55 protein-coding genes (2 of these 55 only partly in view) are annotated in these 57,671 nt (G+C 53.9%); 24 read left to right on the top strand and 31 right to left on the bottom strand.

Annotation, left to right across the window (positions count from 1 at the left end):
* The 4 genes from gltX to TW80_RS03660 all read left to right on the top strand — a co-directional run.
* Positions 1–102: the 3' end of a glutamate--tRNA ligase gene (gene gltX, locus TW80_RS03675; protein ID WP_045995972.1), read on the top strand. Its footprint begins 1,293 nt before the window's first position; 102 of the gene's 1,395 nt are visible here — the last part of the coding sequence; the start codon falls outside the window, past its left edge; the stop codon is at positions 100–102.
* Positions 103–195: 93 nt separating this feature from the next.
* The gene (locus TW80_RS03670; RefSeq protein WP_045995971.1) at positions 196–1,491 is read left to right on the top strand and encodes a citrate synthase; all 1,296 of its coding nucleotides are present in this window, start codon (positions 196–198) and stop codon (positions 1,489–1,491) included.
* A 49-nt stretch (positions 1,492–1,540) separates the two neighbouring features.
* Positions 1,541–2,059, top strand: a complete 519-nt coding sequence (locus tag TW80_RS03665) for a GNAT family N-acetyltransferase (protein WP_239450484.1) — start codon at positions 1,541–1,543, stop codon at positions 2,057–2,059.
* A gap of 157 nt (positions 2,060–2,216) precedes the next feature.
* Positions 2,217–2,726 (top strand): DUF2087 domain-containing protein, encoded by a 510-nt coding sequence (locus tag TW80_RS03660; RefSeq protein WP_045995970.1) that lies wholly within the window; start codon positions 2,217–2,219, stop codon positions 2,724–2,726.
* Here the strand turns inward: TW80_RS03660 and TW80_RS03655 are convergent.
* The 10 genes from TW80_RS03655 to TW80_RS03610 form a co-directional block, all read right to left on the bottom strand.
* A complete protein-coding gene (locus TW80_RS03655) occupies positions 2,711–3,487 on the bottom strand; it encodes an enoyl-CoA hydratase-related protein (protein ID WP_045995969.1) in 777 nt (258 codons plus the stop codon). The two genes, TW80_RS03660 and TW80_RS03655, sit on opposite strands and share 16 nt — an antisense overlap.
* Before the next feature lie 69 nt (positions 3,488–3,556).
* Positions 3,557–3,997 carry a cytochrome c-type biogenesis protein gene (locus TW80_RS03650; RefSeq protein ID WP_045995968.1) on the bottom strand — a complete coding sequence of 147 codons (441 nt, stop codon included), beginning with the start codon at positions 3,995–3,997 and terminating at the stop codon, positions 3,557–3,559.
* Positions 3,994–5,964: a heme lyase CcmF/NrfE family subunit gene (locus tag TW80_RS03645; protein WP_045996993.1), complete on the bottom strand. Its 1,971-nt coding sequence runs from the start codon at positions 5,962–5,964 to the stop codon at positions 3,994–3,996. Before TW80_RS03645 ends, TW80_RS03650 begins: the two co-directional genes overlap by 4 nt.
* A gap of 78 nt (positions 5,965–6,042) precedes the next feature.
* A complete protein-coding gene (locus TW80_RS03640; protein WP_045995967.1) occupies positions 6,043–6,246 on the bottom strand; it encodes a hemolysin XhlA family protein in 204 nt (67 codons plus the stop codon).
* Positions 6,239–6,733, bottom strand: coding sequence for a holin family protein (locus TW80_RS03635; protein WP_045995966.1), 495 nt, complete (start codon positions 6,731–6,733; stop codon positions 6,239–6,241). The genes TW80_RS03640 and TW80_RS03635 overlap by 8 nt, the downstream gene beginning before the upstream one ends.
* Positions 6,724–7,335, bottom strand: a complete 612-nt coding sequence (locus TW80_RS03630; RefSeq protein ID WP_045995965.1) for a holin-associated N-acetylmuramidase — start codon at positions 7,333–7,335, stop codon at positions 6,724–6,726. The genes TW80_RS03635 and TW80_RS03630 overlap by 10 nt, the downstream gene beginning before the upstream one ends.
* Positions 7,336–7,380: 45 nt before the next feature.
* Positions 7,381–7,848: a cytochrome c maturation protein CcmE gene (gene ccmE, locus TW80_RS03625; RefSeq protein WP_045995964.1), complete on the bottom strand. Its 468-nt coding sequence runs from the start codon at positions 7,846–7,848 to the stop codon at positions 7,381–7,383.
* Positions 7,845–8,873, bottom strand: coding sequence for an N-acetyl-gamma-glutamyl-phosphate reductase (gene argC / locus TW80_RS03620; protein ID WP_045995963.1), 1,029 nt, complete (start codon positions 8,871–8,873; stop codon positions 7,845–7,847). Before argC ends, ccmE begins: the two co-directional genes overlap by 4 nt.
* A 35-nt stretch (positions 8,874–8,908) precedes the next feature.
* A complete protein-coding gene (locus TW80_RS03615) occupies positions 8,909–9,721 on the bottom strand; it encodes a glutamate racemase (protein ID WP_045995962.1) in 813 nt (270 codons plus the stop codon).
* Positions 9,699–10,607, bottom strand: coding sequence for a lysophospholipid acyltransferase family protein (locus TW80_RS03610; protein WP_045995961.1), 909 nt, complete (start codon positions 10,605–10,607; stop codon positions 9,699–9,701). Before TW80_RS03610 ends, TW80_RS03615 begins: the two co-directional genes overlap by 23 nt.
* A 285-nt stretch (positions 10,608–10,892) precedes the next feature.
* On the opposite strand from TW80_RS03610, the gene TW80_RS03605 reads away from it, so the two are divergent.
* From TW80_RS03605 to TW80_RS18000, 5 genes are all read left to right on the top strand, one after another.
* A complete protein-coding gene (locus TW80_RS03605; protein ID WP_045995960.1) occupies positions 10,893–11,807 on the top strand; it encodes a LysR family transcriptional regulator in 915 nt (304 codons plus the stop codon).
* Positions 11,808–12,266: 459 nt separating this feature from the next.
* Positions 12,267–14,426 (top strand): phosphoribosylformylglycinamidine synthase subunit PurL, encoded by a 2,160-nt coding sequence (purL, locus tag TW80_RS03600; protein ID WP_045996992.1) that lies wholly within the window; start codon positions 12,267–12,269, stop codon positions 14,424–14,426.
* A gap of 94 nt (positions 14,427–14,520) precedes the next feature.
* Complete coding sequence (locus tag TW80_RS03595; protein WP_045995959.1) at positions 14,521–14,757, top strand: BolA family protein; 237 nt, start codon at positions 14,521–14,523, stop codon at positions 14,755–14,757.
* 325 nt (positions 14,758–15,082) lie between these two features.
* Positions 15,083–15,442 carry a Grx4 family monothiol glutaredoxin gene (grxD, locus tag TW80_RS03585; RefSeq protein ID WP_045995957.1) on the top strand — a complete coding sequence of 120 codons (360 nt, stop codon included), beginning with the start codon at positions 15,083–15,085 and terminating at the stop codon, positions 15,440–15,442.
* Positions 15,442–15,588, top strand: a complete 147-nt coding sequence (locus tag TW80_RS18000; protein WP_157033202.1) for a hypothetical protein — start codon at positions 15,442–15,444, stop codon at positions 15,586–15,588. Before grxD ends, TW80_RS18000 begins: the two co-directional genes overlap by 1 nt.
* A 56-nt stretch (positions 15,589–15,644) precedes the next feature.
* Here the strand turns inward: TW80_RS18000 and TW80_RS03580 are convergent, their stop codons facing one another.
* Both TW80_RS03580 and TW80_RS03575 read right to left on the bottom strand, forming a co-directional pair.
* Positions 15,645–16,034, bottom strand: coding sequence for a cell division protein ZapA (locus tag TW80_RS03580; RefSeq protein WP_045995956.1), 390 nt, complete (start codon positions 16,032–16,034; stop codon positions 15,645–15,647).
* Positions 16,021–16,488, bottom strand: a complete 468-nt coding sequence (locus TW80_RS03575; RefSeq protein ID WP_045995955.1) for a hypothetical protein — start codon at positions 16,486–16,488, stop codon at positions 16,021–16,023. Before TW80_RS03575 ends, TW80_RS03580 begins: the two co-directional genes overlap by 14 nt.
* A 283-nt stretch (positions 16,489–16,771) precedes the next feature.
* Between TW80_RS03575 and tkt the strand changes: the two genes are divergently transcribed.
* Positions 16,772–18,790, top strand: a complete 2,019-nt coding sequence (gene tkt, locus TW80_RS03570; protein WP_045995954.1) for a transketolase — start codon at positions 16,772–16,774, stop codon at positions 18,788–18,790.
* Between the two features lie 44 nt (positions 18,791–18,834).
* Here the strand turns inward: tkt and TW80_RS03565 are convergent, their stop codons facing one another.
* A complete protein-coding gene (locus tag TW80_RS03565) occupies positions 18,835–19,779 on the bottom strand; it encodes a DUF808 domain-containing protein (protein ID WP_045995953.1) in 945 nt (314 codons plus the stop codon).
* A 195-nt stretch (positions 19,780–19,974) separates the two neighbouring features.
* On the opposite strand from TW80_RS03565, the gene gap (TW80_RS03560) reads away from it, so the two are divergent.
* From gap (TW80_RS03560) to TW80_RS03550, 4 genes are all read left to right on the top strand, one after another.
* Positions 19,975–20,976 (top strand): type I glyceraldehyde-3-phosphate dehydrogenase, encoded by a 1,002-nt coding sequence (gap, locus tag TW80_RS03560; RefSeq protein WP_045995952.1) that lies wholly within the window; start codon positions 19,975–19,977, stop codon positions 20,974–20,976.
* Positions 20,977–21,089: 113 nt separating this feature from the next.
* Positions 21,090–21,233 carry a hypothetical protein gene (locus TW80_RS17995; protein ID WP_157033201.1) on the top strand — a complete coding sequence of 48 codons (144 nt, stop codon included), beginning with the start codon at positions 21,090–21,092 and terminating at the stop codon, positions 21,231–21,233.
* Positions 21,234–21,307: 74 nt separating this feature from the next.
* Complete coding sequence (gene gap / locus TW80_RS03555; protein WP_045995951.1) at positions 21,308–22,309, top strand: type I glyceraldehyde-3-phosphate dehydrogenase; 1,002 nt, start codon at positions 21,308–21,310, stop codon at positions 22,307–22,309.
* Positions 22,310–22,500: 191 nt separating this feature from the next.
* On the top strand, positions 22,501–24,456 hold the full coding sequence (locus tag TW80_RS03550) for an acyltransferase family protein (protein WP_045995950.1): 1,956 nt from the start codon (positions 22,501–22,503) through the stop codon (positions 24,454–24,456).
* Here the strand turns inward: TW80_RS03550 and TW80_RS03545 are convergent.
* From TW80_RS03545 to TW80_RS03530, 4 genes are all read right to left on the bottom strand, one after another.
* Positions 24,437–25,195 (bottom strand): alpha/beta hydrolase family protein, encoded by a 759-nt coding sequence (locus TW80_RS03545; RefSeq protein WP_162197150.1) that lies wholly within the window; start codon positions 25,193–25,195, stop codon positions 24,437–24,439. The two genes, TW80_RS03550 and TW80_RS03545, sit on opposite strands and share 20 nt — an antisense overlap.
* Before the next feature lie 8 nt (positions 25,196–25,203).
* The gene (gene coaD / locus TW80_RS03540) at positions 25,204–25,698 is read right to left on the bottom strand and encodes a pantetheine-phosphate adenylyltransferase (RefSeq protein ID WP_045995948.1); all 495 of its coding nucleotides are present in this window, start codon (positions 25,696–25,698) and stop codon (positions 25,204–25,206) included.
* Between the two features lie 66 nt (positions 25,699–25,764).
* The gene (locus tag TW80_RS03535) at positions 25,765–26,199 is read right to left on the bottom strand and encodes a CBS domain-containing protein (RefSeq protein ID WP_045995947.1); all 435 of its coding nucleotides are present in this window, start codon (positions 26,197–26,199) and stop codon (positions 25,765–25,767) included.
* A gap of 28 nt (positions 26,200–26,227) precedes the next feature.
* Complete coding sequence (locus TW80_RS03530; RefSeq protein ID WP_045996991.1) at positions 26,228–27,139, bottom strand: LysR family transcriptional regulator; 912 nt, start codon at positions 27,137–27,139, stop codon at positions 26,228–26,230.
* A gap of 95 nt (positions 27,140–27,234) precedes the next feature.
* Here TW80_RS03530 and TW80_RS03525 point away from each other — a divergent pair, with 95 nt between their 5' ends.
* Together TW80_RS03525 and mmsB are read left to right on the top strand one after the other, a co-directional pair.
* Entirely contained in the window at positions 27,235–28,734 is a 1,500-nt protein-coding gene (locus TW80_RS03525) for a CoA-acylating methylmalonate-semialdehyde dehydrogenase (RefSeq protein ID WP_045995946.1), read from the top strand.
* Between the two features lie 32 nt (positions 28,735–28,766).
* Positions 28,767–29,636, top strand: coding sequence for a 3-hydroxyisobutyrate dehydrogenase (mmsB, locus tag TW80_RS03520; protein ID WP_045995945.1), 870 nt, complete (start codon positions 28,767–28,769; stop codon positions 29,634–29,636).
* A gap of 4 nt (positions 29,637–29,640) precedes the next feature.
* Here the strand turns inward: mmsB and uvrA are convergent, their stop codons facing one another.
* From uvrA to TW80_RS03485, 7 genes are all read right to left on the bottom strand, one after another.
* A complete protein-coding gene (gene uvrA / locus TW80_RS03515) occupies positions 29,641–32,499 on the bottom strand; it encodes an excinuclease ABC subunit UvrA (protein ID WP_045995944.1) in 2,859 nt (952 codons plus the stop codon).
* Between the two features lie 126 nt (positions 32,500–32,625).
* The gene (locus tag TW80_RS03510; protein ID WP_045995943.1) at positions 32,626–33,381 is read right to left on the bottom strand and encodes a hypothetical protein; all 756 of its coding nucleotides are present in this window, start codon (positions 33,379–33,381) and stop codon (positions 32,626–32,628) included.
* A gap of 280 nt (positions 33,382–33,661) precedes the next feature.
* Entirely contained in the window at positions 33,662–35,056 is a 1,395-nt protein-coding gene (gene lpdA, locus TW80_RS03505) for a dihydrolipoyl dehydrogenase (protein WP_045996990.1), read from the bottom strand.
* Positions 35,057–35,162: 106 nt separating this feature from the next.
* Positions 35,163–35,741 (bottom strand): DUF924 family protein, encoded by a 579-nt coding sequence (locus tag TW80_RS03500; protein WP_045995942.1) that lies wholly within the window; start codon positions 35,739–35,741, stop codon positions 35,163–35,165.
* 97 nt (positions 35,742–35,838) lie between these two features.
* Positions 35,839–37,110 carry an MFS transporter gene (locus TW80_RS03495; RefSeq protein ID WP_045995941.1) on the bottom strand — a complete coding sequence of 424 codons (1,272 nt, stop codon included), beginning with the start codon at positions 37,108–37,110 and terminating at the stop codon, positions 35,839–35,841.
* A gap of 88 nt (positions 37,111–37,198) precedes the next feature.
* The gene (gene queA / locus TW80_RS03490; RefSeq protein WP_045995940.1) at positions 37,199–38,263 is read right to left on the bottom strand and encodes a tRNA preQ1(34) S-adenosylmethionine ribosyltransferase-isomerase QueA; all 1,065 of its coding nucleotides are present in this window, start codon (positions 38,261–38,263) and stop codon (positions 37,199–37,201) included.
* Entirely contained in the window at positions 38,263–41,553 is a 3,291-nt protein-coding gene (locus TW80_RS03485) for an AsmA-like C-terminal region-containing protein (protein ID WP_239450483.1), read from the bottom strand. Before TW80_RS03485 ends, queA begins: the two co-directional genes overlap by 1 nt.
* A gap of 85 nt (positions 41,554–41,638) precedes the next feature.
* Here TW80_RS03485 and bcp point away from each other — a divergent pair, with 85 nt between their 5' ends.
* From bcp to TW80_RS17580, 5 genes are all read left to right on the top strand, one after another.
* Positions 41,639–42,106 (top strand): thioredoxin-dependent thiol peroxidase, encoded by a 468-nt coding sequence (gene bcp / locus TW80_RS03480; RefSeq protein ID WP_045996988.1) that lies wholly within the window; start codon positions 41,639–41,641, stop codon positions 42,104–42,106.
* Positions 42,103–42,915: a ferritin-like domain-containing protein gene (locus TW80_RS03475; protein WP_045995939.1), complete on the top strand. Its 813-nt coding sequence runs from the start codon at positions 42,103–42,105 to the stop codon at positions 42,913–42,915. The genes bcp and TW80_RS03475 overlap by 4 nt, the downstream gene beginning before the upstream one ends.
* A 161-nt stretch (positions 42,916–43,076) precedes the next feature.
* The gene (locus TW80_RS03470; protein ID WP_045996987.1) at positions 43,077–44,384 is read left to right on the top strand and encodes a M23 family metallopeptidase; all 1,308 of its coding nucleotides are present in this window, start codon (positions 43,077–43,079) and stop codon (positions 44,382–44,384) included.
* Positions 44,374–44,862 (top strand): bactofilin family protein, encoded by a 489-nt coding sequence (locus tag TW80_RS03465; RefSeq protein ID WP_045995938.1) that lies wholly within the window; start codon positions 44,374–44,376, stop codon positions 44,860–44,862. Before TW80_RS03470 ends, TW80_RS03465 begins: the two co-directional genes overlap by 11 nt.
* Positions 44,863–45,072: 210 nt before the next feature.
* Positions 45,073–46,164 carry a LysM peptidoglycan-binding domain-containing protein gene (locus TW80_RS17580; RefSeq protein ID WP_162197149.1) on the top strand — a complete coding sequence of 364 codons (1,092 nt, stop codon included), beginning with the start codon at positions 45,073–45,075 and terminating at the stop codon, positions 46,162–46,164.
* Positions 46,165–46,230: 66 nt separating this feature from the next.
* On the opposite strand, the gene prfB is transcribed toward TW80_RS17580, so the two are convergent.
* The 4 genes from prfB to TW80_RS03440 all read right to left on the bottom strand — a co-directional run bounded on the left by prfB (position 46,231) and on the right by TW80_RS03440 (position 52,330).
* The gene (prfB, locus tag TW80_RS03455; protein WP_045995937.1) at positions 46,231–47,355 is read right to left on the bottom strand and encodes a peptide chain release factor 2; all 1,125 of its coding nucleotides are present in this window, start codon (positions 47,353–47,355) and stop codon (positions 46,231–46,233) included.
* A 71-nt stretch (positions 47,356–47,426) separates the two neighbouring features.
* Positions 47,427–49,946 (bottom strand): penicillin-binding protein 1A, encoded by a 2,520-nt coding sequence (locus tag TW80_RS03450; protein ID WP_045995936.1) that lies wholly within the window; start codon positions 49,944–49,946, stop codon positions 47,427–47,429.
* A 99-nt stretch (positions 49,947–50,045) separates the two neighbouring features.
* Positions 50,046–51,188, bottom strand: a complete 1,143-nt coding sequence (locus TW80_RS03445; RefSeq protein WP_239450482.1) for an N-acetylmuramoyl-L-alanine amidase — start codon at positions 51,186–51,188, stop codon at positions 50,046–50,048.
* Positions 51,185–52,330, bottom strand: coding sequence for a pyridoxal phosphate-dependent aminotransferase (locus TW80_RS03440; RefSeq protein WP_045995934.1), 1,146 nt, complete (start codon positions 52,328–52,330; stop codon positions 51,185–51,187). The genes TW80_RS03445 and TW80_RS03440 overlap by 4 nt, the downstream gene beginning before the upstream one ends.
* A 123-nt stretch (positions 52,331–52,453) precedes the next feature.
* On the opposite strand from TW80_RS03440, the gene TW80_RS03435 reads away from it, so the two are divergent.
* From TW80_RS03435 to TW80_RS03425, 3 genes are all read left to right on the top strand, one after another.
* Positions 52,454–53,194, top strand: a complete 741-nt coding sequence (locus TW80_RS03435) for a DsbA family protein (protein ID WP_157033200.1) — start codon at positions 52,454–52,456, stop codon at positions 53,192–53,194.
* A 91-nt stretch (positions 53,195–53,285) separates the two neighbouring features.
* On the top strand, positions 53,286–54,053 hold the full coding sequence (locus TW80_RS03430) for an MBL fold metallo-hydrolase (RefSeq protein ID WP_045995933.1): 768 nt from the start codon (positions 53,286–53,288) through the stop codon (positions 54,051–54,053).
* A gap of 189 nt (positions 54,054–54,242) precedes the next feature.
* A complete protein-coding gene (locus TW80_RS03425; RefSeq protein ID WP_239450481.1) occupies positions 54,243–54,863 on the top strand; it encodes a thermonuclease family protein in 621 nt (206 codons plus the stop codon).
* Between the two features lie 89 nt (positions 54,864–54,952).
* On the opposite strand, the gene ispG is transcribed toward TW80_RS03425, so the two are convergent.
* From ispG to hemA, 3 genes are all read right to left on the bottom strand, one after another.
* Entirely contained in the window at positions 54,953–56,080 is a 1,128-nt protein-coding gene (ispG, locus tag TW80_RS03420; RefSeq protein WP_045995932.1) for a flavodoxin-dependent (E)-4-hydroxy-3-methylbut-2-enyl-diphosphate synthase, read from the bottom strand.
* A gap of 76 nt (positions 56,081–56,156) precedes the next feature.
* The gene (locus TW80_RS03415) at positions 56,157–57,347 is read right to left on the bottom strand and encodes a helix-turn-helix domain-containing protein (protein WP_045995931.1); all 1,191 of its coding nucleotides are present in this window, start codon (positions 57,345–57,347) and stop codon (positions 56,157–56,159) included.
* A gap of 116 nt (positions 57,348–57,463) precedes the next feature.
* Positions 57,464–57,671: the 3' end of a 5-aminolevulinate synthase gene (hemA, locus tag TW80_RS03410; RefSeq protein WP_045996983.1), read on the bottom strand. 1,016 nt of this gene lie beyond the right edge of the window; the window shows 208 of its 1,224 coding nt (coding positions 1,017–1,224); its start codon lies beyond the right edge, outside the window — the gene reads right to left on this strand; it ends in the stop codon at positions 57,464–57,466.

The following is a 57,671-nucleotide window of genomic DNA, read 5'->3' as shown; positions in this document are numbered from 1 at the left end:
GCAGCGCTGGCAGGACGTGCAGTTTCACCAAGTGTGTTCGATATGATGTTGGTCTTGGGGCAAGAGGAAACAATTGCCCGGCTTCAAGACGCCAGCGGCTGAAACCAATTCGTTACGATTGGCAGTTACCTGGAACACCGACGAACAAAGATGCGCCGGCGACAATAGTTGTGTGCGCGAATTAGGGGAAGAAATATGGCTGAAAATACAGACACCGCGAAATTAACCATAAAGGGCGAAACATATGAATTGCCCATCCACTCCCCGACTGCCGGCCCCGATGTAATCGACATCCGCAAGCTTTATGCGCAGGCAGACGTGTTTACCTACGACCCTGGTTTCACTTCGACTTCGGCTTGTGACAGCACGATCACCTTTATCGACGGCGAGAAAGGCGAACTGCTGCACCGTGGCTACCCAATTGATCAATTGGCGAGCCAATCCCACTACCTCGAGGTTTGCTACCTGCTGCTTTATGGTGAACTGCCATCCGCGGCGCAGCTTGAAAAGTTTGAGCGTCTGGTCACTAACCACACGATGATCCACGAGCAGATGCACAACTTCTTCCGTGGTTTCCGCCGTGATGCGCATCCAATGGCGACCATGGTTGGTGTCGTTGGTGCAATGTCCGCATTCTACCACGATTCAACGGATATCAACGACGCACACCAGCGCGAAGTTGCTTCGATTCGTTTGATCGCGAAAATGCCAACAATCGCTGCGATGGCGTATAAATACTCGATTGGTCAGCCATTCGTTTACCCACGTAACGATCTGGATTACGCGTCGAACTTCTTGCACATGTGTTTCTCGGTTCCAGCCGAAGAATATCACGTGAACCCAATTCTGGCGCGCGCGATGGACCGCATCTTTACGCTGCACGCAGATCACGAGCAAAACGCATCGACATCAACTGTACGTCTGGCGTCTTCTTCCGGTGCGAACCCATTCGCATGTATTGCTGCTGGTATTGCTTGCCTTTGGGGCCCCGCCCACGGCGGTGCGAACCAAGCATGCCTCGAAATGCTCAAGGAAATCGGTACTGTTGACCGTATTCCAGAGTTCATCGCACGTGCAAAAGATAAGAACGACAGCTACCGCCTGATGGGCTTTGGTCACCGCGTTTACAAAAACTTTGATCCGCGTGCGACTGTGATGAAACAGTCTGCTGACGAAGTTCTGGAACTGCTGGGCGTCGAAGATAACCCACTGTTGCAGGTCGCCGTCGAGCTCGAAAAACAAGCGCTGGCTGATCCATATTTCGCTGAAAAGAAACTGTTCCCGAACGTCGATTTCTACTCGGGCATCATCCTCGAAGCGATGGGTTTCCCAACATCCATGTTCACGCCGATCTTTGCGCTGGCGCGTACTGTGGGCTGGATTTCCCAGTGGAAAGAACAGCTTGCTGATCCACAATTGCGTATCGGTCGCCCACGTCAGCTGTATCTGGGCGAGACAGCCCGCGATTACGTGGACATCGAAAACCGCTAAAGAATTGGCCACCTTCGGGTGGCCTTTTTCATTTCAGGGGTGACGGCAATTGGACCAAGGCATTCAAATTAGAACTGAGCGTCTGGTTTTACGCGGACCAACACCTGACGACCTAGACGCCATGTATGCGTTGTATCGTGATCCACGGGCGATGAAATACTGGTCAACGCCACCGCATCAGGATCGCGCTCAGACAAAAGCCCTGCTCGATCGCTACATTGCCTCTTGGCAGGTTGACCCCACATATTTTCAGCTAACTCTAGATGGCAAATATATCGGGAATGTCGGCAAACACCGCGATGATGAGGTTGGTTTCATTTTGCATCCGGATCATTGGCGCCAAGGATACATCCAAGAGGCCATGACGGCGTTGATCACATATCTGTTTGAAACGACTACGCTCGAACGCCTCACGGCCGAGGCGGATCCGCTGAACATCGGCTCGATTAGAATGCTGAGCGGTCTCGGATTCACTGAGACCCATCGCGCGAGCAATACGTTTTGTATTAACAACCAGTGGTCCGATAGCGTGTATTTTACCTTGCCACGCGGCGATTGGGCGCGCTAACCTTGCGATGGTCATCAGTTCACCAAGGCGTCGCCGATCCGACTGGATCACGCTAAACCTGATATTGGCAACATTGACCTCTGCGCTTTTCATCGGCCGGACGGTAAGGGCGACCATCCAACCCTGATGGGTTCCGGTATAGATTGAAGGGGGCGACATGTCACGCCAACCGCAACAGATCGCGATTGCCGATCTCTCTGCATTTACGAAATCACTCCGCCAAGCGTTGCTGCAAGAAGAGCAGATTCCCGGCCATGCACGAATGCTGAACATGGTTAGCAAGGCCGCTGGTTACAAAAACCACCAGCATCTGAAATCCAACACTATTGCCGTTCCAAAGGTTTCGTCAGATCGGAAGCTAGAGCGCGCAAAGCGGGTTTTTGCGAATGGAATGATGACCCGCTGGCCCAAACAAACCTCTGTTCAGGGGCTGTGCTTGTGGGTGCTATGGGCGGAAATCCCGCCCAAACAGCCCTTGTGCGAAAGTCAAATTAACGAAATCCTCAAGGAACGACACAGTTTTGGAGATCACGCATTGTTGCGTCGTTCGATGATCGATCACACGCTCCTTCGACGGACGGTCGATGGGCGTATCTATCACAGGGTCGAACAGCGCCCACCGCGAGAAGCACAGGCGCTGATCAAATTCATTCAGCGCCCTTCGTAACGCGGAGCACGTTTTTCAAGGAAGGCTGCAACGCCTTCTTTGAAATCATATGTTTCGCCACATATGGCCTGCAGCTTTGCCTCTACGGCGAGCTGCTCGTCCAAAGTATTTTCCAAAGACCCACGCATCGCAGTCTTGAGCTGTGCATAAGCAACCGTTGGTCCATGCGCCAAATGTTCAGCACGCGATTGCACATGGGCCTCGAATGTTTCAGCTGGCGCTGTCTCATAGATCATGCCCCAATCGCGGGCCTGCGTTGCGCTGATCTTATCAGCAAAGAGTGCCGCACCCATCGCACGCGCGGCACCAATTTGGCGAGGCAACCAATACGTACCGCCTGCGTCAGGGATCAACCCGATCCGCGTAAATGCCTGCACAAAATACGCATCCTCTGATGCGATCACCACATCCGCTGCCAGCGCGAGGTTGGCACCCGCCCCCGCAGCCGGCCCATTAACCGCGCATATGGTTGGCACTTTGCAATCGAAAATAGCCTTGAGCATCGGGACATATTCGTCCCGCAGCGTGGCTTCCATGTCCAATTTACCTTGCGCCGAAGCATCTGCCAGATCTTGGCCAGAACAGAATGACACACCGGCACCTGTCATAACGACTGCACGTGCGTTTTCCTGAGCGTCCTGAAATGCCTGCGTTATCTCGCGGCGCATTTGCGCATTCAGCGCGTTCATTAGTTCAGGACGGTTCAGCGTCACATAAGCGACACCGTTCCTGATTTCATAGCTAATTGCTTGATAACCCATCTGTGCGACCTCCCACTGCGTTGCAGGCAGACTAACGCAACAGGTAAAAAGGCAAAGCGCGACGGCACGTCATTGGTCCAGAATTTTGCTCAGTTCTTTTTCTTCTTCGTCGCTGAGAGGGGCTGCCCCACGCCCCTTGCGCCTGATCGTTTGTGCAGCAATGACAAGCGCAAGCAACAACATCAAAGGCGCGGCAAGCCACAGGATCAAGTTCGCCCCGCGCGCGTCAGGCCGCAGCAGCACATATTCGCCATAGCGGCTTACCATATAGGTCACAGCTTCTTCGTCGCTATCACCTGCGACCAACCGTTCTCGCAAGACAATACGCAACTCTTGCGCAAGCGAAGCATTGGATTCGTCAATCGTTTCGTTCTGGCACACCGGACACCGCAGCCCTTGGGACAGCACGCGTGCGCGTTCTTCTAATATTGGATCATCCAGCATCTCGGACGGTTCCACAGCCCAAGCAGCACCGGCAAAGATACAAAATATGAACGTAACCAGCTTCATTCTGCAGCGACCATTTTCACTGGGCGCGCAGAGGCAACCCCGATCCGAAGCCGACGATCAGACAGCGAGATAAATCCGCCAAGCGCCATCAAAATCGCCCCGCCCCAAATCCAATTTGCAAAGGGTTTGATATAAACCCGCACCGCATACCCACCATCAGCCTGCGGATCACCGATCACAACATAGATGTCGCGCAGAAATCCGTTGCGGATCGCTGCCTCAGTCGTTGGCATTTTAGCGACAGGATAAAATCTCTTTTCCGGGGTCAGAGTTCCAAGCTCCTGATACCGCCGCCAAACCCCCATATCCGCGATCGTGGTGACATAATTTGGACCTTCGACCCGGCGCACGTCATCTAGGGTGAAACTGAACTGCCCAACGTCCCAGCGCTCACCCACATCGACGACACGGATATCTTCGATTTCCCAAGCCATCATAGCTGCGATGCCAAAGATAGTGACGCCCATGCCCATATGCGCGATGGATTTTCCCCAATCCGCGCGAGGCAACCTGAGTATCCGGTCCAGCCGTTGCTTGAATGAACCACGCACGCTGCGCATCCATAGATCGGCAATCGCACCGCCGATGACCCAGACGCCCAAAGCGACACCCACTGGCCCCAACGCGGAACGCCCCGTTTGCATCGCATAGGCCAGCGCCCCAGCAGCAATCGCCAAGCCAACCCATGGCAACAGCGGCTTTGCGGCGCGCCTTAGATTGCCACGTTTCCACGCAAGGATTGATCCAACGGGCAGCACAATCGCGAGAACCACCATGAATGGGGTAAAGGCTGCCTCAAAGAACGGCGGACCAACCGATAGGGTCCGGCCAAAAAACATCTCTGCCACGAGCGGCCAGATGGTTCCAATAAAGACCACGAAACAGCTGACGGCCAAGAGCACGTTGTTTAGCACCAGCGCACTCTCGCGGCTCACCGCGCCAAAGACACCTTTGGTTTCCATCGCGCCTGCGCGGACCGCAAAGAGCGTCAACGCCCCGCCAAGGAAGATCGCGAGGATGATCAAGATCAGCACACCCCGTGTCGGATCATTGGCGAAGGCATGCACCGATGTCAGCACGCCAGAGCGCACGATGAACGTCCCCAAGAGTGAGAAACCAAACGCAAGAATTGCAAGCAAAATGGTCCAGCTTTTTAGGGCCTCACGTTTTTCGACCACAATTGCCGAATGCAGCAGGGCCGCGGCTATAAGCCAAGGCATAAACGAAGCATTTTCGACTGGGTCCCAGAACCAGAAACCGCCCCAGCCCAGTTCGTAATAGGCCCACCAAGATCCCAGAGCGATGCCGAGCGTCAAAAAGACCCATGCCGCCAATGTCCACGGACGCACCCAACGCCCCCACGCAGCATCGACTTTACCCTCGATCAAGGCAGCGATGGCAAAGGAGAAAGCCATGCTTAGTCCAACGTAGCCGAGGTACAAGAACGGTGGGTGAAACGCGAGACCGGGATCTTGGAGCAGCGGGTTCAAATCGCGACCATTCAGTGGCGGTACAGCCAGACGCAAAAACGGGTTCGAGGTAAACAGAATAAAGGCAAAGAACGCCACGGCGATGGACGCCTGTACGGATAGGACCCTTGCCCGCAACCGATCAGGCAGGTTTCCCCCAAAGACAGCCGCGCTCGCCCCAAACAGCGTCAAGATCAACTGCCACAGCAACATCGACCCTTCATGATTGCCCCAGACGCCGCTGATTTTATAAATCATCGGCTTGTCCGTATGCGAATTGGCATAGACAAGCTGCAATGAAAAATCAGAGGTCACAAATGCCCATGTCAGCGCGCAAAAGGAAAAGCCAACCAACAAGAATTGCGTAATGGCGGCCGGCTTCGCCACCGCCATGTAGGCGGGATTATTACGATGCGCCCCAATCATGGGAATTATCATCTGCACAATGGCAATGCCAAAGGCCAGAATCAGCGCGAAATGTCCAAGTTCTGTCATCATGACCGCAGTCATAACCCAAATCATGCACCGGCAACATGGGCACAAAGTCTAATTGCCGGTACATTTTGACGCGATCACCTAAATCTGAAAACCGCCGCGCAGGGCATAGCTTAGTGCGCCCATAACAAATCCCCCGATGATCAGTCGCACGAGCCATTTCAGCGTATCTTCGATGGCACTTAGTCGGTCAGTGACATTCTCATGATGCACCTCATCAACGGCATTTTGCATCTCTAGATTGGCAATGCGGCGGGTGACGTCTTCAAACCAAGCTTTATCCATTTGTTTCATACCAATCTTGTAGCGCTGCGTTGTCAGATTTTGGTGACGGGGTTTGGACCTGTCGTTGGGCGGCCATCGCTGATGCAATCGCGCGCTGGAATTCTTGCCCCTTTGCTTGATGACGTGCTCCGAAATAGAAACTCACGATTGCAGTCATGAGCCACCAAAGTGGATCGGGCACGAGCGCCAGCCCCTCCATTCCGCGACGAAAATCTGCAGGCCACAGTATCGCAGCCACAAAAAGCCAAATCGTACCAAGCGCCAAAAACGGACGCGGCAAACGATTAAGCCCATCAATCACACGATCAAACAAACCTCTTCGTGGGTAGGCAAATTCCGCCGCGAATTGTTGCAGGCTTTGCGCATGTGCATCCGCCTGACGTACCGCGCGATTTTCAGCATTTTCGCGAAACACCTCGGCTGTTTCGACAACAACATTGCGGCCGTCACCAAATAGAAAATTCATAAGTCCGGAAATCAGCCCCATTGCGCGACCCTTTCACGGTGTTGGGTGTCCGACAGATGATAGCGCGGACTGATGAATTCTTCGGCGCGCTTGATCCACCCCCCCTTCCCACCGTCGCGGCGACGCGCGTATTTTCGGCTGGCTGGGCGTCTGGCAGCTAGGTCGTAATAATAATTGCGTCTCGCGATGCCATAGGCATCCACCAAATGCTCTGGCGCGGCAGCGATAGCCTTTTCGGCAGCCGCAATCGTCTGTGGCCCAATAATACCGTCGACCGAAACCTCGATCCGCATGTCATTGCAAAGCTGCTGTAATAACCGCACCGCCTGCGGCCCGGCATTTACATACATATCAAAGACCGAGGCGCGGATACTCTCCGGGAGCTTGTCGATCTTGGGCGCGCGAAAATAGTGTTCGACAAAAATCGAAACGGCATGTGCCCGCGTCAACACGCGCACGTCCGCCGCATCGATTTGATCGTCGCCTGTCAGGTCCATTCCCAACCTGCGCAATGTATGGACTGTGACACCGTATTTCGTGGCCCCGCCCGGATCATCGGGGTCGTTCACATAGCCGCCTTCGCGGTTGACGATTTCGGTCGCGATTTCCGTAACACTTTGCATTTACAGCCCTCATGTCTTGCTGACATCTAGGCTGTGCCAAAGAGGTTAATTCGTTACAGTCGTACCGTCCGGTGCAACATAAGTACCCTGCTCTTTGAGAGCGTCCAGCACCTCTTTGGGCATGTATGTTTCATCGTGTTTTGCAAGAATTTCAATGGCTTCAAACCTGCCATTGACGTAGTTTCCCTGTGCAACCATACCCTGACCTTCGTCAAATAGATCAGGCAAAATACCTTCATAGACCACATCGATAGATGCGCCGCCATCGGTCACCGCAAAGGTAATTTGCTGGCCTTGCCCGCGGACAAGCGTGCCTTGCTCAACTAAACCGCCAAGACGGAATCTTTCGTTGGGTGCAGGCGGAGTTGCGACAACTTCGCTAGGAGATCGGAAATACTGAAAACTGTCATCAGGCAAGAACCACAATGCCGTCAAAATCGCTGCCACACATGCGCCAGCGATGCCGATTACTTGAATGCGGCGACGTTTCTTGAGGCTCTTGAGCCCGCTCATGGGAACACAGGTGCCATTGTCAGCCCTTCAGTCTCGGGCAATCCGAGCATCAGGTTTGCGTTCTGTAACGCCTGGCCAGAGGACCCTTTGGTCAAGTTGTCGAGCGCAGCAATCACAATCGCACGCCCCGGAATGCGGTCAGCGACCACACCGATGTGACAGAAATTCGATGCACGAATATGCTTAATTGACGGGTGCTGTCCCATTGGGAGAACCACGACAAATGGCTCGTCTTTATAGGCATCCACCAACGTGTCATAGATCGCTTGCGGATCGCCCTGAACATAGGTCGTGGCCAAAATCCCGCGGTTCGCAGGGATCAGATGCGGCGTAAACTGAATGTTCACGGGCCGTCCCGCAATGGCGGAAAACTCTTGGTCAAACTCGCCCAAGTGCCGATGCGTGCCACCTACGGCGTAGCCATGCGCCCCTTCAGACAGTTCGGCGTGCAGCAGGTTTTCTTTCAAACTCCGCCCTGCCCCGGAAACTGCCGCCATAAGGTTCATGACGATTTGGTCCAGATCAATCACGCCTGCCGCAATCAGTGGGCGCAGAATATATTGCCCAGTTGCCGCGTTACAGCCCGTGCCCGCAACCAGACGCGCAGACTTGATATCTTCACGATAAAACTCGGTCAGACCGTAGACAGCCTCTTTTTGTAGTTCGACTGCTGCGTGCGGCTTGCCATACCACTTCTCGTAGGCCGCCGGATCGCGCAGACGAAAATCTGCGGATAGATCAACAATCTTAAGGTGTTGTGGCAATTGCGAAATCACAGCCTGCGAAGTCGCATGGGGCAGCGCGCAAAATACCAGATCCACACCGTCAAAAGACATGTCCTCGATGGTTGTCAAAACCGGCAGATCAAGATGGCGCAAGTGCGGAAACACATCTGCCATGGCCATTCCAGCCTTGGAATTGCCGGATAGGCCCACGATCTTCAGGCTTGGATGCGTTGCGATTAGCCGAACCAGCTCTGCGCCAGTGTAGCCAGAAGCGCCAAGAATGGCGACGTTATATGTCATAGCGGTTATCCCTTTGGGATGATGTTGGAGTAAGATCAAGCAGCGGTAAAGGTGATCTGTCGTCGCAGAAACTGCGTCGCCCGCGCTGACACCTTTTTGGGGTCACCCGTGGTTAAAAACGCGCTTTCTTTGCCCGGACCAATCATTTCGGGCCGGCGTTCCAAATAATCGGCAAGGCTATCCGCGACCAGATTGGCTTGGCTAAAGACCTTAACCTCAGGACCAAGCGCTGCCTGAAACTCTGCTTCCATCAATGGATAATGGGTACACCCAAGGATCGCAGCATCAGGCGACGGCATCTTGCGCATCAACGCGTCAACATGCGACCGCACCAATGCATCAGCAAGGATCATATCACCGTCTTCGATTGCATCGACAACGCCGCCACAGGCCTGCGCCTCGACATCGACACCGATGGCGCGAAACGCCAACTCGCGTTGAAATGCCCGGCTCGCAACCGTTGCGGGCGTTGCGAACAAAGCGACATGTTTCGCCGCGACCTCACGCGGGGGTGAATTATCACCCCATTGCCGTTCGGTAAGCGCCTCAATCATCGGGACAAAGACGCCCAAAACCCGTTTATCTTTGGGAACCCAGCCTTCTTGCATCCGACGAAGCGCCGCCGCAGAGGCCGTGTTGCAGGCAAGAATGACAAGATCACACCCAGCCGCAAACAACCGATCTGTTGCTTTGGTTGTTAGATCATAAATATCGTCAGGGGTCCGCACGCCATAAGGCGCATGTGCACTGTCCCCCAAGTACACCAGAGGAACATCAGGCAATCGCTTTGCGACAGCATCCAAGACTGTCAGCCCACCTAGCCCACTATCGAAAATCCCGACGGCCATTACGCACCTTGTATTTCGCCTCAAATTCGTGCCCCAATCGACTTGAGTCTATCGGGCTTGGGCTAAGGTCATACGTGGCTTTGCGCAGGAAATCCATGCATCCTTTTGCGTCTTTTTTGAACAGCTCAAGCACATCGGCGGTAATTGGGTCACCAATGACAATTCGCACGGGTTTGTTCACCCGCGCCTTGAACTCACGAATAAGAAGACCCATGCGCAAATTGTTATGCAAATGACTGGCAAGCTGGAATATGCGGCTGTTCCCACCTTCAAAGAAAACCGGAACCACGGTGGCACCAGATTTTGCAATCATTTTTGCCGTAAACGTGCGCCAACTCGGGTCCATTGGCGCAGAGAATGGGGTGGCCGAGGTCGATACCGTCCCACCCGGAAACACGCCAATTGCGCCACCATCGCACAAATAGCGCACCGCCTCTGCGCGGGTATTAAGGTTCAGCTTCGCCGCTTCTTTGGTCTCATCGAATGAGATCGGCAGGATTACGCGTTCAAGATCTGGCGAGCGCCGAAAAACCCGATGTGCCAACACACGAAAATCGCCGCAGCGGCGTTTTGACATGATCTGTCCCAGCATCAGGCCATCCAGAATGCCATATGGATGGTTCGCGACGACAATTACGGGGCCAGTTTCGGGAATATTCTCGAGAGCGCCAGCAATGACATCCAGTTCTAGACCATAACGATTGGGGATGACGTCCCAAAAATCACCACCGGCAGCAACGTCCAAATCATACCCACGGGCCTTGCGGATCAGCTTAAGCCGCCCAGTCGCATTTTCCATAACGCGCACCAGCGCACGGCTTCCACGCCCCTTGACTGAGGTCGCATAGGAAATGTCGCGTGCGACTTCGCGTTCTTTTTGTGGCATAGACTTTGGCCTGCTGTCGTCGTTGACCTCTAAACTACCACAAGCAGGCAACAGGCAAATGACAAAAATCACCGATCGCGGATTTTCACAGACGACATCGCACATCAATTGCCTCTGGATTGGTCAATTCAGATCCTGGCTGCGCATGAAACCGCTCAATTCAATGGCGCAATGCCCGAGCTTCAAACAATGAACACAATAATGCGCTAACGGGTTTGCAACCGTTTAGTGCAATAGCGTAGAAAGAACGGCGAACCACCAATAACAATAACCAAAGTGGCAAATATGGACTGGGACAAACTACGAATTTTTCATGCGGTCGCCGACGCAGGGTCACTCACCCACGCCGGCGATACACTCCATCTGTCGCAATCTGCGGTCAGCCGCCAAATCCGCGCGCTTGAAGAATCGTTAAACACAACATTGTTCCACCGCCACGCGCGCGGACTGATTTTGACCGAACAGGGCGAGCTGCTGTTCGACGCCACAAAATCCATGAACAAACGCCTCGAAGCTGCCGCCGCTAGGATCAAAGACAGCGAAGAAGAAGTCTTTGGCGAATTGCGCGTGACGACAACGACAGGGTTCGGCACGCTTTGGCTCGCGCCGCGGCTACCAAAGCTATATGAAAAATACCCTGACCTCAAAATCGACCTAATGCTTGAAGAGCGGGTGCTTGATCTTCCCATGCGCGAAGCAGACGTCGCCATCCGCATGAAAGAACCGTCGCAGGCAGACCTGATCCGCAAGCGGCTGATGTCAGTGCGCATGCGGCTTTATGCATCCGAGGAATACCTCGCTAAACACGGCATGATTAACGATGTTGAGGATATCACCAACCACCGCCTGATCTGCCAAAGCCTAAATTCGACCCAAGTCAGCGCGGGCGCAACATTGGTGCAGCACCTCATGACCTATGATGTGCACAGCCTATTTACGGTGAACAACTACTTTGGCGTGCTTCAAGGCGTCGTGAATAACCTCGGCGTTGGTGTTCTGCCCGATTACTTGATCGAAGACTTCCCGCACATGGTGCGCATTCTTCCTGACCTGGAAAGCGGTGAAGTCCCCGTGTTCCTTGCCTATCCAGAAGAGCTGCGGCAATCCAAACGGATCAGCGCGTTCCGCGACTTTGTCCAAGACGAAATTTTCGCCCATCGGCGCCATATGCGTGAAGCAGCGGAAACCGGCGAAAGCTAATCTAAAGACAAAGCCCGCAGGATCATTGAGTTAAGCGCATAGCAATTCACACATATTTCCGAATATTTGGCTGGCAAATTTTATACTTAATTCGCGTCCGCTAGTATAAATTAAACAAATGAGATCAAGGGAAAGGCGCAATTCCCACCTTTAGCTATGCATCAGTTGCATATCGGGGTTGCGTTTATTTTTTAGTATTTTTCTTGATTGCTGAATTTATGGACCCTATCTCGACCAATGAAAGCGATGATGCTTACGCGCTCATCGTTTTTACCTCCCTGTTGGACTTCGCCGGGCCCTGTGCCCGGCATTTTTTTTGCGCTCGCGTCAAGTCAACGACAGCTGGCTGGATTTCATCCGCCTGAACAAATGAAAACTTGGAAGAATACACACGCTATTCGCCCTTCCCACCAGCGCCACAAGGCCGTAAAAGGCCGCAACGCTGCTTGGGAGACAACCATGACCGAACCAAAGATCACCGATGACCTGATCGCCGCACACGGGCTAAAGCCTGACGAGTACGAGCGCATCCTCGAGATTATCGGACGCGAGCCAACCTTTACCGAGCTCGGTATCTTTTCGGCCATGTGGAACGAACACTGCTCTTACAAGTCTTCCAAGAAATGGCTGCGCACCCTGCCCACCGAAGGCCCACAAGTTATTTGCGGCCCCGGCGAAAACGCTGGCATCGTCGATATCGGCGATGGTCAGGCGGTAGTGTTCAAAATGGAAAGCCACAACCACCCCTCTTACATCGAACCCTATCAAGGCGCGGCCACCGGTGTTGGCGGCATTCTGCGTGACGTCTTTACAATGGGTGCGCGTCCGATTGCGGCAATGAACTCTTTGTCGTTTGGTGAGCCAGATCACCCCAAAACCCGTCAGTTGGTGAACGGTGTGGTCGCTGGCGTTGGTGGATATGGCAACTGCTTTGGCGTCCCAACGGTTGGCGGTGAAGTGCGTTTTGATCCGGCGTACAATGGCAACTGTTTGGTCAATGCCTTCGCTGCCGGATTGGCTGACGCCGACAAGATCTTTTATTCTGCCGCCTCTGGGGTCGGAATGCCGGTGGTTTACCTAGGTGCAAAAACCGGTCGTGACGGCGTTGGCGGTGCGACAATGGCATCTGCGGAATTCGACGACACAATCGAAGAAAAGCGCCCAACGGTTCAAGTTGGCGATCCGTTCACCGAAAAACGCCTGATGGAAGCCACGCTAGAGCTGATGGCAACCGGCGCTGTGATTTCGATCCAAGATATGGGCGCCGCGGGTCTGACTTGTTCGGCTGTGGAAATGGGCGACAAAGGTGGATTGGGCGTAAAGCTTAATCTCGAAAACGTGCCCCAGCGCGAAGAAAACATGACCGCATACGAAATGATGCTTTCCGAATCCCAAGAACGTATGCTGATGGTTCTCAAACCAGAGTTGGAAGCCGAAGCGCGTGCGGTCTTTGAGAAATGGGACCTTGATTTTGCGATCGTCGGTGAAACCATTGCCGAGGACCGTTTCCTTGTTCTGCACAATGGCGAGGTCAAAGCGGATCTGCCGCTGGCAACCCTGTCAGGTTCTGCACCAGAATACGACCGCCCATGGGTGCCAACACCAGCAGCAGAACCACTCGGTGAAGTACCCGGCGTGCTACCCATCGACGGACTGAAGGCACTAATCAGCAGCCCAAACTACGCGGGCAAGCAATGGGTCTATGAACAATACGACCAGCAGGTCATGGGCGACACGGCACGGACACCCGGTGCAGGTTCAGGCATCGTGCGCGTTCACGGCACGGACAAATCCATTGCATTTACCAGCGATGTGACCCCCCGTTACGTCAAAGCAAACCCTGTTGAGGGCGGCAAACAAGCCGTCGCCGAGGCCTACCGCAACCTGACAGCCGTTGGTGCGACGCCTCTTGCGACCACCGACAACATGAACTTTGGCAACCCGGAAAAGCCCGAAATCATGGGCCAATTCGTGGGTGCAATCCAAGGTATCGGCCAAGCTGTCAAAGCCTTGGACATGCCAATCGTATCGGGCAACGTTTCGCTTTATAATGAAACTGACGGTAAAGGCATTTTGCCAACCCCGACAATTGGTGCAGTCGGCCTGATCAAGCAAACCTCTGACATGATCAACGGAGAGTTACGCGAGGGGCATGTCTTACTCTTGGTTGGTGAAACCAATGGGCACCTGGGCCAGTCCGCATTGCTTGCCGAAGTGTTTGGTCGCGCCGAAGGTGACGCCCCAACGGTCGATCTAGACGCAGAAAAGCGGAACGGCGACTTTATCCGCGCAAACCACGCGCTGATTGCGACATGTACGGACCTTAGCGACGGTGGCCTTGCACTTGCGGCCTTTGAAATGGCTGAAAAGGCAGGCGTTGGCATCAGCATTGATGCCGAAGACACCCCCACCCTCTTTGGTGAGGATCAAGCACGTTACCTGATCGGCTGTAACTTTGACATGGCAGAGGCACTGATGGTCGCCGCGACCGAGGCTGGCGTGCCCTTGGCTATGGTTGGCAAAGTGGGCGGCGACAACGTGAGCTTTGGCCAATACGACGCACCGCTCGCCGAGCTCGCCCAAACCTTTAGAACGTCTTTTGCCGCCGCAGTCGCCTAGGCCTAGCAGCATCGCGCAGACCAAAGCCGGTGCGGCCCCTTGCCGCGCCGGTTTTGCACGCCTAGATTATATCTAAAGGACCAAAGGACAGTGCATGCCAATCACAGCCAACGAAATTGAAACGCTCCTCAGAGAGAGCTTTCCAGACGCCACGATTAACGTCCAAGGCGACGACGGGGCACATTTCGCAGCCGAAGTTATCGACGAGAGCTTTCGCGGGAAGAACCGCGTTCAACAGCAACGCGCTGTCTACGCTGCCCTAAAAGGCAAGATGGACGGTAACAATGGCGAACTGCATGCGCTGGCGCTGACAACCAAGGCACCTGAATAGACATGGAAAACCCTCCAAACAATTGTGATCCGGAAACACCGGGCTACCTTTGTATTACAACTGAGGAAATTCTATCAGCCTTGCCCATTATTTTTGGAATCATACTGGTACTTGGCGTCTATGCTATCATCCGCCACGAATACCGTAAGTTCTGGGGATATCATAATGGGCCCGGCGTTACGCCCGGACAAGGCGACACTCTAAATGTTGCCCTATTGAACTTCGAGAGTGGAAACGCTGTCACGCACGTTCAGCGCCACACGCGAGACCCCCAAAAACATGCCCGCGGCTTTGTACCAAGCCGAGCATACAAAAAGGACAAATCATGACCGCCGAAAACCAAATCAAAGAAACCGTCACCAGCAATGACGTTGTGCTTTTCATGAAGGGCACAAAATCCATGCCACAATGCGGGTTTTCCTCGCGCGTTGCAGGGGTTCTGAACTTTATGGGGGTGGATTTTGCCGACGTGAATGTTCTGGCCGATGACGAAATCCGTCAAGGCATTAAAGACTACTCTGACTGGCCAACGATCCCACAGCTTTATGTGAAGGGCGAGTTCATTGGCGGCTGCGACATCGTAACAGAAATGACCTTGTCCGGAGAGCTAGATGCGCTGTTTGAAACTAATGGCGTCGCATTCGACAAAGAAGCCGCAGACAAGATCCGCGAAGCAAACGCTTAATGCAGATTGAGGGCATATTGCTCTGGCAGTTATTGCTTATTGGCGGCATGATCTATGCCGCCTTTTATCTGGGTCGTTCAATCCTGCGTTCGTTTCGCGATCTTACCTCTGACGACACTACGACCGAGCGTAAAGACAGCGACTAAAGCACCTCTCGCCTGAAAGGGATCGGCACCCAATTGGGTGCCAAATTCACAGCGCCCTACTCTTGCGTGTCGACTTGATCCGCCAGCGCCTCTGCCCGCGCTGCAATTTCGGCGAGAGCCTCTGTGACGGAGGCAGGTACAACAGGCACCTCAATCCGTTCAGGCGTAGGTGCAGGTTGGGACCGCAAATCTTTCAACTCTTTGCGGAGCGCTTCGACTTCAGTCTGTGCCTTGGACAGCTTGCTATCCATACCGACAGTTTTGTCCGCAAGCATAAGCCCTGCCATCAACAGCATTCGTGCCTCAGGCATACGGCCCATCTGCTCGGACAAATGCGATGCCTCGCCATCCAACAATGCCGCCGCCGATCGCAAGAATTGTTCTTCGCCCTCTTGGCAAGCGACCTCAAAGCTACGGCCACCGATACTAATCTCAACCTGCGGCATGTGGGGTCTCCTCTACCAAGGGTTTGAGTTCAGACAGAATAGCATCAATTTCAGTTGCTTCGGCGCTACGCTGATCTTGCAGCGCCTGTAGCTCGGCCGCGACGGCCTCGTTGATCAGTTCAGGTGACAGCCCTTGCGTCACAGCGTCACGCAATTTGGTATTCAATTCGCGCAATTGTGCATTGGACGAACGCAATGTCTGTAGCTGGGCGTCATAAGCGGCAAGTTGCGCACGTTGCTTTTCAACGCGCTCGGTCAGGCTCGCGACTTGGGTGTCTTGGCGTTCCTTCAAACCGCGCACACGCTCTACCAACTCAGCATTGGTAGCACGTTCATTCTTGAGCGCGATCTGCAATTCGGCATCCGCTTCGCCCACGCCTTGCGTCTCGATCCCACGTCGAATCCGGTCCAACGCCGCCGTTATTCGCCCCTCTAAGGTACTAATATCACTCATCCGCTCGTCCTTTTGACGCAAACGCGCCCCCAGCCAAAACTGCGCCGAGGCCTACGCCTGCCAACTGTTGAATTGATCCCGCTGGCGCTGAATTTCGCATCCAGTCCTATTTCATCCCGCCGAATCGTGCCTCTTGTTCCGCAGAGTATGCGATCAGGCAAGTCGCGGCAAATCACAGCCGTCGTGGAAATTGAATAGCTTAACCGTCGTGCTTGATCTTGAGGGCCACCCTGATATGACGCTGACGAGCAAGTATTCACTTCTGGAATAGGACGGGACCACCTTGGATATCAAAGCCCTGCGAACAGCCAACCCTGAACATTGGAACAAAGCTGCTGCAATCCGCACATTGACGCTTGACGCAGTTGCGGCTGCAAACTCTGGCCACTCTGGCATGCCGATGGGTATGGCAGATGTTGCGACTGTACTGTTTGAGAAGCACCTCAAGTTCGACCCCAAGGCCCCGGCATGGCCTGACCGTGACCGTTTCATCCTATCTGCGGGTCACGGCTCTATGCTGCTGTATTCCCTGATGTATCTGACGGGTTACGAAGACATCACGCTTCAGCAACTCAAAGATTTCCGTCAGTGGGGCGCGAAAACCGCTGGTCACCCAGAATACGGTCACGCCCGTGGGATCGAAACGACCACTGGCCCACTGGGTCAAGGGATTGCGAATTCAGTTGGTTTTGCCATTGCCGAAGAAATTCAGCGTGCAACATGGGGCAAAAAGATTATCGATCACCACACCTATGTGATTGCTGGTGACGGCTGCCTCATGGAAGGCGTCAGCCAAGAAGCCATCGGCCTTGCTGGCATGCAAAAGCTGAGCAACCTGATCGTGCTGTGGGATGATAACAACATCACAATCGACGGCACCGTCGATATCGCTGATATTACCGACCAACCTGCCCGTTTTGCCGCCTCTGGTTGGCATGTCCAATCCATCGACGGCCACGACCCACAAGCCATTGATGCCGCGATCACAGCTGCCAAGGCTGATCCGCGCCCATCTATGATCGCCTGTAAAACCCACATCGCGCTGGGTCACGCCGCCCAAGACACGTCAAAAGGTCACGGCGCGCTGACAGATGCAGAGCAGCTCAAAGCCACCAAAGAGCTTTACGGCGCACCAGCAGGCGCATTCGAGGTCGCAGCCGATGTAAAAGCACAATGGGAAGCAATCGGCGCCCGTGGTGCGCAAACACGTGCAGATTGGGAAGCCCGGTTTGCCACTCTGTCTGCGACGAAGCAGGCTGAATTTAACCGCGCCTACGCGGGCGAAGCGCCCAAAAAGCTGTCCTCAGCTATTCGCGCGTTGAAAAAGCAAATCAGCGAAACACAGCCCAAAGTCGCGACACGTAAGTCTTCGGAAATGACGTTGGACGTTGTGAACCCAATCATGGGCGAAACAATCGGCGGCTCCGCTGATTTGACAGGCTCCAACAACACCAAAACGGCCGATCTGGGTGTCTTTAATCCAGAAAACCGCAAAGGGCGCTATGTCTACTATGGCATCCGCGAGCATGGCATGGCCGCAGCGATGAACGGTATGGCACTGCACGGCGGCGCACGGCCCTACGGTGGTACGTTCATGTGCTTTACTGACTATGCGCGTGGTGCGATGCGCCTGTCCGCTTTGATGGGCGTGCCCGCAACTTATGTCATGACACACGACAGCATCGGCCTTGGCGAAGATGGCCCAACCCACCAGCCGGTTGAGCACCTCGCGATGTTGCGCGCGACGCCAAACACCCATGTGTTCCGCCCTGCTGATACGGTCGAAACTGCAGAAGCCTGGGAAATGGCGCTGACATCACAAAGCACGCCATCCGTGCTATGCCTGTCACGTCAGGGTCTGCCAACTGTTCGTACCGAACATAAGACCAAAAACCTGACCGCTCAGGGCGCGTATGTTTTGGCCGAAGCCACCGGCAAACGTCAGGCTATCTTGCTCGCGACGGGTTCTGAGGTCGAAGTCGCCCTCGGCGCCCGTGAATTGCTCGAAGCGGAAGGCATCGGAACACGCGTTGTCTCAATGCCATGCTGGGAACTGTTCGAAGTCCAAGACGAAGCCTACCGCAAACGTGTTCTGCCGGCAGGTCCAGTGCGCGTCGCCATCGAAGCAGGCGTACGTCTCGGATGGGACAAATGGTTGCTTGGCGAGCGCGGCAACAACAAAAAGGCAGGCTTTGTCGGCATGCCCGGCTTTGGCGCATCCGCCCCTGCTGATCGCCTGTTCACTGAATTTGGCATCACCGCAGAAAACACCGCGGCAACAGTCAAATCATTGATCAAGTAACAACTTTGGCTCAGCCTGCCCTACGCGGGCTGAGCCACCTCAAATTAGCGATGTACGATTTTGTTCCACAGCGGAACAAAGATTGCCTTGCTAATCGGGATCAAAACGATCCCCAGTCCCAGCCCAAGTAATCCGTCAATCCCCGCTGTCGTGACCCATTTGGTTGCGCCAGTAAACGACTCGGGAACTCGGTGGGCCACTGCCTCAGCAATTTCGTGAATATGATGCCCAAGCCACGGGAAACCAATTTCCTCGAGGCCATGCACGATGATTGATCCACCGACCCATAACATCGCCGCCGTACCGACCCACGTGAGGATCACCAAGAACCCCGGCATGGCTTGCACCAGCGCACGCCCAATAGCGCGGGTCGCTCCGAACCGGCCGCGCCGCGCCATGGCAAGGCCAAGGTCATCGGCCTTTACGATAACAGCCACTGCGCCATACACGAGCCCGGTGATCCCAATCGCCACCACGAACAAGATCATGGCCTGCATCCAAATGCTCGGCGTTTGTGTGGCCGCGAGAGCAATCGTCATGATCTCGGCGGACAGGATAAAATCGGTCTTGATCGCTCCTTGAACCTTTTCCTCTTCGAGGTGGGCAGGATCGCCGTCGACTTCATCATGGGAATGACTGCCAAAACTATGCGCTATTTTCTCGGCCCCTTCGAAACACAAATAGGCCCCACCGATCATCAGCAAGATCGGAATTAGCCAAGCGGCAAAGGCGGACAAGAGCAAAGCCGCCGGTAGAAGAAAGACAAGTTTGTTCTTGATTGAACCCATCGCTATCCGACCAACGATGGGCAGTTCACGATCAGGGGAAAACCCATGCACATATTTGGGCGTGACGGCCGCATCATCGATCACGGCACCGGCAGCCTGTGCACCCGCCTTGGTCGCTTGCCCTATGACATCATCAACAGATGCCGCCGCGACCTTTGCGATTGCAGCCACATCATCCAAAAGGGCAAGAAGTCCACTCATCTCTGATCCACCAAATTGATTCGTTGATTACTCTAACGCAACTGTGTCACGCGCCAAGTCACCACGCGTTAGCGAAAACAGTTAGCGCAACCATCAAAAGTTAACGCTAACACACTGAATATATGTAACTTTATCCTTTTCGCCAAGGTCGTGATTGCCTATGGGAAATTAACACCGCGAAATGGAGCCAAGCGCATGACAGTCACGATTGGGATCAACGGATTTGGGCGGATCGGCCGCTGCACACTTGCACATATCGCCGAAGCAGCGCGCAACGATGTGCAGGTCGTAAAGATCAACGCAACCGGATCAATTGAGACAAATGCACATTTGCTGAAATACGACAGCGTGCATGGGCGCTTTGGTAGCCCGATCACCGTCAAGGACAATACGCTTGATCTGGGTCGCGGCCCGATTGATGTCATGTCGACCTACAACCCAGAAGAGCTGGACTGGTCGGGCGTCGATGTCGTTTTGGAATGCACAGGCAAATTCAATGACGGCGACAAATCCAAAGTTCACCTAGAGCGCGGTGCGAAAAAGGTTCTGATCTCAGCCCCTGCGCGCAACGTCGACCGAACTGTGGTCTATGGTGTGAACCACCGCGATTTGCAGACCTCTGAGAACATGGTTTCCAACGGGTCATGCACGACAAACTGCCTTGCCCCGCTTGCTAAGGTACTGAACGACGCGATTGGAATTGAGCGTGGTATCATGACCACGATCCACAGCTACACCGGCGACCAGCCCACATTGGATCGCCGCCATGCCGACCTATACCGCGCACGTGCGGCGGCGATGGCGATGATTCCAACATCAACTGGCGCGGCCAAGGCCTTGGGCGAGGTTCTGCCAGAACTCTCAGGCAAACTGGACGGGACGGCCATGCGTGTCCCTACCCCGAACGTCAGCGCCGTTGACCTAACCTTTGAGGCGGGCAAATCGGTATCCGTCGAAGATGTGAACGCGATCGTCGCCGAGGCCGCGAACGGCTACATGGGCATGGTGATGGCATATGACGAAGAGGCCAAAGTCAGCATCGACTTTAACCACACCACGCAAAGCAGCATTTTCGCGCCAGACCAAACCAAAGTTGTCGGCGGTAAAACAGTGCGCGTCCTCGCTTGGTACGACAACGAATGGGGCTTCTCTGCGCGGATGGCCGACGTCGCAGCAACCATGGGCCGGTTAAACTAATCGGTTTTACGCATTAGCAACCTACTAGGTTTAACTCTGTCTCTAGGATGGGCTTTGGTCCATCCGGCGAAACCACGCTTACGTTTTTCAACGAAGCAAGCTAGACAGAAGCTATGACAAATACCATTGCATTCATTCTGGCGATTTTGATCATGGGCTTTATTGCGCTTGATCATTTTGTACTGGAATGGGGCGTGGTTACATTCTGGTTTCGCAAACTTTTAGATCTCATCGACTATATTGCAATCTGGCGCTAGGGCCGATCAACGGTTGACCTTTTCTGATAAATCGCAATGTTAGCGCCAACAGTTATGCTCTAGGAGAGAATGCTATGGCCGTAAAAGTCGCAATTAATGGATTTGGCCGCATCGGCCGCAACGTTTTGCGTGCGATCGTCGAAAGCGGACGCACTGATATCGAGGTTGTTGCGATCAACGATCTAGGACCGGTTGAGACAAACGCCCACCTGCTACGCTTTGATTCTGTGCACGGCCGCTTTCCTGCCGAGGTCACAACCACTGAAAACAGCATTGATGTAGGCCGTGGTCCAATCCGTGTGACAGCGATCCGTAATCCTGCCGACTTGCCCTGGTCTGACATCGACGTGGTGATGGAATGCACAGGCATCTTCACCAGCAAAGAAGCGTGCCAAGCGCACCTCGACAATGGTTCCAACCGTGTTTTGATCTCTGCACCGGGCAAAGACGCAGACAAAACCATCGTCTTTGGCGTGAATGATGACATGCTGACGGCTGACGACATTGTCGTATCCAATGCGTCCTGTACGACCAACTGCCTATCCCCTGTCGCCAAGGTTCTGAACGACGCCATCGGCATCACCAAAGGCTTCATGACGACAATCCACAGCTACACTGGCGACCAACCAACGCTGGATACAATGCACAAGGATCTGTACCGCGCACGTGCTGCGGCGCTGTCAATGATCCCGACATCAACCGGCGCGGCAAAAGCCGTTGGTCTGGTTCTGCCCGAACTCAATGGCAAGCTGGACGGCGTCGCAATCCGCGTCCCTACACCGAACGTGTCAGTCGTTGACCTTACTTTTGAAGCGACACGCGCAACAACGGTTGAAGAAGTAAACGCAGCAATCATCGCCGCCGCAGATGGCCCGCTTAAGGGTATCTTGGGCTACACAGACCTGCCAATGGTCAGCTCAGACTTCAACCACGACCCGCATTCTTCTATCTTCCACTTGGATCAAACCAAAGTGCTCGACGGCAACATGGTTCGCATCCTGACGTGGTACGATAACGAATGGGGTTTCTCCAACCGGATGAGCGACACAGCCGTCGCTATGGGAAAACTCATTTAATCCCAATAGAATCCAACAAAACGCCGGCCTAGTGCCGGCGTTTAGCGTTTTTATGCCCAATATACACAACCACTCATAAAGCGATATCGGCGTATACGTGCAAGCACTGTAGAGATTATACACCTCAGATTGCCGAAACAGCATGGAGCTGCTAGGCATCAACGGAATAATTTTTATGCTAGGTAATTGATTTGAACTACAGGAATGATGTCGACGGTATTCGCGCACTTGCTGTGGTGCTCATTCTGTTTTTTCACGCAGAGCTACCGAATGTCGCTGGCGGGTTTATCGGTGTAGACATTTTTTTCGTAATTAGCGGTTATTTGATAACTGGACTGATCGCAGACGATTTGCGTCAACAACGGTTTCGTTTACGAGAGTTCTTTGTCCGACGTATTTTCAGGCTTGCGCCCGCACTTCTAGCGACAATCGTGATTACGCTAATCGCGGGTTGGTTCGTACTCCCTCCTGGGCTTTACACTGAAACTGCCTTTGCTTCGCTTGCAGCACTGTTTTCCGCCAGCAATGTCTATTTTTGGTGGAATACCGGATACTTCGATACAATCGCTAGCCAAAAGCCCTTGTTGCACACGTGGTCGCTGGGAGTAGAGGCGCAGTTTTATTTGCTCTGGCCGGTCTTTTTCGTCGCGATTTACCGAAGTGCACGCACAAAGTGGGTGCTCGCCATCCTCACGTTTTTATTTGTATCCAGCTTACTGGTTAGCCAGAAAATGCTGTCGTACGATGCAAGCGCCGCATTCTACCTGACACCCTTTAGAGTGTTCGAATTTACGTTAGGTGCTGGCCTTGCGGTTAGTCAGCTCAAATCGCCCTCCAAGATTGTCTCAGAAGTCTGTTCCTTTGCCGCAATAGCGCTTATTTTCTATGCCGCATCACAATTCAATCCAGAGATGAATTTCCCGGGCTTCTCCGCGCTACTCCCTTGTGTTGCGGTGGCTTTGCTCATCTATGCGGGCCCCACATCCGGAATGAACCGTGCACTTTCATTGCCACCAATCAAGTATATCGGCAAAATTAGCTATTCACTGTATTTGATACATTGGCCAGTCCAAGTATTCTACGGTCTCACGGCTGGGCGACCGGAAGAGACAACCGATATCTTACTGCTACTTGCAATCAACATAGTACTTGCCGCAACGATTTATCAGTTCATCGAAAGTCCCCTCAGACTGAAGCGGTTTCCGCAACGCCAAACGACAGGCAAAATTCGAACATCGTTCGTATCAGGATCCGCAGTGACGGCCACCGTACTCAGTAGCTTGATCATCTGGCAGGGTGGCTTCCCTAAACGCATTCCCGATGAAATTATGAACCTTGCGCATTCGCTAGAGATAGCAGAGATCGAGCGGCACGATGGTGTCAGGGATTGGACCTGCAACGCGACGACGGCAACAAATGACTCCTATTTCACCGACTTTCAACGCTGCCAGCCCCTAGAAGCGGAAAAATTCGTGGTCGTTCTTGGTGATAGCCACGCGGCGGATATCTACATGGGAATTCAAAGCCTATACCCAAACCTTGCCATCGTTCAATTGACCGGAAATGGCTGCCATCTCGGAAAAGACATCGAGGTCGCGGGCTTTTGCACACCTTTCTTCACGTTTTGGCGAGACTGGATGCTGCAAAACCAAGATCGGATCGCGTTCATCATATATGGGCAAAGCGGTGCATCGCTTATCACACGTAAAAGCGGCGGCGTGTCCCGCCCTGATCCAGAGATCCTCACACGCCTTGTGAACAATCTTCATAGGTTCGTACCTGCGAATGTTCCTCTCCATGTTTGGGGACCACGACCACGTTTCAACCCAACACTCGACATCGCAATTATGCAGAGCAAGACAATAGATGAAGTAACACACTTCTACCCGATCCAATTATTTGAAACAGAACGTTCTTTAGACCTCTGGTTTAGTGCACATCTTACGGGACCAAGCACTACATATCATTCGTCTATAGAGCAGTTGTGCGACATATACTGCCCTTCCCTTACCGTTGAAAACGAACCTTTCGTCATCGACTACGCACATTGGTCGCCCGCGGGAGCGGTCGAGGCAGTCAAACGTATGATTGAAGGAGACAGCAATTTGCGAAATGCAATCAGTCACCTTAGTCGTGCGGGTCAATAAAATCTGCAATCAAGCGTGAAAACTCTGGCTGACTCGCCATATTGTGATGGTTTCCATTTGCTAAGGTCTGGAAAGTGACCTCAACGCCTTCTTGTTGCAGCCTATCAGCCAAACGCGCGCCATTTTCGATTGGGATGAGCTGATCTTTTGCGCCGTGCAGGATCAAGACAGGTGCGCTGATTTGGTCCGATAGCGCCAGCGAATCCCATTTCTGAACGCCCGGCAGATAACACGCGGGCAACCAAGAAGCCGCCGTCATCAGATCACACATCCGCGCATAGGGCGCGACAAGAATCACACCCTCAACAGTCCGGTGCGCAGCAACGTATTGCGCCAATCCTGTACCCAGTGAATAACCGTGGACGTAAATCGGATTATCGGTTTGCGTGTCCAGCCAATCAAACGCCGCGAGCGCTTGGTCACGCAGTAACAACTCTGATGACGTGCCCGGGATGCCCCCACCACCCGGATATTCGACAGCAGCGACAGTCCGTCCAGCATCGGTATGCACGCGCAAGCTCGGTTGAAAATAGGCTAACGCCCCACCGTTGCCCATAAAGTACAAGACTGCTGGAGCATCGGAATCGCCGGATGAAAACTGCAAGTGTGTTTGCGGCTCTGAGAGGATAACTTTCTCAAACGCGGGCGCGTCAAATCGATCTGCACCAAAAGGATAAATAAATAACGGATGCGCGAATATCATGATCAGCGCATACAGCAGATAAATACCCGCAGCCATTTTCAGGATCACTTTGAAAGGCGTGCCTTGAGCGCGGTTTCCACTGCTGGGGTCACGAACTTCGACACATCGCCCCCCAAACGCGCGATTTCCTTTACCAGCTTTGACGCAATCGCCTGATTTTTTGCGTCCGCCATCAAGAACACCGTTTCGATACTGTCATCCATTGCGCGGTTCATGCCAACCATTTGAAATTCATACTCAAAATCCGCGACAGCCCGCAAACCACGAATAATTACACCAGCGCCAACATCATGCGCGCAATCAATCAGCAGGTTCTCAAACGGATGCACGACGATTTCGCAGCCCCGCTCTTTGCCAAGCGGCACGCATTCTTTCTCGACCATGGCGACCCGCTCTTCGAGCGAGAACATCGGCCCCTTGTCGCGATTGATTGCAACGCCAATGACCAAACGATCAACAAGTGAACAACCACGGCGAATGATATCGATATGCCCATGCGTCACCGGGTCAAATGTACCGGGATAAAGTCCTACACGCATGGCGCACCTCGTTCGTTTACACAGCTGCGCGCACGCAACAATATTACGCGCGGGATTGCAAGGGCACTAATGCCCCATAATCATACCTTCGAGCGCATCTTTCTCCATCGACAGCTCAGATAGGCGCGCTTTGACAACGTCTCCGATCGAAATCAGCCCGATCATCGCGCCATCATCCATCACAGGAAGGTGGCGGAAACGGCCAGAGGTCATCATCTCGAGTACCGTGTCAGCGGTATCGGTCGGGCTACATGTCACCAGTTTTGCTGTCATCATCTCGCCCACGCGATCAGACAGGCAGGCAGCGCCACGTTTGCCCATTTCGCGTACGATGTCACGCTCAGATAAAATCCCATCAAGGGTTTGCCCATCCGCCGAGACCACCACTGTCCCGATACGTTTTTCCGACAAAACTTTTACAGCCGTTGCGACAGGATCGCTTGGGCGGACTGAAATCACACCAGTACTATTCTTTGTCTTAAGAATTTGGGAAACAATCATCGCCTACTCCTTGCTAAGGTTGCGGGAGTCAATGCTCCCAAATCGCTGTGCCGCCTGTCAAGCTTGCGATCAGTTCCAACCGCTCGACCTCTGCCTGAATGCCTTTTATTATGGCATTTGAGATACGGTTCAGACGATCAGACTGCCTATCAGACATATGCCGCACTAGGTAAAACGACCGGGTTAGCGAAACCTCATCCACTAACACCCGCCGCAACTCTGGAGCGAAAGCTAGCGCGAAATCGTGAACAATTCCTATACCCGCTTGGCGGATCATCTGCAGTTGGACAGCAACGGAATTTGACGCTAGCTGCACACCTCGCGCGCCCAGATCACCCAAATAATCAAGCTCTTTGTCAAAAATCATGTCTGGGATATAGCCAACCACCGCACGCCCCTGCAGATCTGCAATACTGCGTATCGCAGGGCCGTCATGCCGTGCTGCTAGGTGCAATTTGTAATCGGTAATCCGACGCACCGACAGTTTCCCCGTTGCGGGTGGGCTGACCGTTATCGCCATATCTGCCTCGCGATGGGATAGGTTCACCACCCTTGGCAACGCCAATATCTGGATTTCAAGCTCTGGGTTTTCCGCCTGCAACGCTGCGCAAACCTGAGGTAGCAGAAAATTCGCGGCACCGTCTGGTGCGCCAATGCGGATTTGCCCAGTCAAGAGCGGCGACGCGCCCTGCCCTTCATCGCGAACCAACGCAAGCTCGGCTTCGGCGGCAGCGGCACGGTCACGCATCCGCTCTCCGAGGTCGGTCAATGTGTACCCTTTGGGGGATTTTACGAACAAAACTGCGCCCAGAGACTGCTCGAGCCGATTGATCCGCCGGCTCAGCGTGGCCGGGTCCATTTTGAGGCCGGGCGCTGCGCCTGACAGGCTTTCGGCGCGGGCAACTGCCAAAAACACCCGGATGTCATCCCAGTTTTCCATTTGCATACCTACATTTTTGCAAAATAGTTTTGGTATATTCCTTCTTTTACACCGAAAAACGCAAGCCTATAGTTCCCCAACAATTGGAGGATCCGATGCAAGAACTGACCCATTATATCAACGGCGCGCATGTCAAAGGCACGTCAGGCCGCTTTACCGACGTCTACAACCCCGCGACAGGCGAAGTGCAAGCAAAGGTTCCACTGGCAAGCGCGGATGAATTGGCCCACGCCGTCGAATGCGCGGCAAAGGCACAGCCAGCATGGGCCGCGGTTAACCCGCAACGACGCGCGCGCGTCATGATGAAATTCGTCAGCCTGCTGAACCGCGATATGGATAAACTCGCCGAGGCTCTTTCACGCGAACACGGTAAGACCCTACCAGATGCCGCTGGCGATGTGCAGCGCGGGCTTGAGGTTGTGGAATACTGCATCGGCGCCCCGCAGATGCTAAAGGGTGAATTCACCGACTCGGCTGGTCCTGGCATCGACATGTATTCCATGAAGCAAGCACTGGGCGTAACGGCGGGCATCACTCCGTTCAACTTTCCGGCCATGATCCCAATGTGGATGTTCGCCCCTGCGATCGTCTGTGGCAATGCGTTCATCCTGAAACCGTCCGAACGTGACCCGTCCGTTCCATTGATGCTAGCCGAATTAATGGAAGAAGCAGGCCTTCCCAAAGGGATTTTGCAGGTCGTGAACGGCGACAAAGAGGCCGTGGACGCGATTCTTGATCACGAAGTGATCCAATCAGTCGGCTTTGTTGGCTCAACGCCAATTGCTGAATATATCTATGGTCGTGGATGTGCGAACGGTAAGCGCGTGCAATGCTTTGGCGGCGCCAAAAACCACATGATCATCATGCCTGACGCCGATATGGATCAAGCGGCCGACGCGCTCATTGGCGCAGGATACGGGGCTGCGGGCGAACGTTGCATGGCGATCTCAGTCGCTGTGCCCGTTGGTGAACAAACCGCAGATCGCCTGATCGAAAAGCTGGTTCCACGGATCGAAAAGCTCAAGGTTGGACCTTACACGGGTGGCAATGACGTTGACTACGGCCCCGTGGTCACAGCCGCAGCCAAGCAAAATATCCTTGGGCTGATTGAAACTGGTATTGCCCAAGGTGCAGAGCTCGTTGTGGATGGCCGGGACTTTGCCCTGCAAGGCTACGAGGACGGTTTCTTTGTCGGTCCACATCTGTTCGACCGTGTTACGCCGGACATGGACATCTACAAAAAAGAAATCTTTGGCCCGGTGTTGTCGTGCGTTCGCGCGCAATCCTACGAAGAGGCAATTGGCCTTGCCATGGATCACGAATACGGCAATGGCACAGCGATCTTTACCCGTGACGGTGATGCCGCACGCGACTTTGCGAACCGGATCAACATCGGCATGGTCGGTATCAATGTGCCGATCCCTGTGCCGCTCGCCTATCACACGTTCGGCGGCTGGAAAAAATCTGCCTTTGGCGATCTAAACCAACATGGCCCAGATGCGTTCAAATTCTACACCCGGACCAAGACCGTCACATCGCGTTGGCCCTCTGGCATCAAAGAAGGTGGTGAGTTTAACTTCAAACCGATGGAGTAAAACCACCAAAGATACGTCAGGGAGGACAGGACATGAAAATTGGCTTTATTGGATTGGGAAACATGGGGGCACCCATGGCTACAAATCTTGCCAAATTACATGAGGTGATTGGATTTGATCCAGTTGGAATCCCTGACGGTATCCCTGCCGCGCATAGCGCGACGATGGCTGCAAATGATGCAGACGTTGTCATAACCATGCTGCCGAACGGCGAAATTCTACGAAACGTCACCGCTGAAATTCACCCAGCCATGAAATCTGGCGCGATCCATTTGGATTGCTCCACCGTCGATGTGGATAGCGCCAAGGATGTCGCCCAATCAGCGCGCGGCCACGGCATTCGTGCCATTGATGCACCGGTCTCTGGCGGAATAGGCGGGGCAAGTGCCGGAACGCTCACCTTTATGGTGGGCGCTGACAGCGATAGCTTTGCCACCGTCAGCCCCCTCTTTGATATCATGGGACAACGGGCAGTACATTGCGGGCCGTCCGGCAGCGGTCAGGCAGCTAAAATATGTAATAACATGATCTTGGGCGTGACCATGATCGCGACCTGCGAGGCATTTGCGCTGGCCGATAAACTCGGGCTGGATCGTAAAGCCATGTTCGATGTTGTCAGCACCTCAAGCGGGTCAAGCTGGTCTATGAACAGCTATTGCCCCGCCCCCGGCATCGGCCCGCAAAGCCCCGCCGACAACAACTACAAACCGGGCTTTGCAGCCGAGCTAATGCTCAAGGATCTCAACCTTTCACAGATGGCGGCAACGGCAGCAGACGCTGACACGCCGATGGGTAAAGCTGCGCGTGATCTCTATGCAAAGTTTGTCCAAGACGAAGACGGTCGCGGCAAAGATTTTTCAGCGATGCTGCCCCGCTTTGCAGAGCGTACTCGCAGCACGTAATCCGTCATTCCGCCGCGACACGCCCCTGCGCAAGCATCTCTTTCAGATAGCGGCCCGTGTGGCTTTCTGCTACTTCGGCAACCTTTTCCGGGGTGCCGGACGCAACCACGCGCCCGCCGCCATCGCCGCCCTCTGGGCCGATATCAATGATGTGGTCAGCGGTTTTGATCACATCGAGATTGTGTTCAATCACAACCACCGAATTGCCCTGATCAACCAATTCGTGCAACACCTCAAGCAACTTGCGTACATCCTCAAAATGCAGACCTGTTGTCGGCTCATCAAGAATATAGAGCGTGCGTCCCGTGGACTGGCGCGCCAGCTCTTTAGATAGCTTTACGCGCTGCGCCTCACCTCCGGACAGGGTCGTGGCCTGCTGGCCCACCTTGATATACCCCAGCCCGACGCGCATCAGCGCATCCATTTTGGACCGAATTGATGGGACAGCGCTAAAGAATTCCTGCGCATCCTCCACCGTCATATCCAAAACATCCGCGATGGATTTCCCCTTAAATTTGATTTCTAGGGTTTCGCGGTTGTATCTCGCCCCTTTGCAGGTTTCGCAGGTAACATAGACATCTGGCAAAAAGTGCATTTCGATCTTGATCACGCCATCGCCCTGACAGGCCTCGCAACGTCCGCCTTTGACATTGAAAGAGAAGCGACCGGGTTTGTAACCACGCGCTTTGGCCTCTGGCATCCCGGCAAACCATTCGCGAATGGGGGTAAAGGCCCCCGTGTAGGTCGCGGGGTTAGAACGCGGGGTCCGACCAATCGGGCGCTGATCGATGTCGATCACCTTGTCGAGATGTTCAAATCCCTTAATCGTTTCACATGGCGCCGGCGTTTGGCGCGATCCGTTCAGCTTCTGCGAGGCATTCTTGAACAAGGTTTCGATGGTCAGGGTCGATTTACCGCCCCCCGACACGCCCGTAACGCACAAAAACTTGCCCAGAGGAAAATCAACGGTCACGTTCTGCAGGTTGTTTCCCGTCGCCTTGACCACGGTCAGCTTCTTTTTATTGCCTTTGCGGCGCTTTGCCGGAATTGCGATTTCGCGTGTGCCCGTCAGATACTGACCAGTAATCGAGGCCTCATTCGCCATGATTTCGGCTGGTGTTCCTTTGGCCACGACTTGACCGCCATGCACGCCAGCCCCCGGACCGATATCAAAGACATAGTCCGCCTCGCGAATAGCCTCTTCGTCGTGTTCGACAACGATCACCGTGTTCCCTTGATCGCGCAGGTTTTTAAGGGTCGTCAACAATCGGTCATTATCCCGCTGATGCAAACCAATCGATGGCTCATCCAGCACATACAGCACCCCCTGCAAACCGGACCCGATCTGCGAGGCAAGCCGGATACGCTGGCTTTCACCACCGGACAAAGTGCCCGAGTTGCGCGCCAGCGTCAGATATTCCAAGCCAACGTTATTGAGAAACCCAAGACGCTCGCGAATCTCCTTGAGAATCGCACGTGCAATTTCGTTCTTTTGTACGGTCAATTGATCTGGAACAGCTAAACACCAATCATATGCCTCTTTGATTGACATCTGCACCACTTGCCCCGCGTGCAGTCCGCCGATTTTAACGGCCAGCGCTTCTTGTCGCAGGCGGTAGCCGCCACAGGTGCCACACGGACGATTGTTCTGGTACTGCTCAAAATCCTCACGAATCCAATTGCTGTCGGTCTCGCGATAGCGGCGTTCCATATTTGGGATGACCCCTTCGAATACACGCTCGACCTGATAGACGCGCCCGCCCTCATCATAGCGGAATTTGATCTCTTCCTTCCCAGAACCATAGAGAAAGACGTTCTGTACTTTGGGGTCTAGGTCCTTCCAACGGGCGTTCTTGTTGAAACCATAGTGCTTTGCGATCGCTTCAATGGTTTGCAAGAAATAAGGGGATTTCCCCTTACGCCAAGGCGCAATCGCGCCATCGGCAACCTTAAGCGTAACGTCAGGCACACAAAGGGCGGCGTCAAAGAACAGCTCAACCCCCAGACCATCACAGCTCGGGCAAGCCCCAAACGGCGCGTTAAACGAAAACAGGCGTGGTTCGATTTCAGGGATAGTGAACCCCGATTCAGGGCAGGCAAAATTCTCTGAGAATGTGATCCGCTCCGGCTCACCTTCGCGGGGGGCGGTTTCCAAAACGCTGATCCCATCAGCGAGGTCCAGCGCCGTCCGAAAACTATCAGCCAATCGGGTTTCGATCCCATCGCGCACGACAATCCGATCCACAACAACGTCGATGTTGTGGCGGTATTTCTTATCTAGCGTCGGAGGTTCGTCCAGTTCGTAAAACTCGCCATCAACTTTGACACGTTGAAAACCCTGCTTACGTAGTTCAATGAATTCCTTGCGATATTCGCCCTTGCGATCCCGAATAATCGGAGCGAGCAGATAGCCGCGCGTCCCCTCTTCGAGAGCCATCACGCGATCCACCATGTCTTGGACTTGCTGTGCCTCGATCGGTAGACCCGTTGCCGGGCTAAACGGCGTCCCTGCCCGCGCAAAGAGCAAACGCAAGTAGTCGTAAATCTCGGTGATCGTTCCGACGGTTGAACGCGGGTTCTTGGACGTAGTCTTTTGTTCGATTGAAATCGCTGGCGACAGGCCACTGATGTGATCAACATCGGGCTTTTCCATCATATCAAGGAACTGACGCGCATATGCAGAAAGGCTTTCGACATAGCGGCGCTGACCTTCGGCGTAGATCGTGTCAAACGCCAAAGACGATTTCCCCGAGCCAGACAGCCCAGTGATCACGACCAATTGGTCGCGCGGAATATCTACGTCAATGTTCTTTAGGTTATGTTCGCGCGCACCGCGTACTTCGATATTCTTCAGCTCTGCCATAAGGCCCCCACGGGAAGTTCACTTAACAAATAGTGGAGACCGGCAAACTATCCAACCAAAAAGTGAGAACGTTACAGGAACATCACATTCCCAGCACAAAGCTGCCAGTTGAAGCTGCGTTAGCTACTATTCAGCGACTGTACGTGGCTTAATCGGATAGACATTGCTACCGTCACTACCCAAGTTCAGCCCAAGCTTTTGCGTTGCGGCAATCAAGCGCTCTTCGAGTTGACCAAGCTGCGAGGCGACCATGCTTTCGTCCATGTCGATTTCAGCGACCCATCGTTCGATTTCGATGCAATCTTGCACAGCATCAGAAATTCGTTCTTTTTGCTGCGCGACTTCTTGTTGCCGCTGACGCAGGAAAGTCTTGGCCCGGCCGACCTTTTCGTCTGAATAGGTCGCAGCCAAATCCTTGGCCTGCTGCGACATCTGAGCGGCAATTTCCAACACATCCGCTTCGAGCATGCTAAGATCCGGATGATCGCGCAGATAGACCAGTCGCTCGCGAACCGCATCAAATTCAGACTTCATTTTAAAAACACCCGAGCGGTCTGCGGCATGGCAATAGTAATAAGCCTGCGCGACATCCTCCATTTTTAGATGAAACTGGCGGTGATGCGCTTCAAGCGTGGTGACCCGCCAGGCGGCGGGCAAAAACGATGCGAACAAAACAAGCGCCACTGCAGAGAAAATCTGCACAAACTGTCCCGCATTAACATAATCTTGACCGCCAAAGTTCAAAGTTAACTGCAGCCACGGCGCAAAGCCTAACGCACAAGCAAAGGTGTACAGCACAACCACTGCAGCGACAGCCGCAACAACCAACATACTGACGATATTCAACGTACGCGCGAAAACACGCAAGGACACCACATTCATCTTTAACCTCCCAAACACAGGTTAAACATTATGAAATATGATGTTCATAATATGTCGCGCGTCATCAAAAATATGGCATTTCAACCTATTTAACGGGGAAAATAACGCATTTGCCGTCAAATCCAGCAGATTGAACAACCAATCATGACACAATCGGTAATTGTGCAGCACGTAACACACACAAATCGACAACCGAACACAGAATCAACTTTAGAATGTGTCGCAATAAAAAAGGCAGCGGATTAACCGCTGCCCGAAACGCAAAGGATGCGCATAGCTTCTAGATATGGATCGCCTTACCATATGCTGACAGAACACTTTCGTGCATCATCTCTGACAGGGTCGGATGCGGGAAGACAGTGTTCATCAGATCTTCTTCGGTTGTCTCTAGCTGACGCCCAACAACATAGCCTTGGATCAGTTCCGTGACTTCGGCACCGACCATATGCGCGCCCAGCAATTCGCCGGTTTTCGCGTCAAAGACAGTCTTGATCAGCCCCTCGGGTTCACCCAATGCGACGGCCTTACCATTCCCAATGAATGGGAACTTGCCCACTTTGACGTCATAGCCCAACTCTTTGGCCTTGGCTTCGGTGTAGCCAACGCTTGCGACCTGTGGGTGGCAATATGTGCAGCCTGCGATACTTTCTGGTTTGACAGGGTGCGCGTGTTTACCCGCAATGACCTCTGCGACCATCACACCCTCGTGCGATGCTTTGTGCGCCAACCAAGGCGCGCCAGCGATATCGCCAATAGCGTAAAGCCCGTCGACACCTGTCCGGCAGAATTCATCAGTAACAACATGAGTGCGATCGATCTTAACGCCGAGCGCCTCGAGGCCGAGACCTTCGACATTACCGACAATCCCGACTGCGCTGATCACGGTATCGAATTCTTGTTTGACGACCTTGCCACCGGTTTCAATATGGGCAGTGACCTTATCTTTGGCCCGATCAAGTTGCTTCACCACAGATTTCTCCATGATCTTCATGCCTTGCTTTTCGAACTGCTTCTTCGCGAATGCGCTGATTTCAGCATCTTCGACGGGCAGAACGCGGTCCATGACTTCGACAACAGTCGTGTCGGCACCCAAGGTATTGTAGAAGCTAGCAAATTCGATCCCAATCGCACCCGAACCAATCACCAACAGCTTTTTCGGCTGATGCGCAGGCACCAAGGCATGACGATACGACCAAACGCGCTCTCCGTCGGCCTCTAGTCCGGGCAGGTTACGGGCACGTGCGCCGGTCGCCAGCACGATATTCTTTGCAGTAAGTTCCTCGGTACCAGCCTCTGATTTGACCGAGACCTTCCCTTTCGCGGGGATCGTCGCCTCTCCCATGATCACGGTAACTTTGTTCTTTTTCAGCAGGTGCTTCACACCGCCTTCCATTTGCTTCGCAACCCCGCGCGAGCGCTTCACAACTGCGTCCAAATCATAGCCGATACCCTCTGCCGAGAGGCCAAACTCCTTGGCGCGGTGCATCAGGTGAAAAACCTCTGAAGAGCGCAGCAAAGCTTTGGTTGGGATACATCCCCAATTCAGGCAGATACCGCCGAGGTTTTCACGCTCCACAACAGCGACATTTAACCCAAGCTGAGCACCACGGATCGCTGCAACATAGCCCCCCGGCCCCGCACCGATTACGATCATATCAAAGTTCTTCGCGGCCATGCGCTGATCCTCCAAATCTGAAATTAGTTGAATACTAAACTAATTTCTCAGGAACCTCTAGAGACCTTGAGGCATATCAGCCATTTGATGAACGCAAACGTCAGATTTATTCGCCCGATAGCTGTGCTTGATAGGCAGTACGATAGCCACCCGCATCCAAGAATGCTTGCTCTAGCGCGGTTGTATCGCGACCCAAGGCACTGTTTCTATATGGAAAACGGCCAAACTCGCGGATAATTCCACGATGAGCGCGGGCGTGATCAATGTTGTCGGCACCGGTTTGCGGCATTTGTGAATGAAACAACCTCACCGCGCGATCTTGATCACTTAAACATTCTGAATGCATCAATGGCAGGTAGAAAAACTGACGCGCTGGCTCATCGACCTTCATGTCCCAACCGCGCTCGATCGCCATTTTGGCAGCGGCCAACGCGGCCCGATCGCTGGCAAATGCATCTGCATGATCGCGAAACATGTTACGCGGAAACTGATCCATAAGGATGATATAGGCCAAAGTACCATTTGGATATGTCAGCCAAAGCCCAAACGCCCCCTCTTGCGCCTCTGTCCATGTGCTCAAAAAACGCTCACGGATCGAATGATCGAACTCTGGGTCCGACTTATACCAATCTGCTGGCGTGCACTCGTCCAGCCAAAAGGCCAGAACCTCTTGTGGGGATACCATTGTCTAACTCCTCAACCATGTACTTGGTTATTTGGAGCCAAGCAGACATATGCGTTTCGATCAAGCGCACAAAGAACAAACCAGCATATACTTGCCGTCAGGACACAGATGTATCCTCTTCGGCTTCTTCTTCGCCAGCTTCGATAAACACTTCCAACGCGACCTCTGTAGCAACAGCTGTCGAAGCAGCAGAAACAGGGATATATGGCACCGCCTCGGTATCAAGATCACCACGGCTCCGCTGTGTCATCCGGTAAAGACCGTAAAACCCAATCGCGAACATCAATGCCGCAGTGAACAGCCAGTATCCGTTGTTCCCCATGACATCCATCATGCGCCCGACAATCAGTGGGCCAGCAATTGCCCCCAGCCCGTTGACGAATAGGAAACCACCGGACGCAGCGGCCATGTCTTCCTTTTCAAGGTAGTCATTCGCATAAGCCAAGAGTAGCGCGTAAAGCGGGTTTGACATGCCGCCGACAATGGCACCACTAAACACAATCACCCCAAAATTGTCGGGGATCACATAGGCCGCCATAGAGCCCAGCCCCCCGAGAAGTGCCACGCCAATAATCAAAAAGCGGCGATCCACGCGGTCCGAAAACCAACCGATGGGATATTGCAACACCAACGCCCCGACATAGATCGCCGAGACAAAGAATGAGATTTCCCCAACGCTGAGTCCCACACGGTTACCATAGACCGCGGACATGCCGAATTGGGCAGCAAACACGCCCCCGAGCATGAACATCCCGAAACTAGCCAATGGCGACGCACCGATCAAATCTTTGACCCGCATTCGCTTGGTCGCCTCAAATGCGGGCATGGGGCGCGCCGATAGCAGAACCGGCGCGAAGGCGAGTGAAACTAAAACCGACGGAATGATAAACAATGTATAGCCAGAGACGTCACCACGGCTTAGAATCCATTGTGCAAAGACGATCCCGGCCATCTGCACAATCATGTAGACTGACAACGCCTTGCCGCGTGTTTCGTTACTTGAAGCGTCGTTTAGCCAGCTCTCTGCGGTAATATATACCCCGCAAAAACAAAATCCGATGATCACCCGCCCAATGGTCCAAGCCCAAGGTTCAAGCAACATAGGATAGCAGATCAGCACAGCGGAAATCAGCGAACCAAGTGCCGCAAAAACGCGGACATGACCCACACGTCGGATCAGTTCAGGCGTGTAACGTGACGAGAACAAAAATCCGACAAAATACGCCGACATCACAACCGAAAGTGCAAGCGTGCTAAAGCCCTCTTGGTCGCCACGCAGGCCGAGCAATGTACCCTGAAGGCCGTTCCCAACCATCAGCATAAACATCCCAACGAACAAGGCCCATGACCCAGTAAACACCTGCAGCATCGTGCGCCCCTTCTTATTTTGGCAGAATTGCTCCTATGGATGATTCTCACCAAAGTTCATCACACGAAAACGACACTGTCTTGTCTGTTCACGGCGACTTTGTGTCAGCCGGGAAAAGCAGCGAAGCATCACCGTAGCTAAAGAAACGATAGCCCGCAGCAATGGCATGGGCATATATCTGTTTTATCTTGTCTTGGCCCATCAAAGCAGAAACAAGCATCATCAATGTTGATTTCGGCAGGTGAAAATTCGTCATCAACCCGTCAGCGACTTGAAACGTAAATCCCGGCATAATGAAAATGTCTGTAGGACCGGTCCAAGGGGCAATCGCGCCGTCGCGCGCGGCGGTTTCGATCAGGCGCAGCGCAGTTGTGCCCACCGGGATGACGCGCCCTCCGGCAGCTTTAGTCGCATTGATTTCTGCAGCCGCTTGGGGCGTTACCTCACCCCATTCAGAATGCATTTTGTGATCGCGCACATCATCAACCTTCACCGGCAAAAATGTCCCTGCCCCAACATGAAGCGTCACATGTGTAAAGCTCACTCCGCGTTCAGCGAGCGCGTCTAGCAATGGACCATCAAAATGCAAAGACGCTGTTGGCGCAGCGACTGCCCCCGAATGACGCGCCCAATAGGTTTGGTAATCCTCTTTGTCCGCCTCATCTGCGGGCCGTTTGGCAGCGATATAGGGGGGCAACGGCATCGCGCCCACGGCGGCCAAAGCCACGTCAAAATCATCACCGGTAAGATTGAACCGCAAAAACGCCTGACCGTCCGCACGCCCAGTCACATTGGCGCTAAGCTCATCGGAAAACACGATATCCTCGCCGTCGCGAATTTTGCGCAGAGGTTTGATCAAGGCGGCCCAATCGCCATTCGCGCGCGGCTCTAGTAGCGTTACTTCGATCTTGGAATGCGTCAGGCCGTTTTCGCCATTCCGAAAACGCTGCCCTGACAACCGCGCCGGGATCACCTTGGTGTCGTTCAAAACCAGACGATCACCGGGTTGCAAAATGTCCACCAAATCCGAGACGATCCGATCACTGATGTCTTGGCCCCGCGCAAAGAGCAATTTTGCCGAACTGCGTGGCCGTGCCGGGCGTGTCGCAATCAGTTCCTCGGGCAGGTCAAAATCAAAGTCGCTTAGCTTCATCAGTTTATTTCCGGTGGCGGGCGGCGAAATATCTCGCGGAACATTCCGGGCGTGAGCGCCGATAGTGGGTTTACGCTGACCTGTGGGGCGTTTGATGTACCGCGAATGTTAAAGTTGAAGCCGATCAGCCCTTCGCCCCGGCGGGTCAAGAAAGAGCCGATACCATTCACCAAATACAGCGGAGATATCACACCTTGTAGGTCAATTTGTTTGTTCGCCAGCGTGTAGATGCCATCTATCGAAATGCCAAGCCCCGGACCAACCGCGCTTGCCTGCGACACAATCACCTGCTGCGGCGTGAGCCGGAACTGCGCGTCAATTTCATCAAACCGCAATCCTTGACCGTCAAGTTGCTGCAAAAGACCGACAACGCTAATCGCATCAAGCAGGGCGGCAATTGTTGGCGCATTTTGCACGCGTAGATCCCGCACGGCCAAGGTTCCGTCAAATGTACCAGCGCCCCCCGAAGGTAACAATGTGAGCGTCAGCGACCCTTCGTTCGCGTTATCCATAAAACCAGCCGCACGGATCACGGCGCCAGCGTCACTACTGTTAATCTGTACTGCAGAACGGCCGTTACGCGGAGCCACAATACCTTGGATGGGCGCCGCGCCATTCAGACGCCCGGTAAAGCGACCAGAAAAACCATTGGCACTGTTAAAGTCACCACGGAATCCAGACAGTGTGATCCCTTCGGTAATTTGCAATCGATCAAGCGCGATTGTGATGGGGCCGCCTTCTCCGCTGCTCGCACCAAACCGTGCACGACGCAAATCCAATGTGCCTCCGCCGATCTCAACCGCGACAGGCTGCCCCCGTCCACGCCCGCGCAAAGTTATTGGGGCATTCATCCAATTGCCGATCTGCAATCTTGAAAATGTCGCCGCGGCAAGTCCTCCGTTCGATGACAATTGGATTTGTCCTTCAGCGGTCAAGCCAGCACCGCTAATGCGTAGGCGGTCAACGCGCGGCACTGCCCCCAATTGCCCCTCAATTTGCAACTCGCCTGCTTGGCGGGCTGGCTTTGACCAACCCACGGCTGGGATCGCCACACCCACCCCCCGCAAATCGGATGCAAGAGAGAACTGCGGCGCACGCCCTTTAACCAAATCAATCGACAGATCAGCACGGCCACTTCCAGAAATTGTTCCGGGTGGCAAAGCGATATTGAACTCATCCAAAAACCGTTGTGAGAGTTCAACATCGGCCGCTACTTCACTATGATTATTGAGTTCTTCACCAAATTGCTGTTGCCACTGACCGCGTGCACGCACCCCACCCAACTGTATGGGACCAGAGATGGTGAGCGCGTCATTATCAACAGTCACATCAAGGCGCGCGCCAACAAAGTTGCGTCCGGGCACCAATTGATCGCTACGCACGCTGCGCAGAACGCCTGTTAGATCTAGGTCAATTTCCTCGCGCCGTGATCCGCGCTTCATCGGGAATCCAATTCGCCCGCTAATCTGCGCACGCCCATCGGCCAAGGTCACCGGCTTCTCAGCCTTATCCAAAAACGAAAACGGTTCGTGGTTAAGAACTGACAAGACGCCTGTGATTGTCCCGTCCAATGCCAGATCGACGATCCCATCGCTGGGCTTTTGGCGGGTGTCAGGGATGATAAAGCTCGTGCCAGCCGCGTTAATTGGACCGCCCTGTGGGGGCATCACCTGCCCCTCGTCCAATGACACGACAAAGCGATGATCCTCGATAGACCCAACACCGGCCCCGTTATGGATAAGTGGCATGTGACGCATAAATCTGATTTGCGCATCATCAAATTCAAAACCCAGAGCGAGCTCCCGTGGTTGACCGGGTGCCACGCGCAATCCGAATTGCCCGTTGTGCAATCGCCCTTCGAGTAGGTTCTCAGATATCCACTGTCGGGTTTTGGGCTCTACTGTCGGGGGCCAGAACGCCAGCAGCTCTTGTGGAGATATCTCATCAATCTCGCTATTAAGCGCCCCGTGCCATCCATCGACATCTGCGCGAAGATACCCGTGCGAAAGCGCCCGAACAACGCCATTTTGCACGACCATCTGACCGATCTCGGCGCGGAAAGGATCAAATCTAAGCCGCATGTCCAACCCGACATTTTCGACGGTTGGTGTCGCCTCATAAAGCGCCATCGGGTTCAGGGCGATATCTTGGAATTGCAACTGCGCCACCAATGCGCCCGGCAAACCATCTGTGATGTCGCGCAAGAACGCATCACCCTGCGCACGAAAACTACCCCATTCGGTTTCGAGCGCGACATCGGTAAACGTGATCTTGTCGCGCAGTGGGTCGTACTGCAAATATGCTTTGGCGGCGTCAAACCTGATCGGTTGTGTCACCTCGTTTGGCTGTAACGCACCTGCCCCGATCTCAAGCGTCGCATTCAACGGGCCTAACGCGCCATCTTCGTCCAATTCAGTCCGCAGAGCCGCAGAGATCGGCGCATCAACATCGCGCAACCACGTCAGTGCCGCCGATTGCGCGGCAATATCGCTGGTGATCGCATCGTCAATATTCACAGCGAGCTGCGCAGATCGACTGCCCCGTGGGCTGCTGTAAGATAAATTCACCGACGTGACCCCCGCGCGCCCAGAGAGCAAACTGAAATTCCCACGCAGTTCGGTATTGTTTTCTCGCAGATCCAGCGCAAGCTGACCCCCGTCAACAACCCAACTGCGCTGCGCTCGTGCGTCGTCAAAATTGATGACCAGCCCATCGGCGGTAAAGGTTTCAAGCGCCTCAAGCTGCGGGCGTTCAAAGAGCGTATCAACCTGCTCCAACAACCCGGCAACTGATCTTGCTTGGCTCACCTCTGACGCATCGGTCGAAAGCGCTACCGCGACAGTCCCATCTTTGGCGCGGCGCAGATTGATCTGTGCCCCAATCACGCGAACCTCTTGCATCAAGACTTCGCGCTGCAAAATCAGCCCGCGCGGCGACATCATGCCTTCTACCACCGGCACACGGGTGATCATTTCACCGTTACGATCAAATAGCTTGGTATCGACCAATCGAACATGCGGATGCAGGTCACGCCCGATCCGTGCCGTGATGCCACCAAATTCCAACTGCGCACCATCAAGCAACGCATCGGCACGGCTTTCGATCTGAGAAACGATCCAGCTTGGCGCTGTGATTTCGCGGTTGATCATCATCACTGCCGCGACACCCGCAAAAATCAACGGCGTAAGGCACAGCACAAAGAGCGCACGCAAACAAAACAGCCAATGTCGCAAAGTCATGCGCGGCTTTTTCGGCGGCTTTGTTTCTATTGGCTCTTCGGTTTCTTCCACGTTCACTCTGCTTTGCGGCCTCGGAGGTCTTTAACTTTGTCTGTGTCGAGTTAAAACAAAACTACAACCTAAAAAAGGACGCATGATGACCCAACTCTCTGTCGGCGACAAAGCCCCAGCCATCACCCTACCCCGTGACGGCGGCGAAATTGTGAACTTATCCGATTTTGCCGGTAAGAATGTTGTTCTGTATTTTTATCCGCGCGACAATACACCCGGCTGCACCAAAGAGGCGATTGGCTTCACCGAAACTGTTGCTGATTTTGATGCGCTGAACACGGTTATCCTTGGTGTTTCAAAGGATTCGATCAAAAAGCACGACAATTTCGTCGCCAAACAGAACCTAAAGATCGCCCTGCTTTCCGATGAAGAAGGCGACGTCTGCGAGCGCTACGGCGTCTGGGTCGAGAAAAAGATGTACGGCAAAAGCTTTATGGGCATCGAACGTGCGACATTCCTGATCCGTGCTGATGGTACCATCGCGCAAATTTGGCCAAAGGTTCGCGTACCCGGCCACGTCGAAGAGGTACTCGAAGCGGTGCGCGCACTATGACCCTTTCTGAAATGGCAGTCGCCGTTCTCAATACTGCCAATGGGCGCGAAAAAGCGGCACTTTCTCGTAAATTTGCCGCGCAATGGCGCGAGTCACGTGCGAATGGCAACCCCATCGAGATAGGAACGGCCACCCCACCGCTGCGCCCGGCGCGCCCCGAAAAACCAGAACTCTTGGATCCACGCGACGTGCCACACCGGAAACCCGGCACCGAAGAGGGCCGGATCGCTCTGCTGCATGCAGTGGCCCATATCGAACTCAATGCGATTGACCTGCACTGGGATATCATCCCGCGTTTTGCCGACGTCAAATTGCCGCTGGGCTATTATGATGATTGGGTCAAATCCGCGGATGAGGAATCCAAGCACTTTAACCTGATGTGTGATTGTCTCGAAGAACTGGGCAGTCACTATGGTGCTTTGCCTGCACATGCCGGCATGTGGCGGGCGGCGGAAGACACTGTTGACGATTTGATGGGACGTCTGGCTGTTGTGCCGATGGTTCTCGAAGCGCGGGGGCTCGATGTGACCCCCGGCATGATCAATATCTTTAAACAAGCCAAAAACAAATCAGCCGTTGCCGCGTTAGAAGTCATCTACGCCGAAGAAGTTCATCACGTCTCATACGGAGCGAAATGGTTCAATTTTTTGTGTGGACGACATGATCTCGACCCAACTGGCGTCTTTCATGACCTCGTGCGCAAATATTTCCATTCCTCGCTGAAGCCACCCTTTAACGAGGAAAAACGTGCAGAAGCAGGTATTCCGCCTGATTTTTATTGGCCTTTGGCAGAACAGCACAAAAAATAGCAGACCGGATTGGCGACGATCTGCGCAATCACGTCCCTTTCCGGCCTATTCCCGCACCAATCGCGCAAATTTCTTGCAGCGCGGCCTTTGGCTGCTTACAGACATATGCAGCGCTGGTGTGGGGACCGGCACTAATCTTTGGGACGACACAGGACCTCAACGTGCGATCACGACTGACACACACTATCCATAGCGTTTTGGAACGTTGGTTCCCCGAACGCCGCCTCTTTCTTCGCTCAGATACAGAGACACGGTTTATCCGGCTCAGCTCTGAAACGCAGCTTGTTGCGTGGATCGGCTGCACAGTCGTCGTTGCCTGGACCATCGTTGCAACAGCGATCTTGTTGATGGACAGCATTGGCGCCGGAAACTTCCGTGCGCAGGCGCAACGCGACCAGATGACATATGAACAGCGACTAAACGCTCTGTCATCCGAACGCGATCAGCGCGCGCTCGAGGCCGCCGCAGCGCAGGAACGGTTTAACTCTGCGCTACGTCAAATTTCCATCATGCAATCAGAGCTACTGGCCACAGAGGAAAAACGACGCGAGTTGGAAACTGGCCTAGACGTGGTGCAATCCACTCTGCGTGACGCCATGAAACAACGCGAGGCCGCCCGTGCCGAGGTCGCCTCTTTGACACAAGAAGCTGAAACAGATTCAGTTGCCGCACTCAGCGAAGAAGCATCTGGAACAGTTGATCTACTCGCTAATGCTTTGGCAGAAACAGCAGCAGAGCGCGACATGATCGCTGCAGACGCAGAGTTCGCAATTGAGCACGCGCAAGAGGTCGAGCTGGAACTGCGCCTCCTTCAAGAGCGCAATGATCAAATCTTTCGCCAACTCGAAGAAGCGATGCTTGTTTCTGTTGAACCGCTCGATGATATGTTCCGCGCTGCTGGTATGAACCCTGATGACATGTTGAACCAAGTGCGCCGCGGCTACTCTGGCCAAGGTGGCCCGCTCACCCCGATCCAATTCTCGACGCGAGGTGGCGAACCTGATCCCGATGCGCTGCGTGCGAATGCGATCCTTTCATCGATGGACCGCATCAATCTTTACCGTATTGCCGCTGAAAAGGCGCCATTTGACATCCCGGTCAAAGCAAACTTTCGCTTTACCTCGGGCTTTGGGCCGCGCTGGGGCCGTTTGCATGCTGGGACAGATTTTGCCGGTCCGATTGGCACGCCAATCTATGCGACCGCTGATGGTGTCGTCACGCATGCGGGCTGGTCCTCTGGTTACGGACGCCTGATCAAAATCCGCCACGACTTTGGCATTGAGACAAGATACGCACACTTGAACGCGATGCGTGTCAGCGTCGGGCAAAGAGTCTCGCGTGGCGAACGAATTGGTGATATGGGCAACTCAGGTCGTTCGACAGGCCCACACCTTCACTACGAAGTTCGCGTCGGAGGCGAACCCGTTAACCCCATGATCTATATAAGAGCTGGACAAGATGTTTTCTAAATCCAAAATCAATGAACCTGGGCCCAAATCGGCCGACTCTGAAACACCCAAGGCAGCAGACACCGCTAAGCCAACAGCAACTGCTACAGATACCAAAGCGGCCGCGCCAAAGGCAAAGCCTGCGGCTTCTGTTCTTTCCTCTGACCTGCTGATCACTGGTAACCTCAAGACCACCGGTGACATCCAAGTTGAAGGCCAAGTAGACGGTGATATCCGCGCGCACCTGCTGACTGTCGGCGAAGGTGCGACAATCAAGGGCGAAGTTGTGGCAGATGATGTTGTCGTCAACGGTCGTGTTGTCGGCCGCGTGCGTGGCCTAAAGGTGCGCCTGACATCAACCGCACGTGTTGAAGGTGACATCATTCACAAGACCATCGCAATCGAAAGCGGTGCACACTTCGAAGGCTCTGTTCAGCGTCAGGACGACCCGCTGTCAAATGGCTCGAAAAAGATGCCAACAGACGCAGCAAAGTCCTAAAGCTACAACACAGTTTATTTCTAAGGCGTCCATTTATTGGGCGCCTTTTTTTGTTTTTTGACTGACGCAGCGGAATGCGCCCCAATTGTCAGAAAAATGCCCTTTTCGGGTCTGAATTCAGCCGCTTGTTTCGCCGAAGTGTGAAACAGTTCCTGAGTATTTTGATTAACCAGTCAATAAAGAAAATTCGCCTCACATATGGAGAAACCAGTGAACTATTTCAAACCCGCCGTGCGGGCTCTATCCGTTAGCATTGCTGCAATGGGCTTTACGATTTCCGCGCAAAGCGCTGCGGCCCAAGAAATCTCCTGCGGAGGCCCTTACACGATTTCTTCCGGTGACTCGCTTTCTGGCATCGCCAAGCGGGTCTACGGATCCGCTGCAGATTTCCAAATCATCTATAGTGCGAACGTCGATGCGATTGGTCCAAATCCCGGCCTTATTTCACTGGGTCAGCAAATCTATATCCCCTGCCTCGGCGGTGAAGCAGAATCTGACGCTGATGAATCCCTTATTCGTAAGGTCGTAACAACTGAACAGCTCGCCGCGCCAACAGGCAATGGGGTGCGCGTCGTTACCGCGACCGACTGGGCCCCCTACTTTGACGAAAGCCAAGAGCAAGGCGGCATGATCACAGAGCTGACAAACGTTGCTCTGGCTGCGGCAGATGGCAACCCTGAGTACAAGATCGACTTTATCAACGACTGGGGTTCACACCTTCAGCCATTGCTGACAGATCATGCCTATGACTTTGCAACGGCTTGGTATGAACCACCATGTGAACTTATCGATCAATTGGGCGACGATGCCAAGTTCCGCTGCAATAACTTTGAATGGTCAGATCCGATGTTCGAAATTCTGCTCGGCTATTTTGGTCGCGCAAACGAACCACTGCCTGCGACACATGCGGAACTGGCTGGCCTGAGCATTTGTCGTCCGGACGGCTATGAGACATTTGTTCTCGAAGAAGACGGGCTGGTCGAGCCTGCAATTACATTTGGCCAAGAGGGTCTGATCACCGGCTGCATGGCGGGCCTCCTAGATGGCACATATGATGTCGTCGTAATTGCGGTTGATCCCGGTCAGGGCGCAGTCATGGAACTGGGTGCACAAGACCAGATCATGCTGAACGAGCAACTGACAAAGGTCATGAACCTTAGCCCAGTGATCGCAAAGTCAAACCCACGCCGCGAAGAAATGCTGGGCATGATGAACAGCGGTATTGCTGCAATCAAAGCAGACGGTCAGTGGTTCGAAATCGTGAACCGCCACCTGTCAGCGCACCGCGCGCAAACGCAATAAACTGAGAGACACAAACACACAGGGCGCCAAATTTGGCGCCCTTTTTCATTTGAATATTTGACCCGATTATTCGGCGTTCGCCTCGGCACGGCTTTTCCCAGATACGTCCAGCGCCAAAGTTGCCGCCATAAAGCCGTCCAGATCACCATCAAGCACACCTTTGGTATCTGATGTTTCATGCGAGGTACGCAGGTCTTTGACCATCTGATAAGGTTGGAGAACATACGACCGGATCTGGTTGCCCCAGCCTGCGTCGCCAGCGTTTTCATGCGCTTCGTTCACAAGTGCAGACCGTTTGTCCAATTCGATCTGATAGAGCCGCGATTTCAAAGCCTTCATCGCGATGTCGCGGTTCTGGTGTTGCGATTTTTCCGAGCTTGTCACAACGATCCCGGTCGGGTGGTGCGTGATCCGCACCGCAGAGTCAGTCGTGTTTACGTGCTGACCACCTGCACCCGAAGAGCGATATGTATCAATCCGGATATCTGCCGGGTTCACTTCGATCTCGATGTTGTCGTCGACCACCGGGTAGACCTTTACCGAGGTAAACGAGGTATGCCGTTTGGCCGCGCTATCAAATGGCGAAATGCGCACAAGACGGTGCACGCCGCTTTCGGATTTCAGCCAGCCATAAGCATTATGTCCGCTAATCTTGTAGGAAGCAGACTTGATCCCCGCTTCGTCACCGGCTTGTTCGGATTGCAGTTCAACCTTGTAGCCCTTTTTCTCGGCCCAACGCACGTACATCCGCGCCAGCATGTTGGCCCAATCGCAGCTCTCGGTCCCGCCTGCCCCGGCATTGATTTCCAAGAAAGTATCGTTTGCATCGGCTTCACCGTCGAGAAGCGCCTCAAGCTCTTTTTGGGCTGCTTTGTCGCGAAGTGCGATCAAACTATTTTCAGCCTCGGTGACGACCTCGGCGTCGTCTTCCATTTCGCCCAGTTCGATCAACTCGATATTGTCGTTCAAGTCCTGCGCGATACTGTCGTAGTTCGCCATCGCATCGACCAGCAATTGCCGATCACGCATCAGCTTTTGCGCGGCTTCAGGGTCATCCCACAAGGTGGGATCCTCAACGCGGGCGTTGAATTCCTCAAGCCGATGCGGGGCGGTCTCACGATCCATCCGCTGCGCAAGCAAGCTCAGCGACTTTTCAATCGCGTCAACTGTTGTCTGAATTTCTGCGCGCATGCGGCACCTATGTAAGTCAGTCTAATCTTATGGGGTATTACAGTGCGCCGCGCGCGCCCACAAGCAGGTGGTCAGTAAAGACCACCTGTTGAAAGTGTCCCAAAGGTTGCCTTGGGCCCCACCGTCGCGGTTTCACCTGTTGATGTCGTGACCTGACGCCCTTGGCGCGGCACCTCGTCAAACAGGGGCAAATCACCCGCCATTGCAAAGCCACCGTCAAACATGATCCCAAACAATGGTTCTTCACCAGGGCGGAAACACTCTGCAATCACGTTTTCGCCAGACGTGCCATCTGGCAGACGCGCACCGCTGTAGCGATCAATATTAATGAATTGGCAATCCTCAGGTGGCGTAAACGGCCCTGCCCCATATTGTTCGATGGCATCACCCATAAAGCGATTAAACACTGGCCCGCAAATTCCGCCACCAGAGGCACCGCGCCCAAGACTGCGTGGCGTGTCATAGCCGATGTAACAGCCCGCGACGATATTGGACGAAAAGCCAACGAACCAGACGTCTTTGGCATCGTTGGTCGTACCTGTTTTGCCCGCAATCGGTACAGGCAGGTTAATCGCACTACTTGCTGTACCGCGTTGCACAACACCGCGCATCATCGAGGTCAACTGATAGGCTGTAATCTCGTTCATTACCCGGTCACGGTTTGACGTAATCCGCGGTGCAAAACCTTCGGGGATGTAGGCGTTCGCGCAGTCTTCGCAGATCCGCTGGTCGTGGCGATAAACGGTGTTGCCGTAACGATCTTGGACGCGGTCAACCAATGTTGGTTCAACACGTTCACCCCCATTTGCAAACATCGCGTAGGCGGCAACCATCTTGAACAATGTGGTCTCGTCAGCACCCAGTGACGCGGCAAGCCCTTGGTTCATGTTCTCGTAGACGCCAAAGCGTTCAGCATATTGCGCTACGGTATCCATCCCGATCTCTTGGGCGAGCCGGATCGTCATCAGGTTACGCGACCGTTCAATCCCGGTCCGCAATGGGGTCGGTCCATAAAACTGGTTAGACGCGTTTTTTGGCCGCCATACGCCTTGAGGCGTATTGATGGTAATCGGCGCGTCGACAACGATAGTTGCCGGGGAATATCCGCTATCCAACGCCGCCGCATAGACAAACGGTTTAAACGAAGAACCCGGCTGACGCTGCGCCTGTGTTGCACGGTTAAAGACGGAATACTGATAGCTAAAACCGCCCTGCATCGCGATCACACGGCCCGTGTTCACATCCATCGCCATAAAGCCACCTTGGACTTCGGGAACTTGCCGTAGCGTCCAGCGAATAAACGATCCGTCACTATCAGCGGTCATCCGGCGCACATGGACCACATCACCAAGGTTGAAATTGTCAAAGAAGTTGCCGCGCATCCATTCGATATCGCGACGCGGCACTACAAATGGTTCCGCTTCGGTTTCGGTCACACCTTCAATGCCAAGGCGCAGCTGATTTTCCTCGACCGCGAGAACAACTGCCGGATACCACTGCGACTGTAAATTGATGTCGCGTGCAACTTTGACATCGGCCAGTGCTGCGCGCCATTGTTCCTCAGTCGCGAGCTGATCCTCTGGAATGGTTTTGCCTGTCCCGCGCCATTGCGCAGTCCCGCGATCATATTCCTCGAGCGCTTGCTGCAATGAATGCGCGGCGCTGACCTGAAGCTCTGGGTCCACGGTCGCACGAATAGAAAGCCCGCCGGAAAAGAATTCATCCTCACCAAAGTTCTGCGACAGCTGACGACGAATTTCATCGGTGAAATAGTCACGCGGTGGCAAATCTTCCTGATAGCTTGGGAAATCACCGTTTTGCACGGTGCGCAGCGGGTCATTCAGTGCTTCGGTCAATTCTGCTTGGGTCAGGTAGCCATTTTCAAACATCTCGCGCAGAATAAAGTTCCGACGTGCAATCGCAGCGTCCCGATTGCGCACCGGGTGATAACTATAGGGCGCCTTGGGATGAACGGCGAGAAATGCGGCCTCTGCGGGTGTCAGCGCAGACAGCGGTTTGTTGAAATATGACCGCGCCGCTGCGGTCACACCAAAGGACCGCACACCAAGGTCAATCTCTGTTAGGTAAAGCTCTAGAATTTGCTCTTTGCTCATCGCGCCTTCGATTCGCGTGGCGAGAATGATTTCTTTGATTTTTCGCTCGAGCGTGGTGGAGCCATCCAGCAAGAAGTTCTTCATCACCTGCTGGGTAATGGTCGACGCACCGCGCAGGTTTTCACCGCGCGATGTCACGGCCTCTACGATCGCGGCCAGAATACCGCGCGGATCATAGCCACCGTGTGTGTAAAAATTCTTGTCCTCAGCCGAGATAAAAGCCTGTTTTACCAGATCGGGAATTTCCTCGGCTGGTGTAAACAAACGACGTTCAGCGGCAAACTCATCAATAATCTGACCTTCGTTCGAATAGATACGGCTGATAATCTTTGGCTGATAGCGCGCTAGCGTTTCATAGGTCGGCAGGTCCTGACCATACATAAAAAACACGGCGCCCAGCGTCAGTGCGCCCATAATCAGGCCAAGGGTCAGCAGAGTGAAAATTCCGCCGATGAAAGAGAAAATAAAGCGCAACACGGGTGTTATATATCCTATGGTTTCGGCTTTGGCTTATACGCCTCTGCCCGCAAATGGTCAAAAGCCCAAATGGGCAGATACCGTGCAGTTCATCACGATTTACTGAACAAATTCTTGGATAGCATTCCGGATCGCCGCGACAATGCGCGACCGACCGCCGACATCAGTAAGCCGCGCGCGGTCTTGTGCGTTCGACAAAAATCCAACTTCGAGCAACACACTTGGAAAGTCAGCCGGGGTGAGCACGGCCAATTGACCGTGGCGGTGTGGGCGGCTGTTGACGTGAACACCCGTTTCACGCATCTGCGCGATCAAGATTTCCGCAAACGCGCGCCCTTTTGGCCCGGTTTCAGATCGCGCCAAATCCATCAAGACGCTTGCCACATCATCCCCGTGATCCACCAGATCAACACCCGCGAGCAGATCGCCACGCGCGTGCCGTTCTATCATCCTCTGCGTCGCATCAGACCCGCCACCTTGGGATAAAGTGTATACAGATGCACCACTTGCATCGTCTTCTTCAAGTGCATCAGCGTGCAGAGAAATGAATAGATCGGCCCCGACGGCCCGCGCAAAGGTCACGCGCGCGTCCAATGGTACGAACAAATCCTGATCACGTGTCATGACTGCAGTGACACCTTCGATTTGATTGATCGCCTGCGCAACTTCCAATCCCAAGAGCCGCATCAACTCAGCCTCTTTAATGCCGCCGCGCAAGGCGCCCGGATCAATGCCCCCGTGCCCCGGATCGATAACAACGATAAATCCGGCATCCTCGGAATGGACCAACGGCACAGGCACGGGGTCGAATACCATTGCTTGCGACGGCGCCCCTGCATCCACCGCGAATGATTTCGCGTCCGTGCGCCCCAACACGATGTTCAATAAGACGCCGTCATCTGCCCGTTTCATCGCGGCTTCTTCGATGGCCAAGGGTCGGGCCAAATCCACGATCATCCGCGACCAATCTTGGTTCAACGCGCCAAAGTGCACCCCCTTTGCACGATCACCCGACAACAATGTTTCGGGCGAAACATCTGGCCATTCTGCGCCCTCGATATCCACCACCAAACGGCGCGGATTATCCAATGTAAACAAACGGTAAGGCGTCACATCTGAGAGCGCCACTTGAACTTCGAGCGTCCACCAACCATCACGCACTGCGGTGCGGTCAGCATCAATTGCGACTTGGGCAAACGCCGGAACGCACCAGCACATCAACAGACATATCGCGCGGATCACCCTTTGCGTCCTTTCATAAATGCGGCGATGCGGTCCAGCCCCTCGCGAATATCATCTGTTCCACGCGCATATGAAAAGCGCAGCCAATGATGACCACGTTGCGCGTCAAAATCGAGGCCCGGCGTCACAGCAACCCCTGCCTCTTTGAGAATGTCAGCAGCAAAGACCAATGCGTTGTCGGTATACTCAGACACATCGACATAGATATAAAACGCGCCATCCGGCGGAGCAAAGCGGTTCAACCCCGCCGCACGCAAGCCATCAATCATCAATGCACGGTTGGCAGCGTAGACTTCTTTGTTGCGCTCTAACTCTTGGGGGCAATCCATCGCGTGCAGCGCCAGGCGTTGAGCAGCATGTGGTGCGCAAATAAACATATTCTGCGCTAAACGCTCAACGCGCCGCACGTGATCATCTGGGACAACCATCCAACCAACGCGCCAGCCGGTCATCGAGAAATACTTGGAAAATGAATTCACCACATAGGCGTCATTCGTGACCTGCAAGGCTGTTACCGGGGGAACATCGTAGTCGATACCGTGGTAAATTTCGTCCGAAACTAGCGCCGCATCGGCGGACTGACAGGCCGCCGCTAACGCCGCGATTTCTTTGCTGTTCAGCATAGTGCCTGTGGGGTTGGCAGGCGACGCAACGATCAACCCGGCGAGATCATGTTCCGCGACATCAGTCGGCACAGGCTGAAAGCGCTGCGACAGCGTCGTCGGAATATCCACGGGCGTTAAACCAACAGCTTTCAGAATTTGCCGATAGGACGGGTAGCATGGCGTGCCCAATCCCACACGTTCGCCATTGTCGAACAGCGCCGAAAAGGCGAGCAAGAACGCCCCCGACGCCCCGCTTGTTACCACAACACGCTGCGGATCCAGATCAACGTTGTACCAATCTTGATAGTGCCGCGCGATGCGTGCACGCAGCTCTGGCAGGCCAAGACCGACGGTATAACCCAATGGATCGTCCAACTCTCGGGCCAGCTTTTCGCGCGCCGCCTTGGGGGCGCCTGTGCTCGGTTGGCCAACCTCCATATGGATAATATGACGTCCGGCTGCCTCGGCTTGGCGCGCAGCCTCCATAACGTCCATAACTATAAATGGGTCGACTTCGCCCCGCGATGAATGCCGCATAGTCCTGCCTATCGTTTCTTTGGCCCTGTTTGCCTCTCACCCGCATGTGAGGTCAATGCACCTTGGCAATTGTCGGCATATATGCTCTGTCATGCGCACAAGATTGTTAACGAGATGCCCCAGATGACCCTTCGCTACGCCCTGCCAATCATGCTTGCCTTGACCAGCCCAGCTTCTGCGGTGGAACTCGATTCCCTGACTGATGCCGAACGGGCCGCGTTCCGGGCAGAGGTACGGGCCTACCTGCTTGAAAACCCCGAAGTGCTGCAAGAAGCCATCGGCGTGCTTCAGCAACGTGAACAGCAGGCACAAACGGTCTCTGACTCCCAGTTGATCGCCGACTATAGCGAAGAACTCTTTAATGACCGCCATTCATTTGTTGGCGGCAACCCGGCCGGTGACATTACTATTGTTGAGTTTCTGGATTACCGTTGCGGTTATTGCAAACGCGCATTTCCTGAAATTGAGTCTCTTATCGCGGCGGATGCCAACATTCGTTTCGTCGTCAAAGAATACCCGATTTTGGGCGAACAATCGGTGCTTGCCTCGCGGTTCGCTGTTGCAACCCTTCTGGTCGCGGGGGATGACGCGTACAAAGCTGTGCACGACACGTTGATGGAATTCCGGGGCGACATAAACCAAGCAAGCATGACACGCTTGGCGGAAGTGCTTAATTTGGACGCGACCGCAATTATTGAACAAATGGATTCAGACGAGGTAACCGCAATCATTTCTGCAAATCGCGAACTAGGGCAAAAAATGCAAATTTCCGGGACTCCGACCTTTGTTGTCGAAGACCAATTGGTCCGTGGTTACGTGCCCTTGGACGTGATGAAACAATTTGTCGCCGAGCTACGTGAATAATCAACCATTCGTGTAATCTTTCATCAGCTCTGGTCGACAAGTGTTAAAGGCGCACTAATTCCTGTGCGCACACACCAACAAGGAGCTGGACATGACAACACGTCGTACTTTTCTACGAACTGCTGCAGCGCTAGGGACAACAACGCTCTTGCCGTATAGATTGCATGCGGCCGGGCATAGCGCCGATAGCTTTGAAACCGTAAATGGGATGGTCACCATTCACCCTGTCGCACATGCGTCATTTGTGATGGAGACACCAGCGGGCACCGTCTACGTCGACCCTGTGGGCGCAGCAACGCTCTATGCCGATCTGCCACCCGCTGATTTTATCTTGATCACCCACGAACACGGCGATCACTATAACGCTGAGACGCTTGCCGAACTCGCGGGCGAAGGCACCGCCATCATCAGCAACCCTGCCGTCTATGACATGATGCCCGCGGCCTTGCAGGGGCAGACCACAGCAATTGCCAACGGGGAAACGGCGCGCGCTGGCGAAATCGGCCTCGAGGCAATTCCCGCCTATAATATCTCCGAAGACCGGCTGAACTTTCACCCACAAGGGCGCGACAATGGCTATGTCGTCTCTGTTGATGGGCTACGGGTCTATATTTCAGGCGATACCGAAGACATCCCCGAGATGCGCGCGCTTGAAAACATTGATGTCGCCTTTGTCTGCATGAACCTTCCCTTTACGATGGATTCTGATGCAGCGGCCTCGGCCGTAAGCGAATTCGCCCCGAACTACGTCTACCCCTACCATTACCGAGGGCGCGACAACGGCACCCAAGACCCCGAAGACTTCGCAGCCGCACTCCAAAGCGAAACAGAAGTCAAAATGGGCAATTGGTACAGCTAAATCAACGCAGCAGGGCAGCTTTCGCTGCCCTGTAAAATGTCGTCATCAGACAAAGCAACAAAAATAAGAATTCGTCCCCTCGCCATCCAATTCTGGCCTTGAATGCTTGCGTGCCGTCCATTTAACTTCTTCTTTATATTTTGTGGATTTTCTCGAAATAATTTACGGTCTTAGATTAAGGAATTTAGATTGGCTAATGCAGAAGTACTTATCCCTACAATTGCCCTTGCCCTAATTATTTGCGTAGTACTGTTACGGCGTAACACCTCGAAAGACAGTAGGACGGAGCCAACTACCAATATTATCACGCCCCCTCCATCGCCCAAGAAACCAAAAGCTATTAAGTTAAGCGATAGCTCAAGATTTGACGCGCAATCAGCGCACCCGATCGATGAAAAACGAATACTGACTGGTCTTGCTTACATTACCGATGGTGACACAATCACTGTCGAAAAAACTCAAATCCGGCTTTTTGGAATTGACGCCCCCGAACTGAACCATCCTTACGGCAAAAAAGCAAAGTGGGCGCTGCACAAACTTTGTAATGGGCATATCATTCGAGCAGAAATAACTGACGAGGACGACTACGGCCGAACCGTTGCCCACTGCTACCTGCCTGACGGTCGTGATCTTTCTGCTGAAATGGTAAAATTGGGCCTTGCAATAGACTGGCCGAAGTATTCGGGTGGAAAGTATAGTGAAATGGAAACACCTGATGCACGAAAGAAGCTATTCTTGGCAGATGCTCGGCAAAAGGGACGAATGTTCATTTGGGACAAATTTGAAGCCCGTCAGTCTAAGAAGCAGTGATAAGGAGGATCTGAACTGGTCAACTTTTCAGATACTCAAACGAAGAAGCTGTCGTCCAAGACTGCGGAAATAAGCCAAGTGAACGATAACTACTCTGCAGCTTTCACACTCTGCGCGGCTTCCAATTCTTCGGCTTTCTTTTCGACTTGATCGACGATGTGGTCGATCATTTCTGCGTTGGTTTGCTTGTGACTTTGTTTACCGGCGAGATAGATCATGCCAGACCCGTTCCCGCCGCCTGTAAAGCCGACATCGGTCATAAGCGCCTCGCCGGGGCCGTTCACGACGCAGCCGATGATGCTTAAGCTCATCGGCGTTTTGATGTGCTCTAGACGCTTCTCCAAAATCTCTACGGTTTTGATCACATCAAACCCCTGACGCGCACAGGATGGGCACGAAATAATGTTCACACCGCGGTGGCGAAGCCCGAGGGACTTGAGGATTTCAAATCCCATTTTCACTTCTTCGACGGGATCAGCGGACAGAGACACGCGGATCGTGTCGCCGATCCCCATCCACAGCAGGTTCCCCATCCCGATCGCGGATTTCACAGTGCCGCTGATCAGCCCGCCCGCCTCTGTAATGCCAAGATGGATTGGCGCGTCGGTCGCATCGGCGAGCTGCTGATAGGCGGCGGCGGCCATAAAGACATCCGACGCCTTACAACTGATCTTAAATTCGTGGAAATCGTTGTCTTGCAGGATTTTGATGTGATCGAGCCCGCTTTCGACCATCGCATCAGGACAGGGCTCTCCGTATTTATCCAGCAAATGCTTTTCCAGCGACCCTGCGTTCACCCCGATACGGATCGAACAATTATGGTCGCGCGCGGCTTTGATCACCTCTTTGACGCGCTTTTCGTCACCGATGTTACCCGGGTTGATGCGCAGGCAGGCAGCCCCGGCCTCAGCGGCCTCAATCCCGCGTTTATAGTGGAAATGGATATCCGCAACGATGGGGACCGAGACCTCAGGCACAATTTCACGGAGCGCCTTGCTCGATGCTTCATCAGGAACAGACACACGCACAATGTCAGCGCCGGCATCGGCAGCTGCCTGAATTTGTGTGATTGTCGCCTTCACGTCCGTTGTCAGCGTATTGGTCATGGTCTGCACCGAAATAGGTGCATCCCCCCCAACGGGCACGGAACCAACCATGATCTGACGTGATTTCCGACGCTCAATCGTGCGCCAAGGACGGATATTGTTCAAAGACATGAGGCTGCTTTCAGGCAATCGCGATTTGCCCTCAATCTAAGCATCTATGACTGCCGCAGCAACCGGTCTTGGTGGGTTATTCAGTCACGCTGTTCTCTGCGACACGTACGACTTCGGCTAGGTCAGCATCAGCTTCTAGATCCGCGACGGCATAGGCTTCACGCAGGTTATCGGCGCTCAAAGCGACGTTAGAGGTCACAACGCCACTTTGGCCGACAGGACCGTAATGCACGCCGTTCACGGCAAAATACATTGCACCACTTTCACCAACGCGTAATGTTGCAGGCGCTTCTGTCGCGGGTACTTCGAAATTCTCGCCAGGGGCCATCACGCCTTCGAAGATCACTGTACCGTCTGCCGACCGAACGCGGACCCATGCTGGTCGCACCGCGACCAGTTGGACTTCTGGCACATCAGGTTCAACGACCTGAACTGCCGGCGGATGCGGCGTGTTGGAGACTTCTTCGGCCACGACGACTTCTTCAGGGGTATCAGGGACGATAGACCCAATTGAACCCGGGTTCAGCGTCGAGATCGGCGCATCACGCGCCACCAATACAGGTAAATCCAGCGCTTGTGGACGGTACAAACGATCCAAAGCCTCGCGGGACGGTGTATTTGTGAACCCTGTCAGGGGATCAGAAGTTTCGACCGCATTTACCGCACCTGATAGTGGGTCAAGCTCTGACACGATTGCGGGCGCCTGCTCTACTGGCGCAAATTGGACTTTTTGCACCTCTTGTAGAACGGTCCATCCGCCATACCCCAGCCCGCCGATCAGCGCGACCAACACCATGAGCGAGCCGATCGCGCGCGGTTCAAACTGTGCAAACACCGCATCACCTGCTGGAATGAACGGTGTTGCCGAGCTTGAGAAGATATCTTTGCCCAGCGGGGCGGCAATGGGTTCACCAGATTTTCCCTGCCGCGAAGACGCCTCGGCCGACATGCCATGTGCGGTTGCAAAACCGCTCTCATTACAAAAGGTCGCAAAGGCCTCGTCCGGGTCCATACGCAAGTAGCGTGCGTATGACCGCACGTAGCCCGCGATAAATCCGGGGGTATCGAAGGCAGAGGGATCAGCATTTTCAATGGCGGCGATGTAAGCTGCTTTGATCTTAAGCTCGCGCTGAACGTCCAATAGGCTTTTGCCCATGGTCGCGCGTTCACCGCGCATCAGATCACCCAGTCGCAATTCAAAGTCGTCAAAGCTTTTCGCTTGAACGTCCTTCGGTGCGTTTTCGCGCTTGAAGGTCTTCCCGATCATCGACTGTCCCGTCGGTTACTGCCCCGTGGTTCTACATGTAACACGAATCAACCGCGCGTGAGAACCTTTTCAATCAATAGCATACCGACACCCGCCATGCATATGTTGAAAAAAGGTTAACCAGCAAGTTCAGCGCGATTTAGCGCACAATGTGACCAAAGACTGTCCAAAGCACCCACTAGTGCATCCATTTCACGCGGCCCGTGAACAGGCGAAGGCGTAAAGCGCAAACGCTCTGTTCCGCGTGGAACAGTCGGGAAATTGATCGGCTGTACATAGATACCAAACTCAGACAGCAGCATATCAGACAGCTTTTTGGTGTGG

The sequence above is a fragment of the Loktanella sp. S4079 genome, from assembly GCF_000967725.1.
In the GTDB taxonomy this organism is placed as follows: domain Bacteria; phylum Pseudomonadota; class Alphaproteobacteria; order Rhodobacterales; family Rhodobacteraceae; genus Yoonia.
This window is presented reverse-complemented; position numbering and strand designations above follow the sequence as displayed.

Excerpts from the sequence above, each read along its gene's own strand:
- TW80_RS03500 (WP_045995942.1), bottom strand. The coding sequence starts at position 35,741 with ATGGTATCCCCACAAGAGGTTCTGGCCTTTTGGCTGGACGAGTGCACG.
- gap (WP_045995952.1), top strand. The coding sequence starts at position 19,975 with ATGACAGTCACGATTGGGATCAACGGATTTGGGCGGATCGGCCGCTGC.
- TW80_RS03545 (WP_162197150.1), bottom strand. The coding sequence starts at position 25,195 with ATGGCTGCGGGTATTTATCTGCTGTATGCGCTGATCATGATATTCGCG.
- TW80_RS03495 (WP_045995941.1), bottom strand. The coding sequence starts at position 37,110 with ATGCTGCAGGTGTTTACTGGGTCATGGGCCTTGTTCGTTGGGATGTTT.
- TW80_RS03580 (WP_045995956.1), bottom strand. The coding sequence starts at position 16,034 with ATGCCGCAGGTTGAGATTAGTATCGGTGGCCGTAGCTTTGAGGTCGCT.
- TW80_RS03670 (WP_045995971.1), top strand. The coding sequence starts at position 196 with ATGGCTGAAAATACAGACACCGCGAAATTAACCATAAAGGGCGAAACA.
- TW80_RS03645 (WP_045996993.1), bottom strand. The coding sequence starts at position 5,964 with ATGATGACAGAACTTGGACATTTCGCGCTGATTCTGGCCTTTGGCATT.
- TW80_RS03535 (WP_045995947.1), bottom strand. The coding sequence starts at position 26,199 with ATGATTGTTTCCCAAATTCTTAAGACAAAGAATAGTACTGGTGTGATT.
- grxD (WP_045995957.1), top strand. The coding sequence starts at position 15,083 with ATGACCGCCGAAAACCAAATCAAAGAAACCGTCACCAGCAATGACGTT.
- queA (WP_045995940.1), bottom strand. The coding sequence starts at position 38,263 with ATGAAGCTAAGCGACTTTGATTTTGACCTGCCCGAGGAACTGATTGCG.
- TW80_RS03565 (WP_045995953.1), bottom strand. The coding sequence starts at position 19,779 with ATGAGTGGACTTCTTGCCCTTTTGGATGATGTGGCTGCAATCGCAAAG.
- TW80_RS03640 (WP_045995967.1), bottom strand. The coding sequence starts at position 6,246 with ATGGATAAAGCTTGGTTTGAAGACGTCACCCGCCGCATTGCCAATCTA.
- prfB (WP_045995937.1), bottom strand. The coding sequence starts at position 47,355 with ATGCGCGCAGAAATTCAGACAACAGTTGACGCGATTGAAAAGTCGCTG.
- TW80_RS03435 (WP_157033200.1), top strand. The coding sequence starts at position 52,454 with ATGACCCTTCGCTACGCCCTGCCAATCATGCTTGCCTTGACCAGCCCA.
- TW80_RS03635 (WP_045995966.1), bottom strand. The coding sequence starts at position 6,733 with ATGGGGCTGATTTCCGGACTTATGAATTTTCTATTTGGTGACGGCCGC.
- uvrA (WP_045995944.1), bottom strand. The coding sequence starts at position 32,499 with ATGGCAGAGCTGAAGAATATCGAAGTACGCGGTGCGCGCGAACATAAC.
- TW80_RS03465 (WP_045995938.1), top strand. The coding sequence starts at position 44,374 with ATGTTTTCTAAATCCAAAATCAATGAACCTGGGCCCAAATCGGCCGAC.
- ispG (WP_045995932.1), bottom strand. The coding sequence starts at position 56,080 with ATGTCTTTGAACAATATCCGTCCTTGGCGCACGATTGAGCGTCGGAAA.
- ccmE (WP_045995964.1), bottom strand. The coding sequence starts at position 7,848 with ATGAGCGGGCTCAAGAGCCTCAAGAAACGTCGCCGCATTCAAGTAATC.
- TW80_RS03605 (WP_045995960.1), top strand. The coding sequence starts at position 10,893 with ATGGACTGGGACAAACTACGAATTTTTCATGCGGTCGCCGACGCAGGG.
- coaD (WP_045995948.1), bottom strand. The coding sequence starts at position 25,698 with ATGCGTGTAGGACTTTATCCCGGTACATTTGACCCGGTGACGCATGGG.
- argC (WP_045995963.1), bottom strand. The coding sequence starts at position 8,873 with ATGACATATAACGTCGCCATTCTTGGCGCTTCTGGCTACACTGGCGCA.
- purL (WP_045996992.1), top strand. The coding sequence starts at position 12,267 with ATGACCGAACCAAAGATCACCGATGACCTGATCGCCGCACACGGGCTA.
- TW80_RS03525 (WP_045995946.1), top strand. The coding sequence starts at position 27,235 with ATGCAAGAACTGACCCATTATATCAACGGCGCGCATGTCAAAGGCACG.
- TW80_RS18000 (WP_157033202.1), top strand. The coding sequence starts at position 15,442 with ATGCAGATTGAGGGCATATTGCTCTGGCAGTTATTGCTTATTGGCGGC.
- mmsB (WP_045995945.1), top strand. The coding sequence starts at position 28,767 with ATGAAAATTGGCTTTATTGGATTGGGAAACATGGGGGCACCCATGGCT.
- TW80_RS17995 (WP_157033201.1), top strand. The coding sequence starts at position 21,090 with ATGACAAATACCATTGCATTCATTCTGGCGATTTTGATCATGGGCTTT.
- lpdA (WP_045996990.1), bottom strand. The coding sequence starts at position 35,056 with ATGGCCGCGAAGAACTTTGATATGATCGTAATCGGTGCGGGGCCGGGG.
- gap (WP_045995951.1), top strand. The coding sequence starts at position 21,308 with ATGGCCGTAAAAGTCGCAATTAATGGATTTGGCCGCATCGGCCGCAAC.
- TW80_RS03475 (WP_045995939.1), top strand. The coding sequence starts at position 42,103 with ATGACCCTTTCTGAAATGGCAGTCGCCGTTCTCAATACTGCCAATGGG.
- TW80_RS03530 (WP_045996991.1), bottom strand. The coding sequence starts at position 27,139 with ATGGAAAACTGGGATGACATCCGGGTGTTTTTGGCAGTTGCCCGCGCC.
- bcp (WP_045996988.1), top strand. The coding sequence starts at position 41,639 with ATGACCCAACTCTCTGTCGGCGACAAAGCCCCAGCCATCACCCTACCC.
- TW80_RS03630 (WP_045995965.1), bottom strand. The coding sequence starts at position 7,335 with ATGCAAAGTGTTACGGAAATCGCGACCGAAATCGTCAACCGCGAAGGC.
- TW80_RS03575 (WP_045995955.1), bottom strand. The coding sequence starts at position 16,488 with ATGAGTGATATTAGTACCTTAGAGGGGCGAATAACGGCGGCGTTGGAC.
- TW80_RS03655 (WP_045995969.1), bottom strand. The coding sequence starts at position 3,487 with ATGGGTTATCAAGCAATTAGCTATGAAATCAGGAACGGTGTCGCTTAT.
- TW80_RS03430 (WP_045995933.1), top strand. The coding sequence starts at position 53,286 with ATGACAACACGTCGTACTTTTCTACGAACTGCTGCAGCGCTAGGGACA.
- TW80_RS03440 (WP_045995934.1), bottom strand. The coding sequence starts at position 52,330 with ATGCGGCATTCATCGCGGGGCGAAGTCGACCCATTTATAGTTATGGAC.
- TW80_RS03510 (WP_045995943.1), bottom strand. The coding sequence starts at position 33,381 with ATGAATGTGGTGTCCTTGCGTGTTTTCGCGCGTACGTTGAATATCGTC.
- TW80_RS03610 (WP_045995961.1), bottom strand. The coding sequence starts at position 10,607 with ATGCCACAAAAAGAACGCGAAGTCGCACGCGACATTTCCTATGCGACC.
- TW80_RS03660 (WP_045995970.1), top strand. The coding sequence starts at position 2,217 with ATGTCACGCCAACCGCAACAGATCGCGATTGCCGATCTCTCTGCATTT.
- TW80_RS03415 (WP_045995931.1), bottom strand. The coding sequence starts at position 57,347 with ATGATCGGGAAGACCTTCAAGCGCGAAAACGCACCGAAGGACGTTCAA.
- TW80_RS03615 (WP_045995962.1), bottom strand. The coding sequence starts at position 9,721 with ATGGCCGTCGGGATTTTCGATAGTGGGCTAGGTGGGCTGACAGTCTTG.
- TW80_RS03595 (WP_045995959.1), top strand. The coding sequence starts at position 14,521 with ATGCCAATCACAGCCAACGAAATTGAAACGCTCCTCAGAGAGAGCTTT.
- TW80_RS03650 (WP_045995968.1), bottom strand. The coding sequence starts at position 3,997 with ATGAAGCTGGTTACGTTCATATTTTGTATCTTTGCCGGTGCTGCTTGG.